Origin of the sequence: Ramlibacter sp. (genome assembly GCF_050250995.1) — a bacterium.
Taxonomy (GTDB): Bacteria; Pseudomonadota; Gammaproteobacteria; order Burkholderiales; family Burkholderiaceae_C; genus Ramlibacter.
This window is the reverse complement of sequence record NZ_JBFWNP010000040.1, coordinates 1-47,387: the sequence shown is the minus strand read 5'-3', so window position 1 is coordinate 47,387 and position 47,387 is coordinate 1. Positions and strand designations below refer to the sequence as shown.

The following is a 47,387-nucleotide window of genomic DNA, read 5'->3' as shown; positions in this document are numbered from 1 at the left end:
GAATCGTGCCCGCCATCAGCATGGAACGCTGCCCGCGATCGCATGGAACGCCGCCCGCCATCGGCTGGAACAGCGCCCGCCATCAGCGTGGAATCGTGCCCGTCATCGGGTGGAATACGCAGTCAAGCAGGCCCGCTCGGCGCAGCAGCAGGTCGTCGTAATAGCTCGTGAAGCCTTCGAAGAACCAGAGCAGCTGGCTGTAGTTCTCGGCGCCGTAGTCGTAGCGCGCGAACTCGGCAGGCCGCAGCCGCTTGACGTTCCAGGTGTGGAAGTACTCGTGGCTGATGAGACCCAGCAGCGTCGTGTAGCCGTCGGTCGTGCGCGTCTCGCCCTTGCGCGGCAGGTCGCGGCGCGATGCGATCAGCGCCGTCGAATTGCGGTGCTCGAGTCCGCCGTAGCCGTCGTCCACCGCGTTCAGCATGAACAGGTAGTTCTTGTGGGGCGGTTTGCGGCGGTCGTGCCAGAAGCGGATCTGCGCCTCGGCGATGCGCTGCGTGTCGGCCAGCAGCCGTTCGCCGTCGAACGATTCCGCCGCTCCCGCGACGACGAGGCGGTGCGGCACGCCCGCGGCCCTGAACTCGCCCGACCAGAACGTGCCCATTTCGACGGGCGAGTCGACAAGCTCGTCGTAGTCGGCGGCGCAGTACGTGCCCCAGCCACGCTTGCCGACCTTGAGCGGCGCGAGCCCCGTCGCCACCTCCCACTGCGCCGTCTCGCGCCCGGCCGCGATGTCGAGGTGGTGTTCGCCGCGTTCCTGTCCATGCACCCGCAGGCACAGGCTCGTGCCGTTGAAGAAGCCGCGCTGCGAATCGAGCCAGGCGGTGCGCACGGAGTTGTCGAACGCGTAGACCTCGTACGTCATCACGAGCGGACTGGAGGGTACGCAGTCGACCTGCCAGTTGCACTTGTCGACCTGATGCACGTGGACGGCCTTCCCGCCCTGCCGCGCGGTCAGGCGCTGCAGGTGCTTCGAGAACTCGCGCACGAGGTAGCTGCCCGGAATCCACACGGGCAGCGACACGTGCTGCGCGGCCTGCGGCTGCGCGACGGTGAGCGTGACGTGGAACAGGTGCGCCGCGGTGTCCGCGGGCTCGACGCGATAGCTGACGGGTGCTGTCCGCAAGGCGCTTATTTCCCTTGGGCGAGGAGCTTCTCGACCTGCTGCGCGCCGATGGCGCCCGGCACGCGCGTGCCGTCGGCGAAGATCAGCGTGGGCGTGCCGGTGATGCGGTTCCTCTTGCCGAACTCGACGTTGCGCGTGAGCGCGGTCGTGTCGCAGCCGGGGGCCGCCGCGGGAATCGGGACGTCCTTCACCATGAAGTCGCTCCAGGTCCTGCCCTTGTCCTTCGCGCACCAGATGTTCTCGGACTTCTTCGTCGAGTCCGGGCCGAGGATCGGGTAGAGGAACATGTAGACGGTGACGTTGTCGACCTTCTGCAGCTCGCGCTCGAAGCGCTTGCAGTAGCCGCAGTTCGGGTCTTCGAACACGGCCAGCTTGCGCTCGCCCTTGCCGCGCACGATGGTGAAGGCGTCCTTCATGGGCAGCTGGTCGAAGGCGATCGCGCTCAGCTTGTCCATGCGCTCCTCGGTGAGGTTGCGCTGCCCCTTCGTATCGATCAGGTGGCCCTGGATCAGGAAGTTGCCCTCGGCGTCGCTGTAGTAGATGTCGCTGCCCACGCGAACCTCGAAGAGGCCGGGCATGGGCGACTTCGCGACCTCGTCGATCTTGCCGAGCTTGGGCAGGCGCGTCTCGAGGTTCCGGCGCAGGTTCGCGTCCTGCGCCTGCGCGCCGACGGCGAGCGTGAGGCCGAGTACGGCGAGGGCGACCGTGCGGCGCAACATCTTGTTCATCGTCATTCCTTTACTTCCTTGATCAAAGCCGGCCCATCGCCTGCCGCGCAACCCAGTGCTTCACCGGGCCGCTCATCTCGAATCCGTTCATGCCCCGGTTGCGCAGCCACGCCCAGGGCGCCGACGCTTGCGAGAACAGCTGCTGCAGCCCGTCGGTCGCGGCGCTCATCGCCATCACGTCGGCCTTGCGCGAGCGCTCGTAGCGGCGCAGCAGGCGGGTGTCGCCGGGGCTGCGCCACGATTCCCTTTCGCGCAGCACCTGCGCGAGCAGCGCGGCGTCGGCCAGCCCGAGGTTCAAGCCCTGTCCCGCCAATGGATGCACATTGTGCGCCGCGTCGCCCGCGAGCGCCCAGCCGGGGCCGCACCAGCGGTCGGCCTTCGCGAGCTGCAGCGGCCAGGCGGCGCGTTCTGTCGACAGCGTGAGCTTGCCCAGTGCATCGTGGCTCGCCGCCTGCAGTCTCGACTCGAATTCGGGTGCGCCGAGCGCAAGAAGTTCCCCCGCCCGCGCTTCGCCCAGCGACCACACGAGCGCCGCCTCGTGGCCCGTCGCGCCGCCGAGCGGCAGCAACGCGAGCACGTCGCCGCCGTCGAACCACTGGTGCGCCGTCTGCCCGTGCGGGCGTTCGCACTGCACGCGGGCGGCGATGGCGGTCTGCCGGTACGAGGTCACTTCGTAGTTCACGCCGAATTCGTCGCGCGTCGCGCTCGCCCGGCCTTCGCACACCACCGTGAGCGGCGCCGCCTGCGGCTTGGGGATGCGCTCGACAAAGGGCTGGTAGCGCAGCGCTTCGCCCAGACGCTCGAGCAGCGGCGCGACGTCGACGATCCAGGCGAGCGCGGCCGCGCCTTCGGCGCCCGCGTTGAACGTCACTTCGCCGCCCGCGTCGCCGCGCACATGCATGGCAAGCACGGGCGTTGCATGCGCCGCGTCGGGCCAGGCGCGCACGGTTTCGAGCATCGTTTTCGACGCCGCGTTCATCGCATACGCGCGCACGTCGCTTGCGCCGCTGGCGGCGGCGGGCGAGGCGTCGACGAGGCCGACGCGCAGGCCGTCGCGCGCCAGCAGGAGGGCGAGCGTGCGGCCGACGACACCGGCGCCGCGGATGCAGACATCGAGGGGAAGCATCGGGGACATTGTAGGAGGGCACAATCCCGCGCATGAGTTCCGAAATGCATTCCGACATCCGGGCCCGCATCGCCCGCCTGTTCGTGTACCCGGTCAAGTCCTGCGCCGGGATCGAGCTGACCGAGGCCGAGCTCACCGAGACCGGGCTCGACCTCGACCGTGCCTGGATGGTCGTCGACGAACACGGCGAGTTCGTGAGCCAGCGCGAACTTCCGCGCATGGCGCTCGTCACCCCGAAGCTGCGCCATGCGGACGTGGTGCTGCGCGCGCCCGGGATGCTCGCGCTGCACCTGTCCATCGACCGCGTCGAGGAGCCGATGAAGGTGCGGGTGTGGGACGACGAAGTGATGGCCTACGACATGGGCGACATCGCGGCGCAGTGGTTCACCGACTTCCTCGGGCGCAAGCTGCGCATCGTGCGCTTCGACCCCGACGTTCGCCGGCTCTCCAGCCTGAAGTGGACGGGCGGCATCGAGGCGCCCAACCAGTTCAGCGACGGCTATCCGGTGCTGGTGGCGAGCGAGGCTTCGCTCGAACTGCTGAACCGGAAGCTGGCGGCGGCGGGGGGCGGCGCGGTCGGCATCGAACGTTTCCGGCCCAACGTGGTGCTCTCGGGAATCGAGGCGCACGACGAAGACCGGATCGACACTTTCCACATCGCGGCCGACGAAGCCGTGCAGTTGCGCCCCGTGAAGCCCTGCGTGCGCTGCCCGATCCCGAACATCGACCCTGCCACGGCGAAGGTCGACCCCATCGTCACCGACGTCCTGCAGGGCTACCGGCGCAACGAGGCCATGGACGGCGGGGTCACCTTCGGCATGAACGCCATCGTCGTGGAAGGCGTCGGCCAGACCCTGCGGGTGGGCCAATCGGTGACCGGCCGGTTCCGGTTCTGACCGAACGAATAAAATCGCCGGCTCGGCTAATCTGGAATCGACATGAGTTTGAAGTGCGGCATCGTGGGCTTGCCCAACGTGGGGAAGTCCACCCTGTTCAACGCCCTGACGAAGGCGGGCATCGCCGCGGAGAACTATCCCTTCTGCACGATCGAGCCCAACGTGGGCGTGGTCGAGCTGCCCGACCCGCGGCTGAAGGGCCTCGCGGCCATCGTGAAGCCCGAGCGGATCGTGCCGGCCATCGTCGAATTCGTCGACATCGCCGGGCTGGTGGCGGGCGCGAGCAAGGGTGAAGGGCTCGGCAACCAGTTCCTCGCGCACATCCGCGAGACGGACGCCATCGTCAACGTCGTTCGCTGCTTCGACGACGCGAACGTGATCCACGTCGCGGGCAAGGTCGATCCGGTGTCGGACATCGAGGTGATTCAGACCGAGCTGTGCCTGGCCGACCTGGGCACGGTGGACAAGAGCCTGCAGCGCTACACGAAAGCCGCGAAGTCGGGCAACGACAAGGAAGCGGCGAAGCTCGTCGCCGTGCTCACGCGGGTGCAGGCGCAGCTGAACGAGGGCAAGCCGGTGCGCACGATGTCGCTGTCCGACGACGAGCGCGCCCTGCTGCGGCAACTGTTCCTCATCACCGCCAAGCCGGCGATGTTCGTGGGCAACGTCGACGAATCGGGCTTCGAGAACAACCTGTATCTGGACCGCCTGCGCGAGTACGCCAAGGCGCAGAACGCGCCCGTGGTCGCGATCTGCGCGAAGATCGAGTCCGAGATCGCCGAGATGGCGGACGAGGACAAGGAAATGTTCCTCGCCGAGATCGGGCAGGAGGAGCCGGGCCTGAACCGGCTGATCCGCGCGGCCTTCCAGCTGCTGGGCCTGCAGACCTACTTCACGGCCGGCGAAAAGGAAGTGCGGGCCTGGACGGTGGCCATCGGCGCGACCGCCCCGCAGGCGGCCGGCGTGATCCACACCGATTTCGAGCGCGGCTTCATCCGCGCGCAGACGATCGCCTACGACGACTTCATCGCGCTGAAGGGCGAGCAGGGCGCCAAGGATGCGGGCAAGATGCGCAGCGAAGGCAAGGAGTACGTCGTGAAGGATGGCGACGTGATGAACTTCCTGTTCAACGTCTGACGCCTTACTTCATGAGGCCCGGAATGTCCCCCGGGAACGCGTACAGCAGCACCACGGTCATCGTCAGGTACCGCAGGAACTTGCCGATCAGCATGTAGAAGGCGCACGGCCAGAACGGCAAGCGCAGCCAGCCCGCCACCGCGCACAGCGGGTCGCCCACGATCGGCAGCCACGACAGCAGGCACGCACGGGGACCGAGTTTCTCCAGGTACGCGAGCGCCTTCAGGTGGTGGCGCGACTTGCTGTACTTGTCGGCGACCTTGTGCGCACCGTAGCCCAGCCACCAGTCGAGCATGCCGCCCAGCGTGTTGCCGGCGGTCGCCACGAGGATCGCCGGCCAGAACAGGTCGGGATTGAGCTTGAGCAGGCCGAACAGCGCCGGCTCCGAGCCGACGGGCAGCAGCGTCGCCGAGACGAAGGCGATGACGAAGAGCGTGCTCAGCCCGAATTTCGGCAACGCGAGCAGCGCGAAAAGCGGTTCGATCCAGGTGGGCATGCGCGCGCAAGTATAGGGACGTCAAGTGCGCCGGACATGTAGTCCCGTACGCAGTTTTTATTTCAGGTGTTGAAACGTCGCGGGCCTACAATCGTGCCTCATTTTTCAGCAGCCGCATTTTCTCCTCCTTCCCCGCTTCCCATGAACATCGGACCCCACACCCTCGCGAACAATCTGTTCGCAGCGCCGATGGCGGGTGTGACGGACCGGCCGTTCCGCCAGTTGTGCCGCCGCTTCGGCGCGGGCTATGCGGTCAGCGAGATGGTCACGTCGAAGCGTGAGCTGTGGGCCAGCCTCAAGACATCGCGCCGCGCCGACCACGCGGGCGAGCCGGGCCCGATCGCGGTGCAGATCGCGGGCACCGACGCGCCGTCGATGGCCGAGGCCGCCGTCTACAACGTGGAGCGCGGCGCGCAGATCATCGACATCAACATGGGCTGCCCCGCCAAGAAGGTGTGCAACAAGTGGGCGGGCTCCGCGCTGATGCAGGACGAGCCGCTGGCCGTGGCTATCGCGGCCGCCGTGGTTCGCGCCTGCGAGCCGCACGGCGTGCCGGTGACGCTGAAGATGCGCACGGGCTGGTCGCAGGCGAATCGCAATGCGCTGCAACTCGCGCGCGCCTTCGAAGACGCGGGCATCCGCATGCTCACGGTGCATGGCCGCACCCGGGAGCAGGGCTACGGCGGGCAGGCGGAGTACGAGACGGTGGCCGCGGTGAAGATGTCCGTGCGCATTCCGGTGGTGGCGAACGGCGACATTCGCACACCCGAGCAGGCGCGCGACGTGCTCGCCCTCACGGGTGCGGACGCGATCATGATCGGCCGCGCGGCGCAGGGGCGGCCGTGGATCTTCCGCGAGATCGCGCATTTCCTTGCGACGGGCACGCATCTCGCGCCGCCGCTCGTGGCCGAAGTGCGGCGCGCGCTGCTGGAGCACCTGCGCGACCACCACGCGCTGTATGGCGAATTCACGGGCGTTCGCAGCGCGCGCAAGCACATCGGCTGGTATGTGAAGGCCTTGCCCGGCGGCGAGGCGTTTCGCAACGACATGAACACGATCGAGGATGGCGCGGCCCAGATCGAGGCCGTTGCCGGCTTCTTCGACCGGCTCGCCCTCGACATGGACCGCCTGCCGCGGCACGCGGTCGATACAGAACAAGAAGAGGTTGTATGAGCCAGACGCGCACGCGGGTGTCCGCATGAGCAAGAAACACATCGAGGAGTGCGTGCGCAACAGCCTGGAAGGTTATTTCCGGGACCTGCGCGGCACCGAGCCCGACGGCATGTACGAGATGCTCGTGAAGGCGGTCGAAAAGCCCCTGCTCGAGGTCGTGATGGCGAAAGCCGAGAACAACCAGTCCCGCGCCGCGGAATGGCTGGGCCTGAACCGCAACACCCTTCGCAAGAAGCTGGTGGAGCACAAGCTGATCAAATGAACGCACTCCTCTCCGTCTCCGACAAGGCCGGCATCGTCGAGCTCGCGCAAGCGCTGCACGGCCTCGGCATCCGACTCATCTCCACCGGCGGCACCGCCAAGCTCCTGGCGGACAACGCGCTGCCCGTGACCGAGGTCGCCGAAGTCACGGCGTTCCCCGAAATGCTCGACGGCCGCGTGAAGACGCTGCACCCCAAGGTCCACGGCGGCCTGCTGGCGCGGCGCGACACGCCCGAACACATGGCGGCGCTCGCCCAGCACGGCATCGACACGATCGACATCCTCGTCGTGAACCTCTATCCGTTCGAGGCGACCGTGGGCAAGGCGAACTGCACGCTGGAGGATGCGATCGAGAACATCGACATCGGCGGACCCGCCATGGTGCGCAGCGCCGCGAAGAACTGGAAGGACGTCGCGGTGCTCACCGACGCGTCGCAGTACCCCGCCGTGCTCGACGAACTGAAGACCGCGGGCAAGGTCTCGGACGCCACGCGCTTCAAGCTCGCCGTGGCCGCGTTCAACCGCATCAGCAACTACGACGCGGCGATCAGCGATTACCTGTCGTCGCTGCAGGACGACGGCAGCCGCGCGCTCTTCCCCGCGCAGGCCAATGGCCGCTTCGTCAAGCTGCAGGACCTGCGCTACGGCGAGAACCCGCACCAGCAGGCCGCGTTCTACCGCGACCTGTATCCCGCGCCGGGCTCGCTCGTCATGGGCAGGCAGCTGCAGGGCAAGGAACTCTCGTACAACAACATCGCCGACGCCGATGCGGCGTGGGAGTGCGTGAAGAGCTTCGATGCGCCGGCCTGCGTGATCGTGAAGCACGCGAACCCGTGCGGCGTGGCGCTGGGCAAGGATGCTCTCGAGGCCTATTCGAAGGCGTTCAAGACGGACCCGACGTCGGCCTTCGGCGGCATCATCGCGTTCAATCGCACCGTCGACGGCGCCGCGGCCCAGGCCGTGAGCAAGCAGTTCGTCGAGGTGCTGATGGCAACGGGCTTCACGGCCGAAGCGCTGGAGATCTTCAAGGGCAAGGCCAACGTGCGCCTGCTGCAAATCGACCTGCCGCCCGGCGGCGCGACCGACTGGGACAAGGGCCGCAATGCGATGGACGTGAAGCGGATCGGCTCCGGCCTGCTGATGCAGACCGCCGACAACCGCGAGCTCGTGCGCGCCGACCTGAAGGTGGTGACGAGGAAGCAGCCGACCGCGAGCGAGTTCGACGACCTGCTGTTCGCCTGGAAAGTCGCGAAGTACGTGAAGTCGAACGCCATCGTGTTCTGCAAGGACGCAATGACGATGGGCGTGGGCGCGGGCCAGATGAGCCGGCTCGACTCCGCACGCATCGCGAGCATCAAGGCGCAGCACGCGAACCTTTCGCTGGCGGGGACGGCCGTGGCGAGCGATGCGTTCTTCCCGTTCCGTGACGGGCTCGACGTGGTCGTGGACCACGGCGCCACCTGCGTCATCCAGCCGGGCGGCTCGATGCGCGACGCCGAAGTGATCGCCGCGGCCGACGAGCGCGGCGTGGCGATGGTGTTTTCAGGCGTGCGCCACTTCAGGCACTGAGTTCGCGGAAGCTCGCGCGCGCCGCCTCGACCGTGCGCGCGATGTCCTCTTCCGAATGCGCCGAGCTCACGAAGCCTGCTTCATACAGCGCGGGCGCGATGTAGACCCCGCGGCTCAGCAATCCGTGAAAGAGGCGCCCGAACCTGGGCGCGTCGCTCTTCATCACCGCGCTGTAGTTTTGCGGCAACTCTGGCAGCAGGAAAAACCCGAACATGCCGCCTTCGTGGTCGCAGGCGAACCCGACACCCTCGGCATCGGCGGCGGACCGCAAGCCGTCGACGAGGGCGCGCGTGCGTTGCGACAACGCGTGAAAAAATCGCGGTTGCGCGATTTCTTTCAGCGTCGCCAGACCGCAGGCCGTGGCCACGGGATTGCCGCTCAGCGTGCCCGCCTGGTACACCGGGCCGAGCGGCGCGAGCTGCTCCATGATCGATCTTGGCCCGCCGAAGGCCGCCAGCGGCATGCCGCCGCCGATCACCTTGCCGAGCACCGTGATGTCGGGCGCGAAGCCGGGGATGGAAGCCGCGTAGATGCCTTGCGCCCCGCCGAGCGCGACGCGGAAACCCGTCATCACCTCGTCGAACACCAGCAGCGCGCCTGCCGAGGTACACAGTTCGCGGCAGCGCTGCATGAAGGGCACGCTGGCGCGCACGAAATTCATGTTGCCCGCGATGGGCTCGATGATCACGCAGGCGATGTCCGCGCCGTGCAGGGCGAAAGCCTCCTCGAGCTGCGCCACGTTGTTGTATTCGAGCACGAGCGTGTGCTGCACGACCTCCGCCGGCACGCCCGCGCTGGTGGGATGCCCGAAGGTCGCGAGGCCTGAGCCGGCCTTCACCAGCAGCGCATCCGCATGGCCGTGGTAGCAGCCCTCGAACTTGACGATGGTGCGGCGTCCGGTGGCCCCGCGCGCGAGGCGGATCGCGCTCATCGCGGCTTCGGTGCCCGAGCTGACGAGGCGCACCATCTCCACCGAGGGCAGGTGCTTCACGATCTCTTCGGCCAGCTCGATCTCGCGCTCCGTCGGCGCGCCGTACGAGAAGCCTTCGGTGACGGCGCGCTGCACCGCTTCGACCACCGCTGGATGGCCGTGGCCCAGGATCATCGGGCCCCAAGAGCCGATGTAATCGATGTAGCGCTGGCCGTCCGCATCCCAGAAGTACGCGCCCTGCGCACGCTGAACGAAGCGCGGCGTCCCGCCGACGGCGCGGAATGCCCGCACGGGGGAATTCACGCCGCCGGGGATGATCTTCCGCGCGCGGTCGAACAAGGACTCGTTTCGGTTAGTGCTTGGTGTCATGGGGAGGGAGTTCGAATGCCGCGATGTCGACGTCGGACGGGGCGGCGGTTTCGTCCGACGCATCGGCCTCGTCGACTTCGCCTTGCGCCCAGAACAGGCGGTCGGGGATCACGTTGCCCATGCCGGGGCGAAAACCCCCGTCGAGGCAGCGGTCGAGGTAGCTGAGCGATTCGGTCGCGGCGGCCGCGAGGTCGGCGCCGCTGGCGATGAGGGCCGCCAGCGCGGCGGACAGCGTGTCGCCCGCGCCCGTGAAGACGGCATCGAAACGCTCGAATTTTTCGCTCGCCAGCACGGCCTGCGGCGTCGCGAGCGCATTGTCGATGTACTGCTCCGGCAGCGGAATGCCGGTCACGAGCGTGTAGGGCACGCCCATGTCGGCGGCGGCCTTCGCGATGTCGCGCGCCGTGGGGCTGCGCTCGTTCGACCAGTCGGGCAGAAGCCAGCGCCACAGCGTGCCGTGGTTGCCCACCAGCACGGTGGTCTGGGGCAGCAGCAGTTCGCGAAAGGCGTCCTCGTACTGATCGGCCAGGCCGTCGTCCCACCAGGTGAGGCTGGGCATGTACGCAACGACGGGGACGTCGGTATAGTCCGCCGCGATCTCGGCGATGACCGAAAGCGTCTCCGGACCGCCCACGAAGCCGACCTTGAAAACCTGCACCGGCACGTCCTCGAGGATCGCGCGGGCCTGTTCGGCGACGGCCTCTTCGTCGAACGGATAGTGGTCGAAGTACTCCGCCGTGTCGCGCGCATAGGCGCCCGTCGCGATGGGCAGCGCATGCGCGCCTACAGAGGCGACCGCGGTGATGTCGGCCGCCAGACCGCCGGCGCCGCTCGCATCGTTCGCGTTGAAAATCATCACGCACGAGGGACTGCCGGGCTCGCCGGACTGCGCATCGGCGCCACTTGACATGGAGGGTGGGTTGGGGTTCGGCATGGCCCTGACTATCGCCCGTTTCACGCGCCGCGGAGGGCCTCGGGTCGCCTGGAGAGGCGTCGATACAATCGTTGCATTCTATGCGAAGGCCCTTTAAGCTGTGACTGAACCTAAAACGTGGATGTGTCTGATTTGCGGTTGGCTCTACGACGAGGCCGCAGGGGCCCCGGACCATGGCATCGCCCCCGGCACGCCCTGGGATCAGGTGCCGATGAATTGGACTTGCCCCGAATGCGGCGCCCGCAAGGAAGACTTCGAGATGGTCCAGATCTGATGGGATCGTCGCGCCCTGCGCAACGCCGCCCCTCGTAATGCAGCAACGAACCAGGAGCAGCGTCCAGTGAGCACATCGGCATTCAAGGTGCTGGTGATCGACGACAGCAACACGATCCGGCGCAGCGCGGAGATCTTCCTCAAGCAGGGCGGTCACGAGGTCATGCTGGCCGAGGACGGCTTCGACGCCCTCTCGAAGGTGAACGATTACCAGCCTCACCTGATCTTCTGCGACATCCTGATGCCGCGGCTCGATGGCTACCAGACCTGCGCGATCATCAAGCGAAACGCAAGATTCGCGAACACACCCGTCGTGATGCTCTCGTCGAAGGACGGCGTGTTCGACAAGGCCCGCGGCCGAATGGTCGGTTCGCAGGACTACCTCACCAAACCGTTCACCAAGGACCAGCTGCTGCAGACGGTGCAGCAGTTCGGGTCCGCCGCGAACGGGCAATGACTACGGAGCAGAAGATGGCGATACACAAAGTGCTGGTCGTGGACGACTCGAAGACCGAACTGATGTTCATGACGGACCTGCTGCAGAAGAACGGGTTCGCGGTGCGCACGGCGGAGAACGCGGAAGACGCGTTTCGCCGCCTCGCCGAGGAAAAGCCCGACCTGATCCTGATGGACGTGGTGATGCCGGGGCAAAACGGCTTCCAGCTCACGCGCGCCATCACCCGCGACCCCAACTTCGCGGGCGTGCCCATCATCATGTGTACGAGCAAGAACCAGGAAACCGACCGCGTGTGGGGCATGCGCCAGGGGGCGCGCGACTACATCACCAAGCCGGTCGACGCCGACGAGCTGATGGCCAAGATCAAGGCGCTGGCCTGACCCTTCGCGGGGCGGACCGGGCAGGGAGCAAAGAAAACACATGGCCAACCGCGAAGCACTGCGAGAACTCCAGAGCCGGCTGGCCAGCCGGCTGCAGGCGGCTCGCACCGAGGGCGTGCAGGCGGCCTGGCTGGCCGTCGAGGCCGCCGGCAGCAAGTACCTTTTTCCGCTGGCGCAATCGGGCGAGATCTTTCCCTTCGCGGCGATGCAGCCGGTGCCCTACACGAGCGCCTGGTTCCTCGGCGTCGCCAACCTGCGCGGGGGCCTCTTCGGCGTCGTCGACCTCGCGAGCTTCGTGACCGGCAGCCCGCCGCGGCAGCGCTCGGACGCCGGCCGCGCCGAGTCGCGCCTCGTCGCGCTGAACACGGCGCTCGAGGTCAACTGCGCGCTGCTCATCGACCGCCTCGCCGGCCTGCGCGGCGTCGACGCCTTCACCGCCTCCAGCGAGCCCCCCGAGGGCTCGCCCGACTATTACGGCAGCGGCTACACCGATGCAAACGGCGCGTACTGGCAGGAAATCAACCTCCAGACCCTGTCGCGCCAGCCGCAGTTCCTCAGCATCAGCGCTTAAGTTTCCCCCGGAAGGTTCGATCATGTCCGTCGTTGACTCCCTCAAGAAAATACTGGCCCGCAAGGGCGGCGCCGCGAAAGACGGCGCGGTCGATCCGGCATCGCCGGATGCAGGCGACATCGCATCGGAACAGGCGAGCATGACGATGGCGATGGACGTGCCGATGACCCTCGGCGACGACCCGTCGAGCCTCGGCGCCGAGGAAATGGCCGGCGATGCGGCGCAGGCGGAGCTGATCTCGATGCCCTTCCTCGGGCGCCGCAGCATCGCCACGCACCAGCGCGTGCTCTTCACGCTGTTGGCCCTGTCGCTGGTCGTGCTGGGCTCCGTGGCCATCTTCGCGGTGAACCAGGCCGACAAGGTCGCCCAGCAGGTGGCGGGAACCGGCAACTCGCTCATGCAGTCGCAGCGGCTCGCGAAGTCGGTGTCGCAGGCGCTGGTGGGCAGCCCGCAGGCCTTCCCGGACGTGAAGGAGTCGGCGGATGTGCTGGCGAAGACCGTGCGCGCGCTGAAGGCGGGCGACGACCAGCTGGGGATGCAGGGCGTCTCGCCCGACATGCAGCCGGACCTCGACAAGGTCATGCCGATGATGGAGCGCGCCGAGAAGAACGCGAAGACCGTCATGGAGCAGCAGAAGATCCTCACGCAGGTGGGCACCGCGCTGCGCACGATCAACCGCCAGTCGTCCGACCTGCTGGAGATCGCCGAGACCGTGTCCTCGCTCAAGCTGCAGCAGAACGCCGCGCCGGCCGAGATCTCCGCGGCCGGCCAGCTCGTGATGCTCACGCAGCGCATCGGCAAGTCGGCCAACGAATTCCTCACGATGGAGGGCGTCTCGCCCGAGGCCGTGTTCCTGCTCGGCAAGGATCTGAACTCGTTCAAGGACATCGCGCAGGGCCTGCTCGATGGCAGCCCCGAGCTGCGACTGTCCGGCACGAAGGACGAGCAGACGCGCGAGCGACTGCAGGCGCTCATGAAGCTGTACGAGCAGACGCGCGCGCAGGCCGGCGCCATTCTCGGCAACCTCCAGGGCATGGTGTCGGCGCGCGAAGCGCAGGCCGCGATCATTGCCGACTCCGAGCCGCTGCGCCGTGCGCTCGAGGACGTGCAGGGCAAGCTCTCGCTGCAGACGGGCCTGGGCATCGGGGCGCTGATCGCGCTGGCGCTGTCGTCGATCTTCGCGATCGTCTGCGCCATCGGCCTGGCCTACGTTCAGCTGCAGGACTCGCGCAAGCGCCAGGAAGTGGCCGAGGCGCAGCGCCTGGAGGCCGAGCGCCAGGAGCAGGAAGCCAAGCGCGTGAACGACGCCAACCAGGCGGCCATTCTTCGGCTCATGAACGAACTGCAGTCGGTCGCCGAGGGCGACCTCACGCAGGAAGCGACGGTGACCGAGGACATCACGGGCGCCATCGCCGACTCGGTGAACTACACGGTGGAGGAACTGCGCCAGCTGGTGGGCAACGTGCAGGCCACGGCGACGAAGGTCGCGGCGACGACGGCGCAGGTGGAATCGACCTCGACCGAGCTGCTGGCCGCGTCGACCGAGCAGCTGCGCGAAATTCGCGAAACCGGCCAGTCGGTGCTCGACATGGCGACGCGAATCAACCAGGTGTCCGGGCAGGCGCAGGAGTCGGCCCAGGTGGCGCGCCAGTCGCTGAAGGCCGCCGAGCTCGGGCTCGCCGCCGTGCAGAACGCCATCGGCGGCATGAACGCGATCCGCGACCAGATCCAGGAAACGTCGAAGCGGATCAAGCGGCTGGGCGAATCGTCGCAGGAGATCGGCGAAATCACCGAACTGATCTCGGACATCACCGAGCAGACGAACGTGCTGGCCCTCAACGCCGCCATCCAGGCCGCGTCGGCCGGCGAAGCGGGACGCGGCTTCTCGGTGGTGGCCGAGGAAGTGCAGCGCCTGGCCGAACGCTCCGCGGACGCCACGCGGCAGATCTCGGCACTGGTGAAGGCGATTCAGACCGACACGCAGGACGCGGTGGCCGCCATGGAGCGCTCCACGCAGGGCGTGGTCGAGGGGGCGAAGCTGTCCGACAACGCGGGCACCGCGCTCACCGAGATCGACCAGGTGTCGCGCCGCCTCGCCGAGCTGATCGAGCAGATCTCGGCCTCGGCCTCCAAGGAAGCCGAATCCGCCAACGTGGTGGCCGGCAACATCCAGCACATCTTCGCCGTGACGGAACAGACCGGCGAGGGCACGCGCTCCACGGCGCAGCAGGTGCGCGAGCTGACGCGCATGGCCGAGGAACTTCGCCAGTCCGTATCGCGGTTCAAGATCGCCTGACCGCCCCACCCGCAGTTCGCCGGAGCCCGAGGCATCCATGCAAGTGACCGACACCGATCTCGATCTGGCCACCAACGACCTCGGGCCGTTGGCCTGGGTGCTGGACGAGCTGAGGAAATCCCTCGATTCCGCGTCGTCGGCGCTGCGCCGCTACGTGCGGGACGCCGCGCTCGCGCGCGGCCAGGACATGGCGTCGGTCGACACGGGACAGCTGCGCATCGCGCGGCAGCAACTGCACCAGGCGGTGGGCGCCCTCGAGATGGTGGGCCTGGCTCCGCCCGCGCAGATGCTGCGCGCGATGGAGTCGGCCGTGCAGAAGTTCGTCGAGCGGCCCGAGCTGTGCAACCAGGAATCCGCCGCGAAGGTCGATCGCGCCGGCGGCGCGCTCACCGAATACCTCGAACTGCTGCTGCTCGGCAAGGCCGTCTCCGCCATCGGCCTCTTTCCGCAGTACAAGGACGTGCAGGAGCTCGCCGGGGCCGACCGTGTGCATCCGGCTGACCTGTGGACGTTCGACTGGAAGTGGCTCGACGCCGCGACGCCCGCCGAGGTAAAGCCGCTCGAGTATGGCGCGCCGGTGCGTTCGCGCCTGGACCAGGCGGTGCTGCGCATCGTGAAGACCGCGGACGCCGCGGCCGCGCGCGACCTCGCCGAGGCGAGCCTCGGGCTGGCAGCGACGCAGGTCGCGAAGCAGCCCCGCATTTTCTGGAAGATCGCCTCGGCCTATTTCGAGGCGGTGGCGCACGGACTTCTGCCCTCGGACCTCTACGTCAAGCGCGCGGCCTCGCGCATTCTGTTGCAGTACGCCTCGCTCGCCAAGGGCGAGCTGGGCGTGTCCGACCGGCTGGCGAACGACCTCGTGTTCTTCTGCGCCCAGGCCGTGCCTGCGCCGGGCAGCGCGCCCGCGCTGGAGGCCGTTCGCAAGGCCTACGGTCTCGCGCGCACGCAGCCGGTCGATTACGCGACGAGCCCCTACGGCCGTTTCGACCCCGCACTGCTGTCGCAGGCGCGCAAGCGGATCGGCGGCGCGAAGGAATTCTGGGGCGCGGTCTCCGGCGGCGAGACGATCAAGCTCAAGGGCGTCGCCGACCAGTTCCAGCTCATGGCGGATGCGCTCACGAGGCTCTATCCGCCGGCCGCTCCGCTCGCGCAGGCGCTCACCGCCGCGGTCGACTCCGTAGTGCGCTCCCTGAGCGCGCCCGGCCCCGAGCTCGCGATGGAGGTGGCCACGGCGATCCTGTACCTCGAGGCCGCATTCCAGGACCTCGACCCGTCCGACACGCAGCTCACCGACCGCACCACGCGGCTTGCCGAGCGCGTGAACCGCGTCAGCGGCGGCGGCCAGCCCGAGCCGCTCGAGACCTGGATGGAGGAGCTCTACCGCCGCGTGAGCGACCGGCAGACGATGGGCAGCGTGGTGGGCGAGTTGCGCGGCACGCTGTCGGAACTCGAGAAGCTGCTCGACCAGTTCTTCCGCGAGCCGGCCGAGAAGGGGCCGCTGCGCGACGCGCCGAGCCACCTGTCGCAGATGCGCGGCGTGCTGTCGGTGCTCGGTCTCGACCAGGCGTCGCAGGCCGTGCTTCGCATGCGCGAGGCCGTGGAGGACATCGTCATGGCGCCGGCCGGTGACGCCGAGAAGCTGCGCGCCGCGGGAACGTTCGACAAGCTGGGCAACAACCTCGGCGCGCTCGGCTTCCTGATCGACATGCTCAATTACCAGCCGGCGCTGGCCAAGAAGCTGTTCGTCTACGACGACGCCACGGGCGAGCTGAAACCGCTGATGGGGCGAGCGGGCGAGGCCCCGGGCGAAGGACATCGAGAGGAAGAAGAGGCGCCTGCCGGGCCGGCGATCGAGCCGCCATCGGTGCCGCAGGCGGCGGACGCTCGCGTGGGCGCCCCGGCCGCACCGGCGGATTCGGTGGCGCCCGATTCGTCCATCGCGCCGACGGCGTCCGTTCCCTCCGTGCCGGCTGCGCCCCCTGTGGCCGCGGCAGCCCCAGCCTTGGTGGCAGCTCCTGAAGAAGACGACGGCGAGGCCGAACTGCGCGACATCTTCCTGGAGGAAGCGCGCGAGGTCGTCGGCAATGGCCTCGATGCGCTCAAGGCGCTCGTGGCCAGCCCGGCGGACGTCTCCGAACTCACGACGCTGCGGCGTGCCTTCCACACGCTCAAGGGCAGTTCGCGGATGGTGGGCCTCAACGAGTTCGGCGAGGCCGCGTGGCAGCTCGAACAGGTGCTGAACACGTGGCTGGCCGATCAGAAGCCGGCGAGCGATGACTTGCGGTCCCTCGCGACCAACGCAATGGAGCGTTTCGGCGTGTGGGTCGAGGACATTTCCAGCGGCGCGGATGCGCGCTGGAAGGCCGGCCCGTTCCGCGCGGCCGGCGAGGCGATGCGCTCGGAGTCGCGCCTTGTGGAGATTCCGATGCCCGGGGCGGCGTCGGTCGTCGAGGCAGCCAAAGTCGTTGCAGCACCCGCCGTCGTTGCAGCACCCGCCGTCGTCGACGCGGCGCCGGTCTTCGAGGCCACGCCGGTCGTCGAGGTCACACCCTTCGTCGAGGCCACGCCGGTCGTCGAATCGGAGCCGGCGATGGAAGCGCCGCCGGTTGTCGAGGCCGCGCCTGCAGTCGTGCCGGTGGCCGAGATCGCGCCGCCCGACGTCGAATCTCCGCCGGTGGCGGATCCCGATTTAGAGATCGATTTCGGACCCGCCAGCGAGCCGCACGCGGCCGAGGCTGCGCCCGGCGACGTTGCGCCTGCCGAGGTTCTCGATTTCGATTTCCTCTCGGCGCCTGCTGCGCCGGCCGAGCCGGTCGCGACATCGGTGATCGATCCCGTGCCCGTGGCCGAAGCACCGGTCGATTTCACTTTCGACCTGCCGCCGGCGGACCCGCAGCCGACTGCGCCAGCGATGAACACCGACGAGCCGATCGAGCTTGCGCAAGCCGAGGATGCTTCGCAAGTCGCCGAAGCGGTCGACTTCGGCAATGAAGCGGGATTCATCGAATTCGTCGAACCCGCGGAACCCGCTGAACTCGCCGAGCCCTTCGACGACGCTGCCGGCGTTGAGCAGCAACCCGAGTTGTCGGATGCGCTCGATTTCGCGGCGCCTTCCGAAATCGGCGACGTCGCACCCGACACGCTCGTTGCCACCGAGGTGCCTCTCGACGAACTGAGCGACTTCGACTTCGAATTCGACGCGCCAGCCGATGCATCGCCCGCAGCGTCCATGCCTGCGCTGGAGATGCCGGCCGACATCGCGGGCATCGACTTCGGCAGCCTCTCCGCCGTTTCGGGCGACATCGCGCCGATGGACATGGAGACCGTCCCGGACGCCGGTGGTTTCGATCTCTCGTTCGACGAACCACCGCCTGAGTCGCCAGAGCCTGTCGCAGGCGAAGCCTTCGCCGAAGTCGAAGCCGAGTCAGTATCCGAGGCCGACCTCGAACCCGACGACGGGACGCTCGACGAGCAGGTCAAGGTGATCGGCTCGCTGCGCATCGGCATTCCGCTCTACAACGTCTACCTCAACGAGGCCGACGAGTGGTCGCGGCGCCTGGGCCAGGAAATCGGCGAGTGGGCGCTCGAGACGAGCCAGGGCGTGCCGGATTCCACCGTCGGCTGGGCCCATGCGCTGGCCGGCAGTTCCGCGACCGTCGGCTTCATGACCCTCTCCGACGTCGCCCGCGCGCTCGAGGGTGCTCTGCAGGATTCGCAAGCCCTGGCCTATTGCACCGACCAGCATGCGCAGGCCTTCACGCGCGCCGCCGAGGAAATCCGGCGGCTGCTGCACCAGTTCGCCGCCGGGTTCCTGAAGGAGGCCGACCCGCAGGTTGTCGAAGCGCTGCATGCGCTCAAGAGCCTCGAAATTCCGCAGCGCGCGAACATCGACTCCGAACTGCCGCAGGACGAGGACGGCGATCTCGACTTCGCGGCGGCGCCGACGATGTCCGCGCCCCTGGCCGATGTGGATTCCGCGCAGGCCGAGCCGGTGGCGCCCGAGTTCACGACGTTCGAACCGCCAACCCTTGCGACGCCGCTTTCCGATCGTGACGCGCCGCTGGCCCCGATCGCGGCCGTTGCCCGTGGCGACGCCGAACTCGATGGCGACGACGACATCGACGTGGCCGATGCGATCGATCCCGACCTCTTTCCCATCTTCGAGGAAGAGGGCGCCGAACTGCTGCCGAAACTCGGCACCGCCATGCGCCAGTGGGCCGCGCGCGCCGACGACCGCAGCGCGCGCGACGACATGCTGCGCCACCTGCACACGCTCAAGGGCAGCGCGCGCATCGCGGGCGCCCTGCGGCTCGGCGAGCTCGCGCACCGGCTCGAGTCGGACGTGGAGCACCTCGGCGTCGACAACGTCAATCCCGCCGACATCGAAGCGCTGCTGCACCGCTACGACGTGATCCAGGCGCGCTTCGAGGCGCTGCGCGCCGTGAGCGCGGCGGACGATGGGCAGGCGTTCGCGGCGCCGCAGGACGCGCCGCCGGAGGACGCTCCTCAGGCAAACGAAACACCGGCCGCGCCACAGCGACCCCTGGTCGCCCGGGCGCCCGGCGGCATCGCGCTGCCGGCGGCGCTTGCCGTCACATCCGTTCGCCAGGCGGCGAACCAGGCCGTGCGCGTGCGCTCCCAGTTGCTCGACCGGCTCGTGAACCAGGCGGGCGAAGTGATGATCACGCGCTCGCGGCTCGAGGAGGAGCTGCGACAGCTGCGCGCCTCGCTCGGCGACCTTTCCGGCAACCTCGACCGCCTGCGCTCGCAGCTGCGCGAGATCGAGCTGCAGGCCGAGACGCAGATGCAGTCGCGGCTCGCGCTGCAGAAGGACACGGCGGCCGGCTTCGATCCGCTGGAGTTCGACCGCTTCACCCGCACGCAGGAACTCACGCGCCTGATGGCGGAGTCGGTGAACGACGTCGCCACCGTGCAGCGCAACATCCAGCGCATCGTCGAAGCGACCGAGGACGACCTGATCGCCCAGGCGCGCCAGACGCGCGAGCTGCAGCGCGACCTGCTGCGCACGCGCATGGTGGAGTTCGAGGGGATCTCCGATCGCCTTTACCGCGTCGTGCGGCTGGCCGCCAAGGAGTCGGGCAAGCAGGTGAAGCTCGACATCGTCGGCGGCTCCATCGAAATGGACCGCGGCGTGCTCGACCGCATGACGCCGGCCTTCGAGCACCTGCTGCGCAACTGCGTGGCGCACGGCATCGAGCCGCCCGCCGCGCGCGTCGCCTCCGGCAAGGAGGCGAGCGGCAACATCGTCATCACGCTGCGGCAGGAGGGCAATGACGTGTCGGTGCAGTTCGCCGACGACGGCGCGGGCCTGGACGTGGCGCGCATCCGCGACAAGGCGCTGCAGCAGGGCCTGATCGACGTCGGCCACGTGCTGACCGAGGCCGAAGCCGCGAACCTCATCTTCCTGCCCGGCTTCTCGACCGCCGCGCAGGTGACCGAGCTCGCCGGCCGCGGCATCGGCATGGACGTCGTCCGCGCCGAGGTCAACGGCCTGGGTGGACGCATCGAGACCACGACGACGCTCGGACAGGGCACGACCTTCAAGCTCGTGCTGCCCCTCACGACCGCGGTGACGCAGGTCGTGATGGTCCGTTGCGGCCGGCTTTCGATCGGCGTGCCGGCCAACCTCGTGGAGCTCGTCCGGCGCGCCACCGTGAAAGAAGTGCAGCAGGCCTATGCCAGCGGCACCTTCGAGTTTTCCGGGGAGCAGCTGCCTTTCTTCTGGTCCGGCGCCCTGCTGCAGTCGTCGGCGCGCAGCACCGAGCCGCAGGGCAAGACGCTGCCGGTGGTCATCTTCCGAAGCGCCGCGCAGCGCGCGGCCGTGCATGTGGACGAAGTGCTGGGCAACCAGGAAGTCGTCGTGAAGAACCTCGGGCCGCAGTTGTCGCGGCTGCCCGGCCTCGCGGGCATGACCGTGCTCGCATCGGGCGCCGTGGTGCTGATCTACAACCCGGTGGCGCTCACGCAGGTCTACGGCCAGCAGGCGCGCGACCTGACGGTCGTCGACAAACTCGAAGGCGCGACGCCGCTGGAAAGCAGCGCCGCGGCAGCCGCGGTGGCCGTCGTCGCGGCCGCGGCGGAGGGCCTGCAGGCGCCGGCGATGACGTTGCCGGCCATCATGGAGGCGGCGCCCGCGGTTCCGCTCGTGCTGGTCGTCGACGATTCGATCACGGTGCGCCGCGTGACGCAGCGCCTGCTGCAGCGCGAAGGCTACCGGGTCAGCCTCGCCGCCGACGGCTTGCAGGCGATCGAGCGCCTGGCCGAAGAGCGGCCCGCGGTCGTGCTGTCGGACATCGAGATGCCGCGCATGGACGGCTTCGACCTCGCGCGCAACATCCGCGGCGACGTGCGGCTGAAGGACCTGCCCATCGTCATGATCACCTCGCGCATCGCCGAGAAGCACCGCGAGCACGCGCGCGAACTCGGCGTGAACCACTACCTCGGCAAGCCCTACGCGGAAGAGGAGCTGCTGAGCCTGGTGAAGCACTACTGCGCGCAGCAGGCCACGGCCTAGTCCTTGTCGCGGATCGCACCGAAGCGCGTCAGCGTGAGCCGGCGCGCTTCTTCATGGTCGACGATGGGGGCGATGCGCGGCTCGCCCGGCGGAACCCACCGGTCGACGAACTCGCGCCGCGGATCGAACTTCTTCAGCTGGCTCTCGGGATTGAAGATGCGGAACCACGGCTGCGCGTCGCAGCCCGTGGACGCGGCCCATTGCCAGCCGCCGTTGTTCGCAGCCAGGTCGTAGTCGAGCAGCTTCTCGGCGAAGTAGCGCTCCCCGCGCCGCCAGTCGATGCCGAGGTCCTTGGTGAGAAAGCTCGCGGTCACCATGCGCAGCCGGTTGTGCATGTAGCCGGTCGCATTCAGCTGCCGCATGCCGGCGTCGACCAGCGCGAACCCCGTGCGCCCCGCGCACCAGGCGTCGAAATGCGCATCGGCCTGCGCGCCCTCGGCCCACGCGATCGCGTCGTAGCGCGGCTTGAAGGCGCCATTCACCACGTGCGGGAAGTTCGCGAGGATCTGGAAGTAGAAGTCGCGCCAGGCGAGCTCGGACAGCCAGGTTGCCGCGCCGTTCCCTGCCTCCACGCCTGCTCGCAGCGCGCGCGCGCGGGCGAGCGACACGAGTTCGCGGATCGAGACGGTGCCGAAGCGCAGGTCCACGCTCAGGAAACTCGGACCCTTCACGGCGGGATAGTCGCGCGACTCGTCGTAGGCCTCGATGCGCCGCTCGAAATCGGCGAGTCGCGACGCCGCGCCGGATTCGCCCGCCTGCATTTCCAGCGCGAAGGGCGCGAAGTCGAGGGCCTCGAGCGAGGGCACGTCCTTGCGATGTTCGGCCGGACGCGGCGCGAACGTCGCCGCATCGGCGTCGTGGCGCGGCAGCGGCCCCTTTTCCAGCAGCGCGAGCCACGTCCTGCGGTACGGCGTGAAGACCGAGTACGGCGTGCCGCCGCCGGTGAGCACCTCGCGCTCCTCGCGGATCACCTGGTCCTTGTAGGCGTGGAACTCGATCCGTTCGCGGGCGAGCGCCGTGCGCACCGCGTCGTCGCGCGCGATGGCATCAGGCTCGTAGTCCTTGTTGGCGAAGACGGCCTGCGCGCCGAGTTCGCGCGCGAGGCGCGGGACGAGTTTCGCGGGATCGCCGCGCAGCACGATCACGCCCGCGGCGCGCTGGCCGGACCGCTCGCGCAGCGCCGCATCGAGCCCGGCGAGCGATTCGCGGATGAAGGCCACGCGGCGGTCTTCGCGCGGCAGCGGCGCGAGGATCGCGTCGTCGAACACGAACACGCAATGCACCGCACGGCACGCCGTCGTCGCGTGATGAAGCGCGGCGTTGTCGCGCAGGCGCAGATCGCGCCGGAACCACATCAAACCCGTATCCAGAGGTGCCGTCACGAAGCGCCTTAAAATTGGGGAATCATGCCTTCCGATGCCGATCCGATCAACCTGACGCATCACTTCCTGATCGCGATGCCCGGCCTGCAGGACGCCTCGTTCTCGCGCAGCGTCGTCTACCTGTGCGAGCACGGCCCGCGCGGCGCCATGGGGCTCATGATCAACAAGCCCACCGACATCAACCTGCGCAAGCTCTTCGAGAAGGTCGACCTGCCGCTGGGCCGCGAGGAGCTTGCCGCCACGCCGGTCATGCAGGGCGGGCCCGTGCAGACCGAGCGCGGCTTCGTCCTGCACGAAGCCGTGGTGGCCGAGGGGGGCGACCCGAACGAGTCGATCTACGCGTCGACGATGACGATCCCCGGCGGCCTGGAGATGACCACGTCCAAGGACGTGCTCGAAGCGCTCGCGACGGGCGCCGGGCCGCGCAAGCTGCTCGTCACGCTCGGCTATTCGTCCTGGGGCGAGGGCCAGCTCGAGACCGAGCTGGCCGAGAACAGCTGGCTCACGGTCGGCGCCGACACGGGGGTGATCTTCGACACGCCCGTCGCGCAGCGCTACGACAAGGCGCTGTCGCTGCTGGGCCTGCAGACGTGGATGCTCTCGCCGAGCGCCGGTCGCGCATGAACGCGGCCGTCGACGTTCCCCCGCACTTCCAGACGTTTCTCGCTTTCGATTACGGGCTGAAGCGCACGGGCGTGGCCGTGGGCAACCGCATGCTGCGCACGGCGACGCCGCAGCCGACGATCCGCGCCGAAGGCGACGCGCGGCTCGTCCACGCGCAGGCGCGCGTGAAGGAATGGCAGCCCGACGCGCTGGTGGTCGGCGTGCCGTTCCACCCCGACGGCGCGAGCCACGACAATACGCTGCGCGCGCGCAAGTTCGCGCGCCAGCTGCGCGGCCGCAGCGGCCTGACGGTGTACGAAGTCGACGAGCGCTACAGCACCACCGAGGCGCTGGCGAGCGGCGCGCGCGACGCCGATGCGGGCGCGGCCTGCGTGATCCTGGAACAGTTCCTGAGGAGCCTGCCGTGACGACCCTGAGCCTGGATGCCGAGGCCCTGTATGGCGAACTGCTGCGCGGCGTGCGCGCGATGCGCGAGCCCCACACGCGGCTGGTCGGCATCACGTCGGGCGGCGCGTGGCTCGCGCAGCGGCTGCAGAAAGACCTCGCGCTCGACGGGCCGGCGGGCGTCATCTCGTCGGCCATGCACCGCGACGACTTCGCGCGGCGCGGACTCGCGGGCGCGGGGCAGCAGACGCAGCTCGCGTTCGACGTGAACGACGCGAGCATCCTGCTGCTCGACGACGTGCTCTACACCGGCCGCACGCTGCGCGCGGTGCTCAACGAACTCTTCGACTACGGCCGGCCGGCCTCGGTGAAGCTCGCGGTGCTCGTCGACCGGGGCGGGCGCGAGCTGCCGGTGCAGGCGGATTTCGCGGCGGCGCGCGTGTCGCTGCCGGCCGCCCAGTCCCTCGAGCTCGCCAAGGCGGACGACGGCCGCTTCAGCTTTCACGTGGAAGGCCACTGATGCTCTACAAACGCAATCCGCAACTGAACAGGAACGGCGAGCTGATCCACCTGCTGTCGGTGGAGGGCCTGCCGCGCGACATCCTCACGCACATCCTCGACACGGCGGCGAGCTTCGTGAGCGTGTCCGACCGCGAGGTGAAGAAGGTGCCGCTGCTGCGCGGCAAGAGCGTCTTCAACCTGTTCTTCGAGAACAGCACGCGCACGCGCACCACCTTCGAGATCGCGGCGACGCGCCTGTCGGCCGACGTCATCAACCTCGACATCGCGCGCTCGTCGACGGCCAAGGGCGAGTCGCTGCTCGACACCATCGCCAACCTCTCGGCGATGGCCGCCGACATCTTCGTCGTGCGCCACGGCGAATCGGGCGCGCCCTACCTGATCGCGCAGCACGTCGCGCCGCACGTCCACGTGGTCAACGCCGGCGACGGGCGCCACTCGCACCCCACGCAGGGCCTGCTCGACGTGTACACGATCCGGCACTACAAGAAGGATTTTTCCAACCTCACGGTGGCGATCGTCGGCGACGTGCTGCATTCGCGCGTCGCGCGCTCGGATATCCATGCGCTCACGACGCTCGGCTGTGCGGAGGTCCGCGTGGTCGGACCCAAGACGCTCGTGCCGGGCGACATGGCGCAGATGGGCGTGCGCGTCTTCCACACGCTCGAAGAAGGCCTGAAGGGCTGCGACGTCGTCATCATGCTGCGGCTGCAGAACGAGCGCATGAGCGGCGCGCTGCTTCCCTCGTCGCAGGAGTTCTTCAAGCGATTCGGCCTCACGCCGGAGCGGCTCGCGCTCGCGAAGCCCGATGCGATCGTCATGCATCCGGGCCCGATCAACCGCGGCGTGGAGATCGACTCGAAGGTGGTCGACGGCAAGCAGAGCGTGATCCTGCCGCAGGTCACGTTCGGCATCGCGGTCCGCATGGCCGTGATGGGAATCGTCGCGGGGAACGAAGCATGAGAAATGACTCCCCCCCGAAGCGGCCTGCGGCCGCCTCCCCCTCGAGGGGGCGCCCCCAGCGGCCCGGCAAAGCCGGTTCCGCGGGGGCCTGCGAAATGGAGTGCCGCGCCCTATGAAGATTCTTATCCGCAATGGCCGCGTCATCGACCCGGCCCGCAATTTCGACGAGATCTGCGACGTCGCCGTTGCCGCGGGGCGCATCGTGTCGATCCGCAACGTGCCGGACGGCTTCGGCGCCAACAAGGTGATCGATGCGCGCGGCTGCGTCGTCGCGCCCGGCCTGATCGATCTTGCCGTGCGGCTGCGCGAACCCGGCCACGAGCATGAAGGCATGCTCGAAAGCGAAATGGCCGCGGCGGTCGCGGGCGGCGTGACGGGCCTCGTGTGCCCGCCCGACACCGACCCCGTGCTCGACGAGCCGGGCCTGGTCGACATGCTCAAGTTCCGCGCCGAGAAGCTGCACCAGGCGCGCGTGTTTCCGCTCGGCGCGCTCACGCGCGGGCTCGCGGGCGAAGTGCTGACCGAGATGGCCGAACTCACCGAATCCGGCTGCGTGGGCTTCAGCCAGGCGGAGGTGCCGCTGCTCAACACGCAGGTGCTGCAGCGCGCGCTGCAGTACGCATCGACCTACGACTACACCGTGTGGCTGCGGCCGCAGGAAATCCACCTCGGCAAGGGTGTCGCCGCGAGCGGCCCGCTCGCCACGCGGCTGGGCCTGTCGGGCGTGCCGGTGGCGGCCGAGACCATCGCGCTCCACACCATCTTCGAGCTGGTGCGCGCGACGGGCGCGCGTGTCCACCTGTGCCGCCTGAGCAGCGCCGCGGGCATTGCGCTCGTGCGGCAGGCGAAGGACGAGGGGCTGCCTGTCACCTGCGACGTCAGCATCAACTCGCTGCACCTCACCGACCTGGACATCGGCTTCTTCGACAGCCGCGCGCGGCTGAGTCCGCCGCTGCGGCAGCAGCGCGACCGCGATGCGTTGCGCGAGGCGCTGGCGGACGGCACGGTCGATGCGCTCGTGTCCGATCACACGCCGGTCGCCGCGGACGAGAAGACGCTTCCCTTCGCCGAGGCCGAGCCGGGCGCGACCGGCGTCGAGTTGCTGCTCGGCCTCGCGCTGAAATGGGGCCAGGAGTCCGGCGTGGGCCTCATGCGTGCGCTGGCGGTGCTCACGAGCGAGCCGGCGCGCGTGATCGGCGCGAGCCTGGGCACGCTGCAGGCGAGCGCGGGACAGCTGGTCGACGGCGGCGTGGCCGACGTCTGCATCTTCGATCCGCAGGGCGCGTGGACCGTGGAGGCGGAGGGCCTGCGCAGCCAGAGCAAGCACACGCCGTTCTCGGGCCACGAACTGCCGGGCCGCGTGCGCTGCACGCTGGTCGGCGGGCAGGTCGCGTACGAAAGCCGGGACCGGAGCTGAGACCGCAGCGATGCGCGCCGCCATTCGGGGTATTCGCGCGCTTGCCCATGCCGTCGGCGGCTGGTTCACCATCGTCTTCACCTTTCCCCGGCTCGCTCAGGCGCAGCGCAACGAGCGCGTGCAGGCGTGGGCGCGCGAGATGCTGCGCATCCTCGGCATCGCGCTGGACGTGCGGGGCGAGCCGCCCGCGGCGGGGCCGATGATGCTCGTCGCGAATCACATCTCGTGGCTCGACATCCTCGTCATGCATGCGGCGCGCCATTGCCGCTTCGTCGCGAAGGCGGACATCCGGCACTGGCCGCTGATCGGCACGCTCGCCACCGGCGGCGGCACGCTCTACATCGAGCGCGAGAGCCGGCGCGATGCGATGCGCGTGGTGCATCACATGGCCGACAGCCTGCGCGCGGGCGAGATCGTCGCGGTGTTTCCGGAAGGGACCACCACCGATGGGACGAAGCTGCTGCCCTTCCATGCGAACCTCGTCCAGGCGGCGATCTCCGCGCATGCGCCGGTGCAGCCGGTGGGGCTGCGCTTCGAGGATCGTGCCACGGGCGAGATCAGCTTCGCGGCGCGCTACGTCGACGACGACACGCTCGTGGGGTCGGTGTGGAGGCTGCTCACGTCGGCGCCCCTGACCGCGGTCGTGCGCTTCGGCGAGCCGCAGGGAAGCGAGGGTCGCGACCGGCGCGTGTGGGCGCGGGACTTGTACGTCGACGTCGATGCGCTTCGAACGAAAGGCGGAAGCCCTGGATTCCCGCCTTCGCGGGAATGACGACAGGCCGGGCCTTTGCATGTCATCCCCGCGACGGCGGGGTCCAGGGCGCCCTACACGGGGAACGATGCGATCGGCGCGGCCGCCGGGCTCGCTTCCCGCTGGAAAGTCACCACGTGATCCACCTGCGCGCGGATGCCGATCCACTCGCCGACCTTGTGGTCGTGGTGGCTGGGCACATGCGCGAGCACGACCTCGCCCGTAGCCAGCCGAAGCGTGTAGAGGAACTCGGAGCCGCGAAAGGCCTTGCGCAGGATCTCGGCCTTCACCGGCGCATCGTCGTCATGCACGATGTCGTCGGCGCGCAGCAGCACCTCGCACTGGCCCCCTGCGAAAGCGCTCGGCAGCGGACACTCCGCGCCATCGGCCAGCGGCCCCAGCGCCGTATGCACGACGACCTGGTTGCCCACCTGCTTGAGCGTCGCCCTGGCGAAGACGCCGTGGCCGATGAAGTCGGCGACGAAGCGCGTGGCCGGGCGGTGGTACAGGGTGTACGCATCGTCCCATTGGTGCAGCCGCCCCTCGTGCATCACCCCGATCTCGTCGCCGATGGCGAACGCCTCGAGCTGGTCGTGCGTGACGAACAGCGCGGTCGCGCCGGCGGCCTTCAGGATCCCGCGGATCTCGTGCGCGAGCCGCTCCCGCAGGTCGACGTCGAGGTTGGAGAAGGGCTCGTCGAGAAGCAGCAACTGCGGCCGCGGCGCGAGCGCACGCGCGAGCGCCACGCGCTGCTGCTGGCCGCCCGACAGCTCGTGCGGCATCGCGCCCTGCGTGTCGGCGAGGCCCACGAGCGCCAGCACCTCGGCCACGCGCGCATCGCGCTGCGCACGCGTCGCGCCCGGGATGCCGAACGCCACGTTGCGCGCGACGTCGAGATGGGGGAAGAGCGCGTAATCCTGGAACACCATGCCCACGCGGCGCCGCTCGGGCGGCACATGCACGCCGCCGCCCGCGACGCGCTGCGAGGAGATGCGGATCTCGCCTTCGCTGGCGCGCTCGAGTCCGGCAATGGCGCGCAGCAAGGTCGTCTTCCCGCATCCCGAGGGGCCGATCAGCACGCCGATGTCCCCGGTGCGCAGGCCGAAGGTCACGCTGTCGACGGCCGCGCGCTCCCGGCGCGGATAGCGCACGCTCAGCCGGTCGACCTGCACATGCATGTCAGCCTCCGCCGAGCCGCAAGCGGGCTTGCGCGGCCACCGGAGACAGCGCAGGACACGAACCGACAGGCGAGGAGGCCATGAGCAACCATTCTAGATGAATACAATTCTCATTTACCTATGCGTGTACGCCGGCTGACCGAGCTCCCCCTGCTGATGCTGGCCGCGCTGCTTGTGCTGCCGGTCGTCGCCGTGTTCGCGTCGTGGCTGCAGTGGGACGCGGCGAGCGCGCAGATCCTGCGCGAGATGGCCTCCACCGTCCTGCCGGGCTATGCGGCCACGAGCCTGGTCCTGTGCGTCGGCGTGGGTGCGGGCGTCGCGCTCGTCGGCACCGGCGGGGCGGCGGCGGTCACCCTGTTCGATTTCCCCGGCCGTCGCGTCTTCGAGTGGGCCTTGCTGCTGCCCCTCGCGATGCCGGCCTATGTGGTCGCCTACGCGTACACCGACTTCCTGCAGTTCGGCGGGCCGCTGCAAACCATGCTGCGTTCGCGCTTCGGACTCGAAGGCCGCGTGTTCCCCGAAATCCGCAATGCATGGGGCGCGGCCTGGGTGTTCGTGTTCTCGCTCTATCCCTATGTGTACCTGCTCGCGCGCACGGCGCTGTCGGAGCGTGCGGCGCACCTGATGGAGGCCGCGCGGCTCCTCGGCGCGCCACTCGCGCGCCGCATCGTGCGCGTCGCGGTGCCCCTGGCGCGGCCGGCGGTGGCCGCGGGTGTCGCGCTCGCGCTGATGGAGACGCTCGCGGACTTCGGCGTCGCGAGCTATTTCGGCATCCAGACCTTCAGCACCGGCATCTACAAGGCCTGGCTGTCGATGGACAACCGCATCGCGGCGGCGCAACTGGCGACGCTGCTCCTCGTCGTCGTCGCGGTGCTGCTGGCGGTGGAGTCGGGCGCGCAGCGGCGCCTGCGATTCGTGGCCGGCAAGGATCGCGCGTCGTCGGTCGAGAAGCAGCCGGTGCGCTTGCACGGGGCGGCCGCGGCGCTCGCCTTCGGGTTGTGCATCTTCCCGATCCTGATGGGCTTCGTTCTTCCGGTCGTCTTCATGTTGCGCCCTCTCGCGGCCGACTGGTCCGTGCTGCCCTGGGACCGCTTCGTCGGCTGGGCCTTGAACAGCCTGCGCCTCGGCGCGATCAGCGCGGTGCTCGCGGTCGCCATCGCGCTCCTGCTCGCGTACAGCCTGCGGCGCGCGCCGGATCCCTTGACGCGGGGTGTGGTGCGACTCGCGAGCCTGGGGTATGCCGTGCCCGGCGCCGTGATCGTCGTCGGCCTCCTGCTGCCGGTCGGCTGGCTGCAGCAGGCGCTGCCGCAAAGCGGCGCGGGCTACTGGGTCACGGCCACGATCGCCGGCATCGTGTGGGCGTACCTCGTGCGATTCGTGTCGGTGGCGCTGCAGTCGATGCAAAGCGGCTATGCGCGCATTCCCGCGAGCCTCGACGACTCGGCGCGGATGCTGGGCGCCGGCGGGGCAGGACTGCTCGCGCGGGTGCACTGGCCCCTGCTGAAGCGCTCCGCCGCCGCGGCCGGCCTGCTCGTGTTCGTCGACGTGATGAAGGAGCTGCCGGCGACGCTCGTGCTGCGCCCCTTCAACAGCGACACGCTCGCGGTGGTCGCGTATCAGCTTGCGCGCGACGAGCGCCTGGGCGAAGCGGCGCTGCCTTCGCTGGCGCTCGTGCTGGTGGGCCTGATCCCCGTGGTGCTTCTCAGCCGGACGCTGCGTTCGGCGTCGCCGCGCGCGTGATCAGCTCTCGTCGACGGGCTGCTGCGCGGGCGCGGCGGACTTGCGATAGAGCACTTCGCCGGTGGGCACATGCACGACACGGATCTCGTCGCCCGACGGCGCGAAGCTCTTGGCGGCGAGCAGGATGGCGAGCGACCGGTCGCTCACGACGTAGTGCTGCGAACCGGCCGCGGGCCACAGATGCCCCGCGATGGGCTGGTTGCTCTCGATCCGATAGTCGGCGGTTCCCATGTCACCTCTCCTTTTTATTGTCTCGTTCCGATCGTCTGGCACCCGATTTTCCGGATGATAGGCCGGCACGATGACAGCGCAATGACCGTGCGGCGGAAGGCTGCAACGGGGTCGCGCCGGTATGCCGCCCAAGCTTAGCGGGGACGAACCACGGGTCTGTAGGAGAAGGCGCGCATCCCTGTAGGACGGTGCGAAAGGGAGCGAAGGGGAGCGAAGGAGGCGATGGCGCCCCCGGCAGGAATCGAACCTGCATCTAGCGCTTAGGAGGCGCTCGTTCTATCCATTGAACTACGGCGGCGGGAGGGCGGATTTTACGGCGTTTCGAGTCGCCTTCCCTCTGGTGTATTCTTGTGCGTTCTCATCGACTCTCATTGGTGTGAGTCGGCGAGTGATACGCGAGTGAGTCGTCCAGAATGGCCAGCATTTCCTTCGTCGAAGGCGCGTGGCGCCGCCGCCGCCCGTTGCGCCCTCGGTGATTCCCCCGCCGAGTGCGGTGCTGACGATGGCGTGCCCGGCACCCGCTGAACTCCCGGACATGGCGACGGCGCGCGAGCTGGCCGACACGCTCATGGAGTGGATTCAGTTCGGCGCGTGCGAGCGTGGCCGGCGTGTGGCGCTGCTCAGAAGCTGGCCGCAGTGACCACCGCCGACCGTGCCCGCTGCGACGCCATGCTCGAGCGGCTGACGGAGGACAAGGCCGAAGCGGAGATCGCCGCGAACGCGCTGGAAGCGACTGGTGACACTGCCAGCGCAGCATGCGCATGGGCTTGCCGTACGGCGCCGGCAGCGACTCGTCGAGCAGCATCGGAGCGATGTGCATGGGTGCATGCTTACCTGCGGTGTCAAACAGACTGCATCACGACTCTCGCGTGAAACACTGAACGCCGTGGAAAAGAAAAACCCGGCACGAGGCCGGGTTCTGTCGTCGAGCCCGATTGCCGGGCGCGCCGTTGCGTGATCAGCCCGAAACCTGAACCAGCGTCACGGTACCGACGTCGCGACCGTTGATCGTGATGCTGCCGCCCGGGTTCACGGACACAGTGACGACGGTGCCCGACGAAGCCGCGCTACCCAGGATGAACACCGCAGCGCGCTGGCGTGCCACGCTGTCAGACGGTGCGCCCTGAGTGCCCAGACGGATGTTGCAGGGGTTCACCGTGACCGTCGAACCCGACGCCAGGCGGTGGCCGGCCGGGAACGACGAGTTCGCAACCACGAAGATGCACGAACCGAACGTGGTCGCGCCGGTTGCCACGCTGGTGCCCGAGGAGATCGAGAACGCAGGCGTCGAGGCGGTCGACGTGAACGCAATGCTCGTCGCGGCCGTCGTGCCCAGATCCGGCACGCCGGACGGGAACGAGAACGGAACGTTCGTCACGGCAGTTGCCGTGCTCGACGTCACGGGAATCGTGGCGTCGACTGCTGCCACGGTCGGCAGCGGATCATCGTCGCCGTCGCTGCAAGCAGGGAGAAAGGCCGCTGCCGCGAGCATCATCATCATTCCAACAAGCTTCTTCATATCCACCAGCCCTTTCGTTGACGAAGAAATAGCGCACATAGAGGTGCCCATCACCCATGCGTCGAGAATACAAGAAATTTCGTTGCTGGCGCAACTTCTTCGTCTCCGCCCACTCTGAAGCCGACCGTTCGGTCCCGGGAGGCATGGCAAAAAAAACCCGGCGGATGGGGCCGCCGGGCTAGTGCCTTTTTCAAGGGTTGGTGGCGAAATCATAACGCACCGAACTTTTCGTGGCAACTCATTCGAGATCGCGCCCTATAACTGTAGGTCGGCGGGCCGCAATTCTATTTGACGAGCAGCCTCATCGCCTCTTCCAGCCCCTTGATGGTCAGCGGGTACATCCGCTGGTTCATCAGCTGCTGCATCACCGCGATGCTCTGGCGGTACTGCCACACGCCCTGCGGCTCGGGGTTGATCCAGACGAACTTCGGGAAGGCGCTGGTGAGGCGCTGGATCCACTCGGCGCCGGCTTCCTCGTTGTTGTATTCGACGCTGCCGCCGGGCTGCAGGATCTCGTAGGGGCTCATCGTCGCGTCGCCCACGAAGACCAGCTTGTAGTCCTTGTTGTACTTGCGGATGATGTCCCAGGTGGCGAACTTCTCGGAGAAGCGGCGCCGGTTGTTCTTCCACATGAAGTCGTAGACGCAGTTGTGGAAGTAGTAGAACTCGAGGTGCTTGAACTCCGCCTTCGCGGCCGAGAACATCTCCTCGACCCGGTGGATGTGCTCGTCCATCGTGCCGCCGACGTCCATGAGCAGCAGCACCTTCACGTTGTTGTGGCGCTCGGGGACCATCTTGATGTCGAGCCAGCCGGCGTTCGCCGCGGTCGACTTGATGGTGTCGTCGAGGTCGAGCTCCTCGGCCGCGCCCTCGCGCGCGAACTTGCGCAGGCGGCGCAGCGCGATCTTGATGTTGCGCGTGCCGAGTTCCTGGCTGTCGTCGTAGTCCTTGTACGCGCGCTGGTCCCACACCTTCACCGCGCTGCGGTTGCGGCTCTTGTCCTGGCCGATGCGGATGCCCTGCGGGTTGTAGCCGTACGCGCCGAACGGCGAGGTGCCGCCCGTGCCGATCATCTTGCTGCCGCCCTCGTGGCGCTCCTTCTGCTCCTCGAAGCGCTTCTTCAGCGTCTCCATGAGCTCGTCCCAGCCCATCTTCTCGATCTTCGCCTTCTCCTCGGGCGACAGCTCGAGCTCGAGGTTCTTGCGCAGCCACTCGAGCGGCACGTCCTTCGTGAAGTCGGCGACGAGCTCGACGCCCTTGAAGTACGCGGCGAAGGCGCGGTCGAACTTGTCGTAGTGCTTCTCGTCCTTCACGAGCGCGGTGCGCGACATGAAGTAGAAGTCGTCGATGGACCAGGCGTCCTCGCTCACGGGGCCGACCACGCCCTCCTTGAGCGCCTCGATCAGCACGAGGTATTCCTTGACGGACACGGGCAGCTTCGCGCTGCGCAGGGTGTAGAAGAAGTCGATCAGCATGCGCGACCTCGCAATCGGTTCAGGGTTGGGTTCGGCGTTCGAGCTGATGGCGCAGATGCGCCTTCACCTCCGGCCACTCGCCGGCGGCGAGGCTGTACATCACCGTGTCGCGCACGGTGCCGTCGCGGCGCAGCGCATGGTGGCGCAGCACGCCGTCCTTGCGCGCGCCGAGCCGCTCGATCGCCTTCTGGCTGGCGAAGTTGTAGTTGTCCGTGCGCCAGCCGACCAGCTGCGCGCCGAGCGTCTCGAACGCGTGCGCCATCAGCAGCAGCTTGCAGGTGGTGTTGACGTGGCTGCGCTGGCGGCTCTTCGCGTACCACGTGTAGCCGATCTCAAGCCGGTCGACCTCCGTCACGATGTCGTGATAGCTGGTGCTGCCGATCACCTGGCCGGAGCCCGCATCGAGCACGGCGAACGGCAGGCGCTTGCCTTCGTCCTGCATGCGCAGCGCGTCTTCGATGTAGCCGCGCGTCTGCTGCGGCTCGGGGACCGAGGTCACGCGGATCGTCCAGAGCTCGCCGTCCGCCGCGGCGGCGCGCAGGCCCGGCTCGTGCTCCAGGGCGAGCGGCACGACACGGATGCCGCCCGACGCCAGCGTGCAGGACTCAGGCTTCTTCATCGCGACGCTTCTCGCGCGAGCGGCGCCAGAAGCGCGCGCCATGCAGTCCGACGCCGCCGCCGAGGCCGCACATGAGGATGCCGACGACGCTCGAGGTCCCCGTGCCGGCGGCGTTGGCGAACGGGTCGGCGCCGATCGTCCGCGCGACGAAGAAAGCCAGGAGCGCGCCGCCGACGAAGCCGATCGCATCGGTCAAGCCCTCGAACAGCGCGCGGTTCATTACCGGTTGTGCTTCTGCATGAACACGAGCTTCTCGAACAGCGTCACGTCCTGTTCGTTCTTGAGCAGCGCGCCCACCAGCGGCGGCACGGCGACCTTGTCGTCCTTGCTTTGCAGCGCTTCCGGCGGAATGTCCTCGGCCACGAGCAGCTTGAGCCAGTCGAGCAGTTCGGACGTGCTGGGCTTCTTCTTGAGGCCGGGCAGGTTGCGCACGTCGTAGAAGGTCTTCATCGCGGCGCCGAGCAGTTCCTGCTTGAGGCCGGGGAAGTGGACGTCGACGATCCTCTTCATCGTCTCGGCGTCGGGGAACTTGATGTAGTGGAAGAAGCAGCGGCGCAGGAAGGCGTCGGGCAGTTCCTTCTCGTTGTTCGACGTGATGAAGACGAGCGGGCGGTGCTTCGCCTTCACGAGCTCGCGCGTCTCGTACACGTAGAACTCCATGCGGTCGAGTTCGCGCAGCAGGTCGTTGGGGAATTCGATGTCGGCCTTGTCGATCTCGTCGATCAGCAGCGCGACCGGCTGGTCGGCCGTGAACGCCTGCCACAGCACGCCCTTGACGATGTAGTTGTGGATGTCCCTGACCTTCTCGTCGCCGAGCTGCGAGTCGCGCAGCCGGCTCACCGCGTCGTATTCGTACAGGCCCTGCTGCGCCTTGGTGGTCGACTTGATGTGCCACTGCAGCAGCGGCATGCCGAGGGCGGCGGACACTTCCTCGGCCAGCATGGTCTTGCCGGTGCCGGGCTCGCCCTTGACGAGCAGCGGCCGCTTGAGGGTGATGGATGCGTTCACCGCCAGCATCAGGTCTTGCGTGGCGACGTAGTTCTCGGAGCCTTGGAACTTCATGGGGTGGGACGGTAGAAGAGAAGGGCGGTGTGCCCGATATAATCGCCGGTTGATCCGGAAACGCCTCTCGTCGATTGTGCGCGCAAAATGAACAAGTTGTTGAACACGCTGTTTGCCCTCTGTGTCGCTAGTGCGACGGGGAGTGCCCTGGCCCAGGCCGCGGCCCAGGCTCCCGCATCGGCTGCGAAGCCGGCTTCGGCGGCGCCCACGCCCGCGAGCCCGAAGTCGCTGGAGGCCAAGATCGCCATGTGCATCGGCTGCCACGGCATCAAGGGCTACCAGGCGAGCTTCCCGGAGATCCACAAGGTCCCCATGATCTCGGGCCAGAGCGCCAAGTTCATCGCCGCGTCCCTCGCGGCCTACAAGGCCGGCGACCGGAAGCACCCCACGATGCGCGGCATCGCGGAGACGCTCTCCGATCAGGACGTGAAGGACATCTCCGAGTTCTACGCGGCGCAGGCCGTCGCCACCGGCGAGCAGCCGAGCCGCCCGGCGAGCGGGCAGGTCGCCGAGTTGCTGAAGAAGGGCAACTGCGCGTCGTGCCACGGTGCGAATTTTTCGAAGCCGATCGACCCGAGCTACCCCAAGATCGGCGGCCAGCACGCCGACTACCTCTTCGTGGCGCTCAAGTCGTACAAGCAGGAAAACAACCGGGCCGTCGGCCGCAACAACGCGGTCATGGGTGCCATCGCCAAGCAGTTCTCCAATGCCGAACTCAAGGCGCTCGCGAACTACATGGGTTCGATCCAGGGCGAACTCTCGGTCCACCCCGAGCCGAAGTTCCGCTGATTCGCTGAAGCGTCAGCGCGTCGTCGTGGCGCGCTTCTGCACGCACTCCACATAGGCCTGGCCGTCCGGCGGACGGCCCGCGCGCTGGCTCTCCCACAGCATCTGCCCGAGGCATTCCATCGCCTCGTGGTGCGCGTCGTGCAGCGAGCCGCGGCGCGCGGCCAGCAGCTCCACCGCCTGGCGGATGCCCTGCGGCTGGTCGATCGAGCACTGCTCGCTGATCGAGAGGTGCATCGACAGGTGGAGGAAGGGGTTGGACGCGCCGGCCGCGCCGTCGAAGACTTTCGCGACGGCCGCTTCGGCGTCCGCCATCTCCGCGTCGTATTCGGGGTGCTCCTGCAACCACTGGCCCGCGAGCGTCTCGAGCGCGTCCATAGGCTGCGCGGCGCGCGACTTGGCATGCACGCCGCAGAAGAAGCGCCGCACGTCTTCCTGCGAGGGATTGAACATGCCGGCCAGCGTAGCACGGGGCGCAGACCTAGAATTCGCGCGATGACCGAACTTCCCGCGGCCGGGGGCCGATCCTGAGCGCGTTGCCCCTCATCACCGACTGGCAGTTCTATGCCATCGCGATTCCCGCCGTGCTGATGGTGGGCGTCAGCAAGAGCGGTTTCGGCTCCGGCTTCGGTTCGCTCACCGTGCCCCTGATGGCGCTCGTGGTGACGGTGCCGCAAGCGGCGGCGATCATGATGCCGATCCTCTTCGTGATGGACATCATGGGCCTCGCCGCCTTCCGAAAGCACTTCGACTGGAGGCTGATCCGCTTCCTCATCCCCTTCGGACTCGTCGGGACGGTGGTGGGCACCTTGACCTTCCGCATGCTCGATGCCCATCTCGTGGCCGGCATCGTCGGCGTGTTCACGCTGCTCTTCCTCGCGCAGCGCCTCGCGTTCCCGCCCAGGCCCGACAGCCCGCACCCGCCGAAGTGGCTGGGCGCGCTGCTCACCGTGATCTCCGGCTTCACGAGCTTCGTATCGCATTCGGGCAGCCCGCCGATCAACGCCTACGTGCTGCCGATGCGCCTGCCGCCGCTCGTGTTCACGGCAACCATGGCCGCGTTCTTCTTCGCGATCAACCTGAGCAAGTGGATTCCGTATGCCTGGCTCGGGTTGCTCGACCTGCGAAACATGAGCACGTCCCTCGCGCTGCTGCCCTTCGCGCCCATCGGCGTTCTGATGGGCCTGCGCATCGCGAAGCGCATCGAGCCGAAAATGTTCTACCGGCTCGTCCACCTCGGCATGTTCCTCACCGGCATGAAGCTGGTGTGGGACGGATTCTTCGCCGCCTAGTTTTTTTCCGCGCGTTCCGGCGCGTCGTCGAAGCCGGGCGCGCGCTCCTTGCGGCGCTGCGTGTCCCGCTCCATCCGTTCGCGCGCCATCTGCGCCTCGAACTGCTGCCGTCCTTCCTTCACCACCGCGATCAGCTTCGCGCGGTCGCGGTAATGCGGGTGCAACTTCTCGAAAAGCGCGAGGTTGTGGCGACGAAAGCGCATCGCGTCGCGCCGCGCCTCGTGCGCGCCGCGTCCCAGGAGCTCGAGCACGCTGCGCCCGCTGCGCAGGCTGGCTTCGAACAGCTCCCGCTGCACGTGCGACACGCCGCGGTCGCGCAGCGCATTCCAGTGCGGGACGTCGCGCGCGCGGGCCACGAGTTCGAGGTGCGGGAAGTGCTCGCGCGCGAGATCGACGATGCGCAGCGACTGCTCCTTGTCGTCCACCGCGACCACCAGCACCTTCGCGGTCTGCGCGCCGGCCGTGCGCAGCAGGTCGAGCCGCGTCGCGTCGCCGTAGAACACCTTGTAGCCGAAGGTGCGCGCGGCCTCGATCATGTCGGCGTCGTGGTCGAGCACGGTCGACGCAATGCCTTCGGCGTCGAGCAGACGGCCCACGATCTGACCGTAGCGGCCGAAGCCCGCGATGATGACCGGCGCGTCCTGCGTCTCGCTGATCTCCTCCATCGTGCGCGCGCTGCCGGCGGCGAATCGCGGCAGCAGCCAGCGGTCGATGACGACCAGCAGCAGCGGGCTGACCAGCATCGACACGGCCACCGCGCCGACGAGCAGCGACGCGGTCTCCGCCGGCAGCACGCCCGCGCCCGAGCCCGCCTGGAACACGACGAAGGCGAACTCGCCGCCCTGCGCGAGCAGCAGGGTGAACACGGGACGTTCCGCGAGCGGAATGTCCATCGGCTTCGCGATGACCCAGATCAGGATGCCTTTCAGCACGAGGAGGCCGAGCACGATGGCGACCACCGCGCCCGGCGAGCGCATCAGCACGCCGAAGTCGATGCTCATGCCCACCGCGATGAAGAAGAGGCCGAGCAGCAGTCCCTTGAACGGTTCGATGTCGGTCTCGAGCTCGCGCCGGTACTCGCTCTCCGCGAGCAGCACGCCCGCGAGAAAGGCGCCGAGCGCCATCGACAGTCCGACGAACTGCATGAGTCCCGCGATGCCGACCACCAGCAGCAGCGATGCGGCCGTGAAGATCTCCGGCGTGCGGCTGCGCGCGATCCAGCGCAGCAGCGGCCGCAGGGCGAGCCGGCCGCCCAGCACGATCGCCCCGATCACGGCCACGATGCGCGCGGCCTCGATCCAGACACCGTCGCCCGAACCGTGCGCGTCGCCTCCCGCGAGCAGGGGCAGCAACGCGAGGATCGGAATCGCCGCGACGTCCTGGAACAGCAGGATCGAGAAGCCCGCCTGGCCGCTCGACGTGAGCAGCAGGTTGCGCTCGCCCATGACCTGCAGCGCGATGGCGGTCGACGAAAGCGCCAGCCCGAGCGCGGCCACGAGTCCGATGCGCCACGGAACACCGGCCGCGAGCGCCCCCGCGAACAGCAGCGCCGCGCAGCCGAGCACCTGCGCGCTGCCCCAGCCGAAGATCGGCCGGCGCAGGCTCCAGAGCCGGCGCGGCTCGAGCTCGAGGCCGACCAGGAACAGCATGAGCACGACGCCGAACTCGGCGAAATGCAGGATGTCCTGCACGTTGCTCACGAGCTTCAGGCCCCAGGGGCCGATGACGATGCCGGCCGCGAGATAGCCGAGGATGGAACCGAGCCCGAGTGCGCGGGCGACCGGCACGGCGATCACGGCCGCGGCGAGGTAGATGAAGCTGTTGGTGAGCCAGGCGGGTGCGTGCTCCATGTCACTGTCCCTGTGGGCGGTCGAGGGTCGGCACCACGCAGGCCGGGCACTGCTCGATCGCATCGAGCTCGGGCCAGTCCGGGTAGCTCGCCAGCCGGTCGCCGAACATGGCCGCGTGCTCCTCGATGGCCGCTTCGCTCGCGGCGTTGGCGCCGTGCAGCACGAGCGGCGGCAGGAAGCGCATTCCGCACAGCGCCGCCGTCTGTTCGTAGGGCGGCAGGAAGGCGTCGAAGAAGTAGCGGTTGTAGCCCTGGGGATGGTAGGACGCCTCGGCGCCGCCGGTGCTGGCGACGAGCCAGAGGTCCTTGCCCTGCAGCGCGCTGCCGCGGTGGCCGTAAGCCCAGCCATAGGTGAGCACTTCGTCGAGCCAGAGCTTCATGAGGGGCGGCATCGAATACCACTGGATCGGATGCAGCAGCACGATCAGTTGCGCCGCTTCCACGCGCGCCTGCTCGGCCGCCACGTCGATGTCGTAGTCGGGATAGGCCGCGTAGAGGTCGGTCACCATCGCGCTCGGCGTGTCGCGCGCGGTTTTCCCGAGCCTGCGGTTGACGCGGGACTCGCGCGCATTCGGATGCGCGGCCAGCACATAGGCCGAGCTTGGGTTGGGGGTGGCGGCGGTCGACTCATCCATGGCGCTAACATAGCGCAAACTCGTATTCGGGAGCCGAGCATGCCCGTGGTGGTGGTAGCGAATCCCAAGGGCGGCGTGGGCAAGTCCACGCTCGCCACGAACATCGCCGGATATTTCGCCTCGCAAGGCCGCGCGGTGATGCTCGGCGACGCGGACCGCCAGCAGTCCTCGCGGCTGTGGCTGAAGCTGCGGCCGCCCGGCGCGCGGGCCATCGGCAGCTGGGACGTCGGCGCGGACCAGATCGTGCGCCCGCCCAAGGGGACGACCCACGTGGTGCTCGACACGCCCGCGGGCCTGCAGGGCAAGCTGTTCCAGGATGCGCTGAAGCACGCGGACAAGGTCGTCGTGCCGCTGCAGCCCAGCATCTTCGACATGTACGCCACGCGCGATTTCCTCGACGAACTGGCCAGGCACCGCAAGGCGGCGAACCTGCAGGTGGGCATCGTCGGCATGCGGGTCGACGCCCGCACCATTGCCGCGGACAAGCTGCAGGAGTTCACGCAGGCGCTCGGCCTGCCGGTCCTCGGCTACCTGCGGCCCACGCAGAATTACATCCACCTCGCCGCGCGCGGTCTCACCCTTTTCGACGTCGCGCCCGGCCGGGTCCAGCGCGATCTCGAGCAGTGGGCGGACCTTTGCCGCTGGCTCGACACCTGAAAAGCGAAACGATGAGGATCTTCGAGACTTTCGACGAACTGAAGGCCGCCGTCGGCCAGGAGGTTGCGGTCAGCGACTGGGTGGAGGTGACCCAGGCGCAGGTCGACCTGTTCGCCGAGGCGACCGGCGACCATCAATGGATTCATGTCGACGTCGAGCGCGCGAAGGCGGGTCCGTTCGGCGCGCCCATCGCCCACGGCTTCCTGACCCTGTCGCTGCTGCCGAGGCTGATGGAAAGCTCGCTCGAAGTCCGCGAGTCGAAGATGAGCGTGAACTACGGGCTCAACAAGGTGCGCTTCACCTCGCCGGTGCCGGTGGGAAGTCGGCTGCGGGCTCGCATTTCCGTCGTCGCCTGCGAATCCATCGCCGGCAACGGCGTGCAGATCGAGTGGCGGGTTGCCATGGAGCGCGAAGGAAGCGAGAAGCCGGCGTGTGTCGCCGAGACGGTGTCGCGGGCCTACGCTTAGCAGCTCCGGCAAAAAAGCGGCCCGCAGCGTAGCGGGCCGAACAGGAGTCGGGTTGCTTGGCTTTGCCCCCCGGTTCGCACGTGGGGCGGGGCGCCGCGGGTTTCAATGCGCGCGGATGCAACCGAAGTTTTCGAGTGTGGCGGCGTGTTCAAGGCTCAGGCAAAGTGCTGTTGCCGCCAGGCTTCGAACACCGTCACCGCGACGGCGTTCGATAGGTTGAGGCTGCGCTGGCCCGCGCGCATGGGCAGCCTCAGGCGTTGCGGCGGCGCGAACGTGGCGCGCAGATCCTCGGGCAGACCGCTCGTCTCGCAGCCGAAGACGAAGCAGTCGCCAGGGGCGAACGCAACGTCGTGGACCACCCGCGTCCCGTGCGTGGTGAGGGCGAAGAGCCGGTTCGGGTCGGGCGTCTCGGTGGCGAGGAACCGGTCCCAGTCCGGGTGACGCTTCACTTCGGCGTACTCGTGATAGTCGAGTCCCGCGCGGCGCATGTGCTTGTCGTCCATCGAGAAGCCGAGCGGCTCGATGAGGTGCAGCGCGCAGCCGGTGTTGGCCGCGAGGCGGATCACGTTGCCGGTGTTCGGCGGAATCTCGGGGTGGACGAGGACGATGTTGAACATGGGCCAATTGTCGTTATGGCGGCGTTCGCGCGATCACGAGCGCGCTCACGCGCACCGCGCCCCCGCCACGCACCGCGCGTGCGGCCGCATGCAGCGACGCCCCGCTGGTCATCACGTCGTCGACCAGCAGCACGGCCTTGCCCCGCACTTGCGGGGCGCGCAGCGGATCGAGCGCGAACGCGCCGCGGACGTTGGCCTCGCGTTGCGGCCGGCCGAGCGCGGTCTGCGGGGCGGTGTGGCGCAGCCGCAGCAGCCAGTCCGCGCGAACCTTCGGCGCGGCGAGCGTGCGTGCGAGCTGCAGCGCCTGGTTGAAACCGCGTTCCGCGAGGCGTTCGCGCGACAGCGGCATGGGCAGCAGCAGATCCGCCCGGGCAACCGCGTCGGCGAGATCGGGGCGCTGCGCCAGCTTCGCCAGGGCAGAAGCCAGGCCCGGTTCGCCGCCGAACTTGTACCGCGTGACGAGCTCCGACCACGGATACGCGTAGTCGACCGCGGCATGGCACGCGTCGAGCGGCGGCGGCTCGATGATGCATGCGCCGCACACCTCGACCCCGCCGGGCACCGGCAATGCGCACCGTAGGCAGCGCGAACGCGGGGCGGCGAAACGGTCCGTGCATTCGCCGCACACGGGCTCGTCCGGCCACGCGCCGCAGACGCCGCAGCGGCTGGGAGCGAGAGCGAGTCCGCGCGAGAGCCAGCCGCCGAGCATCGGGTCAATATACTCGTTGCACCTCATGGCCATCGAGCGTCCGCCCACGATCGACCCCGTCGCCGCCGCGCGCTGGCAGCGGCGCGCGCCAGCGGCGTCGCCGTGGCTGCACGAGGAGGTGGCACGGCGCATGGCCGACCGCCTCGAGTGGATCCGTCGCGCGCCCGAGGCCTGGGCCGACTGGCAGCCGGTCCGCGGCGGCATGGAGGGGCACCGCCTCGTCGCCGAACGCTATCCCCAGGCGCGCTGCCGGGTGGTGGAGCCGCAGGCGCAGCATGCCGAAGTCGCGAAGGCGGCGCTCGGCCGCGGGTGGTGGGAAAAGCTCCGCCGTCCGGCCGTCGAGTTCGGTCCCGTCCCCGACGGTTCGGTGCAGATGCTGTGGTCCAACATGCTGCTCCACGTCGCCGCGGACCCGCAGGCCCTGTTCCAGGCATGGCACCGCGCACTCGCGGTCGAGGGCTTCGTCATGTTCTCGGCGCTCGGCCCGGATACCGTGCGCGAACTGCGCACGCTCTACGCCGCGCTCGACTGGCCGCCGCCGTCCCACGACTACACCGACATGCACGACTGGGGCGACATGCTCGTGCATGGCGGCTTCGCCGAGCCGGTGATGGACATGGAGCGCATCACCCTCACGTTCGAAACACCCGAACGCCTGCTGGCCGAATTGCGCGAACTGGGCGCGAACCTGCATCCGGCGCGCTTCGCCGCCTTGCGGGGGCGGACATGGCGCGACCGCCTTCACGCCGCACTCGCGCGCGAACTGCGCAGCGAAGACGGCAGGCTCGCGCTCACTTTCGAGGTCGTCTACGGCCACGCGCTGAAGCCGCCGCCGCGGCTGAAGGTGCAGGGCGAGGCCGCGCTCTCGGTCGACGACTTCCGCAGCCTCGTGCGCTCGGGAGGGCGCCCCTCGGCAGGCGCTACAATGCGCGGTTGATTTTGAGCGACGTCCCGTGTCGAACATCGTCTTTCGTTTCGCCACCGTCCAGGGCCAGGCCATCCACTGGTTTCTGAAGCGCAATTGCTCGGTGACGCCGGCCCAGCTGGGCTGGCTCTATGCCTCGCTGTGCGTGGTGTCGCTGTCGATCGCGGCGTTCTTCTGGTTCCAGGGCGCGTTTCTCGTCCTGCCGTTCGCGTGGCTCGAGCTGGCGGCCGTTGGGTTCGCCTTTCTCGTCTACTCGCGCCATGCGGCCGATGGCGAGCACATCCTCCTGCAGGGCGGGCGGCTGGTGGTGGAACTGGAAAGCGCGGGGCGGCTGGAGCGCGCGGAGTTCAGGCGCGACTGGGTTCGGGTGGAGCCGGGTGCCGGCGACCGCTCCCTGATCGAGGTGTCGGGGCAGGGGCAGCGGGTGAGCGTGGGCCGGTTCCTGCGGCCCGAGCTGCGGCCGGCGCTGGCGCAGGAGCTGCGGCGGGCGCTGCGTGAGGCGTGATTCGCGAGGCGTGAGGTTTTTGGAATTAGAGGCTTGAGGCTGACAACGATGAAGAGTCTTTCGATCAAAGCGGCCATGGCGGCCGCGGCCGGCGCCTTCGCCGGCTCCGCGCTGGCGGTGAACGACCTGCCCGGCGGGCCGGCGGTGCGGCAGCTGAACCTGCACGCCGCCGCCACCCGCATCGCGGTGGAGCAGAGCTGGCTGCACTGGTTCATGCTGATCACCTGCCTGGTGATCTTCATCCTGGTGTTCTCGGTGATGTTTTATTCGATCTGGAAGCACCGCAAGTCGGTGGGCCACAAGCCGGCCAACTTCCACGAGTCGGTCACGGTCGAGGTCGTCTGGACCATCATCCCCTTCCTCATCGTGATCGGCATGGCGCTGCCCGCCACCAAGGTGCTCGTCGCCTCCAAGGACACGAGCAACGCCGACGTCACCATCAAGGCGACCGGCTACCAGTGGAAGTGGGGCTACGACTACCTCGCCGGCGAAGGCCAGGGCGTCAGTTTCCTGTCCACCATCGACAGCACCCACCGCGAGATGTCGAACGACGGCGCCAAGGGGACCGTGCCCGACGACTATCTCCTGAAGGTCGACAATCCACTCGTCGTGCCGGTCAACAAGAAGGTGCGCATGGTGCTCACCGCGAACGACGTGATCCATGCCTGGGGCGTCCCCGCCTTCGGCGTGAAGCAGGACGCCATTCCCGGCTTCGTGCGCGACACCTGGTTCCGCAGCGAAAAGACCGGCGACTTCTACGGCCAGTGCTACGAGCTGTGCGGCAAGGAGCACGCGTACATGCCGATCCACGTGAAGGTGGTCTCGGCCGAGGATTACACGAAGTGGATCGACGGCCAGCGCAAGCTGATGGCTTCGAAGCTCGACGATCCCGCCAAGGTCTGGACCATGGCCGACATCTCGGCGCGCGGCGAGAAGGTCTATGCCGCCAATTGCGCGGCCTGCCACCAGCCCAACGGCAAGGGCGCCGGCCCGATCAAGCCGCTCGACGGCTCGCCCATCGTGCTCGCTGCCGACAAGAACCAGGAAATCCACATCCTGCTCAACGGCAAGGGCGCCATGCCGGCGTGGAAGCAGCTGTCGGACACCGACCTCGCAGCAGTGATCACCTATACCAAGAACAACTGGTCCAACAAGACCGGGCAGCTCGTGCAGCCAAGCGAAGTGCTGTCGCAGCGCGGCAAATAAGCGAGAACCCAGGAACAGAGGAACACCATGAGCGCCGTTCTCGACCACCACGACCACGCGCACGACGACCATCACCACCATGCCCCGACGGGCTGGCGCCGGTGGGTCTACGCGACCAACCACAAGGACATCGGGACGCTGTACCTGCTGTTCGCCTTCTTCATGCTCATGTTCGGCGGCGTGCTCGCGCTGCTGATCCGCGTCGAGCTGTTCCAGCCCGGCCTGCAGGTGGTGAACCCGGAGCTGTTCAACCAGCTCACCACGATGCACGGGCTGATCATGGTGTTCGGCGCGATCATGCCGGCCTTCGTGGGCTTCGCGAACTGGATGGTGCCGCTGCAGATCGGCGCGCCCGACATGGCCTTCGCGCGCATGAACAACTTCAGCTTCTGGCTGATGATTCCGGCCGCGCTGATGCTCGCGGGCTCGTTCTTCATGCCCGGCGGCGCGCCCGCCGCGGGCTGGACGCTTTACGCGCCGCTCACGCTGCAGATGGGCCCGTCGATGGACGCCGGCATCTTCGCGATGCACATCCTGGGCGCCTCGTCCATCATGGGCTCGATCAACATCATCGTGACCATCCTCAACATGCGCGCGCCCGGCATGACGCTGATGAAGATGCCGATGTTCTGCTGGTCCTGGCTCATCACCGCCTACCTGCTGATCGCGGTGATGCCGGTGCTCGCCGGCGCGATCACGATGACGCTGACCGACCGTCACTTCGGCACGACCTTCTTCAACCCCGCGGGCGGCGGCGACCCGGTGATGTACCAGCACATCTTCTGGTTCTTCGGCCACCCCGAGGTCTACATCATGATTCTGCCGGCCTTCGGCATCATCAGCCACGTGGTCCCGGCCTTCGCGCGCAAGCGCCTCTTCGGCTATGCGTCGATGGTGTACGCGCTGTCGTCCATCGCCATCCTGTCGTTCATCGTGTGGGCGCACCACATGTTCACGACCGGCATGCCGGTGACGGGCCAGCTGTTCTTCATGTACGCGACGATGCTGATCGCGGTGCCGACGGCCGTGAAGATCTTCAACTGGATCGCGACCATGTGGCAGGGCTCGATGACCTTCGAGACGCCCATGCTGTTCGCGGTGGGCTTCATCTTCGTGTTCACCATGGGAGGCTTCACCGGCCTGATCCTGGCCATGGCCCCGATCGACCTGCTGCTGCAGGACACCTACTACGTCGTGGCGCACTTCCACTACGTGCTGGTGGCGGGCTCGCTCTACGCGATGTTCTCGGGCGTTTACTACTGGATGCCCAAGTGGACGGGCGTCATGTACAACGAGAGCCGCGGCAAGATCCACTTCTGGTGGTCGCTGATCGCGTTCAACGTGACCTTCTTCCCGATGCACTTCCTGGGTCTCGCCGGCATGCCCCGCCGCTATGCCGACTACCCCATGCAGTTCGCCGATTTCAACATGTGGGCATCCGTCGGCGCGTTCGCCTTCGGCCTGGCGCAGGTGTACTTCTTCTTCTTCATCGTGCTGCCGTGCATGCGCGGCAAGGGCGAGCCCGCGCCGCAGCGCCCGTGGAACGACCCCGACGGCAAGGGCGCCGAAGGCCTGGAGTGGGAAGTGGCTTCGCCCGCGCCCTTCCATACCTTCGAGACGCCGCCCAAGCTGTCGGCCGATGCGCAGAAGGTCCTGGGCTACCACTGACCGACCCGACGATGACACTCATGGCCGACGAACGACGCAAGAAGAACCTGCGGCTGGCGCTGATCCTCGGGTCGGTGGCCGCGGTGTTCTTCCTCGGCTTCATCGCCAAGATGGTCCTGCTGAGCAGCCGATAGCGGGGGCAGCGCATCATGGCAATTCGCACCGAGAACCTGAAGATGACGGGCAAGCTCGTCGTCGTCGCGTTCGGCATGTTCGCCTTCGGCTATGCGCTGATCCCGATCTACAAGCATGTCTGCGAAGCGCTGGGGATCAACATCCTGGCGGTGAGCGAGCGGCAGGTGCCGGGCAACTCGCGCGCCGCCGCCAATTCGCAGGTCGATACGAGCCGCACGATCACGGTTGAGTTCGATGCCAACGTGCGGGGCCCGTGGGAGTTCAAGCCCGCGCAGGCTTCGATCCAGGTCCACCCCGGCCAGCTCGCCACGGTCATGTACGAGTTCCAGAACGTGCAGAACCGCAAGATGTCCGCGCAGGCGATCCCAAGCTACGCGCCGCGCAACGCCGCGCCGCACTTCAACAAGCTCGAGTGCTTCTGCTTCAACCAGTACGCGCTGGAGCCGGGCGAGAAAAAGCAGTGGCCGGTGGCCTTCGTGATCGATCCGAAGATCCCGAAGGACGTCACGACCATCACCTTGTCCTATACGTTCTTCGAGGTTGGCGGCAAGATGCCGGCGGCGCCGCAGTCATGAGCCTGCTTCACACCATGAAGGCGGTCGGCTGGGCGTTCCTCGGTATCCGCAAGAAGAGCGCCTACCAGAACGACCTGGGCAAGCTGAACCCCTTCGCGGTGATCGCGGTCGCCCTCGTCGCGGTCGCGGTGTTCGTCGGGGTGCTGATCGCCCTGGTGAACTGGGTGGCGAAGTGAAGCACTCAAGAGAAGCATTTCGAGATTTCAGAGATACAAGAGAACTGAGGAAACTGGAGCGAGATC

At 68.1% G+C, this 47,387-nt stretch carries 48 protein-coding genes, 1 tRNA gene and 1 pseudogene; 30 read left to right on the top strand and 20 right to left on the bottom strand.

The window, feature by feature from the left end; translation table 11 throughout:
• Positions 1-121: 121 nt before the first annotated feature.
• From AB7E83_RS21035 to AB7E83_RS21025, 3 genes and pseudogenes are all read right to left on the bottom strand, one after another.
• Positions 122-1,132 (bottom strand): annotated as a pseudogene (locus tag AB7E83_RS21035) (M61 family metallopeptidase); the annotation flags it as partial.
• A complete protein-coding gene (locus AB7E83_RS21030; protein WP_428572766.1) occupies positions 1,129-1,842 on the bottom strand; it encodes a DsbC family protein in 714 nt (237 codons plus the stop codon). The gene AB7E83_RS21030 and the pseudogene AB7E83_RS21035, both read right to left, overlap by 4 nt.
• Before the next feature lie 31 nt (positions 1,843-1,873).
• Entirely contained in the window at positions 1,874-2,977 is a 1,104-nt protein-coding gene (locus tag AB7E83_RS21025; protein ID WP_428572762.1) for an FAD-dependent oxidoreductase, read from the bottom strand.
• A 32-nt stretch (positions 2,978-3,009) separates the two neighbouring features.
• Here AB7E83_RS21025 and AB7E83_RS21020 point away from each other — a divergent pair, with 32 nt between their 5' ends.
• Both AB7E83_RS21020 and ychF read left to right on the top strand, forming a co-directional pair.
• The gene (locus tag AB7E83_RS21020; protein WP_428572761.1) at positions 3,010-3,873 is read left to right on the top strand and encodes an MOSC domain-containing protein; all 864 of its coding nucleotides are present in this window, start codon (positions 3,010-3,012) and stop codon (positions 3,871-3,873) included.
• 42 nt (positions 3,874-3,915) lie between these two features.
• Positions 3,916-5,010: a redox-regulated ATPase YchF gene (gene ychF / locus AB7E83_RS21015; RefSeq protein ID WP_428572760.1), complete on the top strand. Its 1,095-nt coding sequence runs from the start codon at positions 3,916-3,918 to the stop codon at positions 5,008-5,010.
• A gap of 4 nt (positions 5,011-5,014) precedes the next feature.
• On the opposite strand, the gene AB7E83_RS21010 is transcribed toward ychF, so the two are convergent.
• Complete coding sequence (locus AB7E83_RS21010) at positions 5,015-5,506, bottom strand: YqaA family protein (RefSeq protein WP_428572759.1); 492 nt, start codon at positions 5,504-5,506, stop codon at positions 5,015-5,017.
• A gap of 141 nt (positions 5,507-5,647) precedes the next feature.
• On the opposite strand from AB7E83_RS21010, the gene dusB reads away from it, so the two are divergent.
• From dusB to purH, 3 genes are read left to right on the top strand one after another with little or no spacing between them, the layout of a single operon-like run.
• Entirely contained in the window at positions 5,648-6,679 is a 1,032-nt protein-coding gene (gene dusB / locus AB7E83_RS21005; protein ID WP_428572758.1) for a tRNA dihydrouridine synthase DusB, read from the top strand.
• A gap of 25 nt (positions 6,680-6,704) precedes the next feature.
• The gene (locus AB7E83_RS21000; protein ID WP_428572757.1) at positions 6,705-6,941 is read left to right on the top strand and encodes a Fis family transcriptional regulator; all 237 of its coding nucleotides are present in this window, start codon (positions 6,705-6,707) and stop codon (positions 6,939-6,941) included.
• On the top strand, positions 6,938-8,509 hold the full coding sequence (gene purH / locus AB7E83_RS20995) for a bifunctional phosphoribosylaminoimidazolecarboxamide formyltransferase/IMP cyclohydrolase (protein WP_428572756.1): 1,572 nt from the start codon (positions 6,938-6,940) through the stop codon (positions 8,507-8,509). Before AB7E83_RS21000 ends, purH begins: the two co-directional genes overlap by 4 nt.
• Here purH and hemL read toward each other — a convergent pair.
• Together hemL and thiD are read right to left on the bottom strand one after the other, a co-directional pair.
• A complete protein-coding gene (gene hemL, locus AB7E83_RS20990) occupies positions 8,499-9,809 on the bottom strand; it encodes a glutamate-1-semialdehyde 2,1-aminomutase (protein ID WP_428572755.1) in 1,311 nt (436 codons plus the stop codon). The two genes, purH and hemL, sit on opposite strands and share 11 nt — an antisense overlap.
• Positions 9,793-10,719 carry a bifunctional hydroxymethylpyrimidine kinase/phosphomethylpyrimidine kinase gene (gene thiD, locus AB7E83_RS20985; RefSeq protein ID WP_428572754.1) on the bottom strand — a complete coding sequence of 309 codons (927 nt, stop codon included), beginning with the start codon at positions 10,717-10,719 and terminating at the stop codon, positions 9,793-9,795. Before thiD ends, hemL begins: the two co-directional genes overlap by 17 nt.
• 145 nt (positions 10,720-10,864) lie before the next feature.
• On the opposite strand from thiD, the gene AB7E83_RS20980 reads away from it, so the two are divergent.
• From AB7E83_RS20980 to AB7E83_RS20955, 6 genes are all read left to right on the top strand, one after another.
• Positions 10,865-11,017 (top strand): rubredoxin, encoded by a 153-nt coding sequence (locus AB7E83_RS20980; protein WP_428572753.1) that lies wholly within the window; start codon positions 10,865-10,867, stop codon positions 11,015-11,017.
• Between the two features lie 66 nt (positions 11,018-11,083).
• Positions 11,084-11,473, top strand: a complete 390-nt coding sequence (locus tag AB7E83_RS20975; RefSeq protein ID WP_428572752.1) for a response regulator — start codon at positions 11,084-11,086, stop codon at positions 11,471-11,473.
• Positions 11,474-11,487: 14 nt separating this feature from the next.
• On the top strand, positions 11,488-11,853 hold the full coding sequence (locus tag AB7E83_RS20970; RefSeq protein WP_428572751.1) for a response regulator transcription factor: 366 nt from the start codon (positions 11,488-11,490) through the stop codon (positions 11,851-11,853).
• 40 nt (positions 11,854-11,893) lie between these two features.
• Positions 11,894-12,424 (top strand): chemotaxis protein CheW, encoded by a 531-nt coding sequence (locus AB7E83_RS20965; protein WP_428572750.1) that lies wholly within the window; start codon positions 11,894-11,896, stop codon positions 12,422-12,424.
• A gap of 205 nt (positions 12,425-12,629) precedes the next feature.
• Entirely contained in the window at positions 12,630-14,720 is a 2,091-nt protein-coding gene (locus AB7E83_RS20960; RefSeq protein WP_428572765.1) for a methyl-accepting chemotaxis protein, read from the top strand.
• Positions 14,721-14,757: 37 nt separating this feature from the next.
• Positions 14,758-21,255, top strand: a complete 6,498-nt coding sequence (locus AB7E83_RS20955; protein ID WP_428572749.1) for an Hpt domain-containing protein — start codon at positions 14,758-14,760, stop codon at positions 21,253-21,255.
• On the opposite strand, the gene AB7E83_RS20950 is transcribed toward AB7E83_RS20955, so the two are convergent.
• Entirely contained in the window at positions 21,252-22,637 is a 1,386-nt protein-coding gene (locus AB7E83_RS20950) for a cryptochrome/photolyase family protein (RefSeq protein ID WP_428572748.1), read from the bottom strand. The two genes, AB7E83_RS20955 and AB7E83_RS20950, sit on opposite strands and share 4 nt — an antisense overlap.
• Positions 22,638-22,661: 24 nt before the next feature.
• On the opposite strand from AB7E83_RS20950, the gene AB7E83_RS20945 reads away from it, so the two are divergent.
• The 6 genes from AB7E83_RS20945 (at position 22,662) to AB7E83_RS20920 (ending at position 27,316) form a co-directional block, all read left to right on the top strand.
• A complete protein-coding gene (locus AB7E83_RS20945; protein WP_428572747.1) occupies positions 22,662-23,261 on the top strand; it encodes a YqgE/AlgH family protein in 600 nt (199 codons plus the stop codon).
• Positions 23,258-23,668, top strand: a complete 411-nt coding sequence (ruvX, locus tag AB7E83_RS20940) for a Holliday junction resolvase RuvX (protein WP_428572764.1) — start codon at positions 23,258-23,260, stop codon at positions 23,666-23,668. The genes AB7E83_RS20945 and ruvX overlap by 4 nt, the downstream gene beginning before the upstream one ends.
• A complete protein-coding gene (gene pyrR / locus AB7E83_RS20935) occupies positions 23,665-24,165 on the top strand; it encodes a bifunctional pyr operon transcriptional regulator/uracil phosphoribosyltransferase PyrR (RefSeq protein WP_428572746.1) in 501 nt (166 codons plus the stop codon). The genes ruvX and pyrR overlap by 4 nt, the downstream gene beginning before the upstream one ends.
• The gene (locus AB7E83_RS20930; protein ID WP_428572744.1) at positions 24,165-25,127 is read left to right on the top strand and encodes an aspartate carbamoyltransferase catalytic subunit; all 963 of its coding nucleotides are present in this window, start codon (positions 24,165-24,167) and stop codon (positions 25,125-25,127) included. Before pyrR ends, AB7E83_RS20930 begins: the two co-directional genes overlap by 1 nt.
• A gap of 112 nt (positions 25,128-25,239) precedes the next feature.
• Positions 25,240-26,544, top strand: a complete 1,305-nt coding sequence (locus tag AB7E83_RS20925; RefSeq protein ID WP_428572743.1) for a dihydroorotase — start codon at positions 25,240-25,242, stop codon at positions 26,542-26,544.
• Positions 26,545-26,554: 10 nt separating this feature from the next.
• Positions 26,555-27,316: a lysophospholipid acyltransferase family protein gene (locus AB7E83_RS20920; RefSeq protein ID WP_428572742.1), complete on the top strand. Its 762-nt coding sequence runs from the start codon at positions 26,555-26,557 to the stop codon at positions 27,314-27,316.
• 53 nt (positions 27,317-27,369) lie between these two features.
• On the opposite strand, the gene AB7E83_RS20915 is transcribed toward AB7E83_RS20920, so the two are convergent.
• Complete coding sequence (locus AB7E83_RS20915) at positions 27,370-28,473, bottom strand: ABC transporter ATP-binding protein (protein WP_428572741.1); 1,104 nt, start codon at positions 28,471-28,473, stop codon at positions 27,370-27,372.
• Between the two features lie 120 nt (positions 28,474-28,593).
• On the opposite strand from AB7E83_RS20915, the gene AB7E83_RS20910 reads away from it, so the two are divergent.
• Positions 28,594-30,213, top strand: a complete 1,620-nt coding sequence (locus AB7E83_RS20910) for an ABC transporter permease (RefSeq protein WP_428572740.1) — start codon at positions 28,594-28,596, stop codon at positions 30,211-30,213.
• Here the strand turns inward: AB7E83_RS20910 and AB7E83_RS20905 are convergent, their stop codons facing one another.
• Entirely contained in the window at positions 30,214-30,444 is a 231-nt protein-coding gene (locus AB7E83_RS20905) for a hypothetical protein (RefSeq protein WP_428572739.1), read from the bottom strand. It lies immediately after the preceding gene.
• 223 nt (positions 30,445-30,667) lie between these two features.
• Positions 30,668-30,742: transfer RNA gene (locus AB7E83_RS20900), tRNA-Arg, on the bottom strand.
• 174 nt (positions 30,743-30,916) lie between these two features.
• On the opposite strand from AB7E83_RS20900, the gene AB7E83_RS20895 reads away from it, so the two are divergent.
• Entirely contained in the window at positions 30,917-31,084 is a 168-nt protein-coding gene (locus AB7E83_RS20895; RefSeq protein ID WP_428572738.1) for a hypothetical protein, read from the top strand.
• A 318-nt stretch (positions 31,085-31,402) separates the two neighbouring features.
• Here AB7E83_RS20895 and AB7E83_RS20890 read toward each other — a convergent pair whose 3' ends face one another.
• From AB7E83_RS20890 to AB7E83_RS20870, 5 genes are all read right to left on the bottom strand, one after another.
• Positions 31,403-31,945 carry a hypothetical protein gene (locus AB7E83_RS20890; RefSeq protein WP_428572737.1) on the bottom strand — a complete coding sequence of 181 codons (543 nt, stop codon included), beginning with the start codon at positions 31,943-31,945 and terminating at the stop codon, positions 31,403-31,405.
• Positions 31,946-32,247: 302 nt separating this feature from the next.
• Positions 32,248-33,438, bottom strand: coding sequence for a vWA domain-containing protein (locus AB7E83_RS20885; protein WP_428572736.1), 1,191 nt, complete (start codon positions 33,436-33,438; stop codon positions 32,248-32,250).
• 19 nt (positions 33,439-33,457) lie between these two features.
• Positions 33,458-34,057 carry a GNAT family N-acetyltransferase gene (locus AB7E83_RS20880; protein WP_428572735.1) on the bottom strand — a complete coding sequence of 200 codons (600 nt, stop codon included), beginning with the start codon at positions 34,055-34,057 and terminating at the stop codon, positions 33,458-33,460.
• Positions 34,044-34,277 carry a hypothetical protein gene (locus AB7E83_RS20875; RefSeq protein WP_428572734.1) on the bottom strand — a complete coding sequence of 78 codons (234 nt, stop codon included), beginning with the start codon at positions 34,275-34,277 and terminating at the stop codon, positions 34,044-34,046. The genes AB7E83_RS20880 and AB7E83_RS20875 overlap by 14 nt, the downstream gene beginning before the upstream one ends.
• Positions 34,277-35,119, bottom strand: coding sequence for an AAA family ATPase (locus tag AB7E83_RS20870; RefSeq protein WP_428572733.1), 843 nt, complete (start codon positions 35,117-35,119; stop codon positions 34,277-34,279). Before AB7E83_RS20870 ends, AB7E83_RS20875 begins: the two co-directional genes overlap by 1 nt.
• Positions 35,120-35,206: 87 nt before the next feature.
• Here AB7E83_RS20870 and AB7E83_RS20865 point away from each other — a divergent pair, with 87 nt between their 5' ends.
• On the top strand, positions 35,207-35,908 hold the full coding sequence (locus AB7E83_RS20865; RefSeq protein ID WP_428572732.1) for a c-type cytochrome: 702 nt from the start codon (positions 35,207-35,209) through the stop codon (positions 35,906-35,908).
• A 12-nt stretch (positions 35,909-35,920) separates the two neighbouring features.
• On the opposite strand, the gene AB7E83_RS20860 is transcribed toward AB7E83_RS20865, so the two are convergent.
• Positions 35,921-36,358 (bottom strand): DUF1841 family protein, encoded by a 438-nt coding sequence (locus AB7E83_RS20860; RefSeq protein ID WP_428572731.1) that lies wholly within the window; start codon positions 36,356-36,358, stop codon positions 35,921-35,923.
• A 74-nt stretch (positions 36,359-36,432) separates the two neighbouring features.
• On the opposite strand from AB7E83_RS20860, the gene AB7E83_RS20855 reads away from it, so the two are divergent.
• Positions 36,433-37,197 carry a sulfite exporter TauE/SafE family protein gene (locus tag AB7E83_RS20855; RefSeq protein WP_428572763.1) on the top strand — a complete coding sequence of 255 codons (765 nt, stop codon included), beginning with the start codon at positions 36,433-36,435 and terminating at the stop codon, positions 37,195-37,197.
• On the opposite strand, the gene kefC is transcribed toward AB7E83_RS20855, so the two are convergent.
• Positions 37,194-39,047 (bottom strand): glutathione-regulated potassium-efflux system protein KefC, encoded by a 1,854-nt coding sequence (gene kefC, locus AB7E83_RS20850; protein WP_428572730.1) that lies wholly within the window; start codon positions 39,045-39,047, stop codon positions 37,194-37,196. The genes AB7E83_RS20855 and kefC overlap by 4 nt on opposite strands.
• 1 nt (position 39,048) lies before the next feature.
• Positions 39,049-39,681, bottom strand: a complete 633-nt coding sequence (locus AB7E83_RS20845; protein ID WP_428572729.1) for an NAD(P)H-dependent oxidoreductase — start codon at positions 39,679-39,681, stop codon at positions 39,049-39,051.
• A 39-nt stretch (positions 39,682-39,720) separates the two neighbouring features.
• Here AB7E83_RS20845 and AB7E83_RS20840 point away from each other — a divergent pair, with 39 nt between their 5' ends.
• Together AB7E83_RS20840 and AB7E83_RS20835 are read left to right on the top strand one after the other, a co-directional pair.
• Positions 39,721-40,338 carry a ParA family protein gene (locus tag AB7E83_RS20840; RefSeq protein WP_428572728.1) on the top strand — a complete coding sequence of 206 codons (618 nt, stop codon included), beginning with the start codon at positions 39,721-39,723 and terminating at the stop codon, positions 40,336-40,338.
• Positions 40,339-40,349: 11 nt separating this feature from the next.
• Positions 40,350-40,805 (top strand): MaoC family dehydratase, encoded by a 456-nt coding sequence (locus AB7E83_RS20835; RefSeq protein ID WP_428572727.1) that lies wholly within the window; start codon positions 40,350-40,352, stop codon positions 40,803-40,805.
• A gap of 155 nt (positions 40,806-40,960) precedes the next feature.
• Here the strand turns inward: AB7E83_RS20835 and trmL are convergent, their stop codons facing one another.
• Positions 40,961-41,422 carry a tRNA (uridine(34)/cytosine(34)/5-carboxymethylaminomethyluridine(34)-2'-O)-methyltransferase TrmL gene (gene trmL, locus AB7E83_RS20830; protein ID WP_428572725.1) on the bottom strand — a complete coding sequence of 154 codons (462 nt, stop codon included), beginning with the start codon at positions 41,420-41,422 and terminating at the stop codon, positions 40,961-40,963.
• 13 nt (positions 41,423-41,435) lie between these two features.
• Positions 41,436-42,131, bottom strand: a complete 696-nt coding sequence (locus AB7E83_RS20825; RefSeq protein ID WP_428572723.1) for a phosphoribosyltransferase family protein — start codon at positions 42,129-42,131, stop codon at positions 41,436-41,438.
• Positions 42,132-42,156: 25 nt separating this feature from the next.
• Between AB7E83_RS20825 and AB7E83_RS20820 the strand changes: the two genes are divergently transcribed.
• Genes AB7E83_RS20820 through AB7E83_RS20790 form a run of 7 tightly spaced genes read left to right on the top strand, consistent with a single transcriptional unit; the run spans position 42,157 to position 47,321 of the window.
• Positions 42,157-43,068, top strand: coding sequence for a methyltransferase domain-containing protein (locus AB7E83_RS20820; protein ID WP_428572722.1), 912 nt, complete (start codon positions 42,157-42,159; stop codon positions 43,066-43,068).
• 16 nt (positions 43,069-43,084) lie between these two features.
• Complete coding sequence (locus AB7E83_RS20815; RefSeq protein ID WP_428572721.1) at positions 43,085-43,561, top strand: DUF2244 domain-containing protein; 477 nt, start codon at positions 43,085-43,087, stop codon at positions 43,559-43,561.
• Between the two features lie 48 nt (positions 43,562-43,609).
• The gene (gene coxB / locus AB7E83_RS20810; RefSeq protein ID WP_428572720.1) at positions 43,610-44,767 is read left to right on the top strand and encodes a cytochrome c oxidase subunit II; all 1,158 of its coding nucleotides are present in this window, start codon (positions 43,610-43,612) and stop codon (positions 44,765-44,767) included.
• Positions 44,768-44,794: 27 nt separating this feature from the next.
• Complete coding sequence (ctaD, locus tag AB7E83_RS20805; RefSeq protein WP_428572719.1) at positions 44,795-46,435, top strand: cytochrome c oxidase subunit I; 1,641 nt, start codon at positions 44,795-44,797, stop codon at positions 46,433-46,435.
• Between the two features lie 20 nt (positions 46,436-46,455).
• Positions 46,456-46,569, top strand: coding sequence for a cytochrome oxidase small assembly protein (locus AB7E83_RS20800; RefSeq protein ID WP_428572718.1), 114 nt, complete (start codon positions 46,456-46,458; stop codon positions 46,567-46,569).
• A 15-nt stretch (positions 46,570-46,584) separates the two neighbouring features.
• Entirely contained in the window at positions 46,585-47,145 is a 561-nt protein-coding gene (locus tag AB7E83_RS20795; RefSeq protein ID WP_428572717.1) for a cytochrome c oxidase assembly protein, read from the top strand.
• The gene (locus AB7E83_RS20790) at positions 47,142-47,321 is read left to right on the top strand and encodes a DUF2970 domain-containing protein (RefSeq protein WP_428572716.1); all 180 of its coding nucleotides are present in this window, start codon (positions 47,142-47,144) and stop codon (positions 47,319-47,321) included. Before AB7E83_RS20795 ends, AB7E83_RS20790 begins: the two co-directional genes overlap by 4 nt.
• Positions 47,322-47,387: the final 66 nt, after the last annotated feature.

Excerpts from the sequence above, each read along its gene's own strand:
- AB7E83_RS21030 (WP_428572766.1), bottom strand. The coding sequence starts at position 1,842 with ATGTTGCGCCGCACGGTCGCCCTCGCCGTACTCGGCCTCACGCTCGCC.
- AB7E83_RS21025 (WP_428572762.1), bottom strand. The coding sequence starts at position 2,977 with ATGCTTCCCCTCGATGTCTGCATCCGCGGCGCCGGTGTCGTCGGCCGC.
- AB7E83_RS21020 (WP_428572761.1), top strand. The coding sequence starts at position 3,010 with ATGAGTTCCGAAATGCATTCCGACATCCGGGCCCGCATCGCCCGCCTG.
- ychF (WP_428572760.1), top strand. The coding sequence starts at position 3,916 with ATGAGTTTGAAGTGCGGCATCGTGGGCTTGCCCAACGTGGGGAAGTCC.
- AB7E83_RS21010 (WP_428572759.1), bottom strand. The coding sequence starts at position 5,506 with ATGCCCACCTGGATCGAACCGCTTTTCGCGCTGCTCGCGTTGCCGAAA.
- dusB (WP_428572758.1), top strand. The coding sequence starts at position 5,648 with ATGAACATCGGACCCCACACCCTCGCGAACAATCTGTTCGCAGCGCCG.
- AB7E83_RS21000 (WP_428572757.1), top strand. The coding sequence starts at position 6,705 with ATGAGCAAGAAACACATCGAGGAGTGCGTGCGCAACAGCCTGGAAGGT.
- purH (WP_428572756.1), top strand. The coding sequence starts at position 6,938 with ATGAACGCACTCCTCTCCGTCTCCGACAAGGCCGGCATCGTCGAGCTC.
- hemL (WP_428572755.1), bottom strand. The coding sequence starts at position 9,809 with ATGACACCAAGCACTAACCGAAACGAGTCCTTGTTCGACCGCGCGCGG.
- thiD (WP_428572754.1), bottom strand. The coding sequence starts at position 10,719 with ATGTCAAGTGGCGCCGATGCGCAGTCCGGCGAGCCCGGCAGTCCCTCG.
- AB7E83_RS20980 (WP_428572753.1), top strand. The coding sequence starts at position 10,865 with ATGTGTCTGATTTGCGGTTGGCTCTACGACGAGGCCGCAGGGGCCCCG.
- AB7E83_RS20970 (WP_428572751.1), top strand. The coding sequence starts at position 11,488 with ATGGCGATACACAAAGTGCTGGTCGTGGACGACTCGAAGACCGAACTG.
- AB7E83_RS20965 (WP_428572750.1), top strand. The coding sequence starts at position 11,894 with ATGGCCAACCGCGAAGCACTGCGAGAACTCCAGAGCCGGCTGGCCAGC.
- AB7E83_RS20960 (WP_428572765.1), top strand. The coding sequence starts at position 12,630 with ATGGCCGGCGATGCGGCGCAGGCGGAGCTGATCTCGATGCCCTTCCTC.
- AB7E83_RS20955 (WP_428572749.1), top strand. The coding sequence starts at position 14,758 with ATGCAAGTGACCGACACCGATCTCGATCTGGCCACCAACGACCTCGGG.
- AB7E83_RS20945 (WP_428572747.1), top strand. The coding sequence starts at position 22,662 with ATGCCTTCCGATGCCGATCCGATCAACCTGACGCATCACTTCCTGATC.
- ruvX (WP_428572764.1), top strand. The coding sequence starts at position 23,258 with ATGAACGCGGCCGTCGACGTTCCCCCGCACTTCCAGACGTTTCTCGCT.
- AB7E83_RS20930 (WP_428572744.1), top strand. The coding sequence starts at position 24,165 with ATGCTCTACAAACGCAATCCGCAACTGAACAGGAACGGCGAGCTGATC.
- AB7E83_RS20925 (WP_428572743.1), top strand. The coding sequence starts at position 25,240 with ATGAAGATTCTTATCCGCAATGGCCGCGTCATCGACCCGGCCCGCAAT.
- AB7E83_RS20920 (WP_428572742.1), top strand. The coding sequence starts at position 26,555 with ATGCGCGCCGCCATTCGGGGTATTCGCGCGCTTGCCCATGCCGTCGGC.
- AB7E83_RS20915 (WP_428572741.1), bottom strand. The coding sequence starts at position 28,473 with ATGCATGTGCAGGTCGACCGGCTGAGCGTGCGCTATCCGCGCCGGGAG.
- AB7E83_RS20910 (WP_428572740.1), top strand. The coding sequence starts at position 28,594 with ATGCGTGTACGCCGGCTGACCGAGCTCCCCCTGCTGATGCTGGCCGCG.
- AB7E83_RS20905 (WP_428572739.1), bottom strand. The coding sequence starts at position 30,444 with ATGGGAACCGCCGACTATCGGATCGAGAGCAACCAGCCCATCGCGGGG.
- AB7E83_RS20890 (WP_428572737.1), bottom strand. The coding sequence starts at position 31,945 with ATGATGATGATGCTCGCGGCAGCGGCCTTTCTCCCTGCTTGCAGCGAC.
- AB7E83_RS20885 (WP_428572736.1), bottom strand. The coding sequence starts at position 33,438 with ATGCTGATCGACTTCTTCTACACCCTGCGCAGCGCGAAGCTGCCCGTG.
- AB7E83_RS20880 (WP_428572735.1), bottom strand. The coding sequence starts at position 34,057 with ATGAAGAAGCCTGAGTCCTGCACGCTGGCGTCGGGCGGCATCCGTGTC.
- AB7E83_RS20875 (WP_428572734.1), bottom strand. The coding sequence starts at position 34,277 with ATGAACCGCGCGCTGTTCGAGGGCTTGACCGATGCGATCGGCTTCGTC.
- AB7E83_RS20870 (WP_428572733.1), bottom strand. The coding sequence starts at position 35,119 with ATGAAGTTCCAAGGCTCCGAGAACTACGTCGCCACGCAAGACCTGATG.
- AB7E83_RS20865 (WP_428572732.1), top strand. The coding sequence starts at position 35,207 with ATGAACAAGTTGTTGAACACGCTGTTTGCCCTCTGTGTCGCTAGTGCG.
- AB7E83_RS20860 (WP_428572731.1), bottom strand. The coding sequence starts at position 36,358 with ATGTTCAATCCCTCGCAGGAAGACGTGCGGCGCTTCTTCTGCGGCGTG.
- kefC (WP_428572730.1), bottom strand. The coding sequence starts at position 39,047 with ATGGAGCACGCACCCGCCTGGCTCACCAACAGCTTCATCTACCTCGCC.
- AB7E83_RS20845 (WP_428572729.1), bottom strand. The coding sequence starts at position 39,681 with ATGGATGAGTCGACCGCCGCCACCCCCAACCCAAGCTCGGCCTATGTG.
- AB7E83_RS20840 (WP_428572728.1), top strand. The coding sequence starts at position 39,721 with ATGCCCGTGGTGGTGGTAGCGAATCCCAAGGGCGGCGTGGGCAAGTCC.
- AB7E83_RS20835 (WP_428572727.1), top strand. The coding sequence starts at position 40,350 with ATGAGGATCTTCGAGACTTTCGACGAACTGAAGGCCGCCGTCGGCCAG.
- trmL (WP_428572725.1), bottom strand. The coding sequence starts at position 41,422 with ATGTTCAACATCGTCCTCGTCCACCCCGAGATTCCGCCGAACACCGGC.
- AB7E83_RS20825 (WP_428572723.1), bottom strand. The coding sequence starts at position 42,131 with ATGCTCGGCGGCTGGCTCTCGCGCGGACTCGCTCTCGCTCCCAGCCGC.
- AB7E83_RS20820 (WP_428572722.1), top strand. The coding sequence starts at position 42,157 with ATGGCCATCGAGCGTCCGCCCACGATCGACCCCGTCGCCGCCGCGCGC.
- coxB (WP_428572720.1), top strand. The coding sequence starts at position 43,610 with ATGAAGAGTCTTTCGATCAAAGCGGCCATGGCGGCCGCGGCCGGCGCC.
- ctaD (WP_428572719.1), top strand. The coding sequence starts at position 44,795 with ATGAGCGCCGTTCTCGACCACCACGACCACGCGCACGACGACCATCAC.
- AB7E83_RS20800 (WP_428572718.1), top strand. The coding sequence starts at position 46,456 with ATGGCCGACGAACGACGCAAGAAGAACCTGCGGCTGGCGCTGATCCTC.
- AB7E83_RS20795 (WP_428572717.1), top strand. The coding sequence starts at position 46,585 with ATGGCAATTCGCACCGAGAACCTGAAGATGACGGGCAAGCTCGTCGTC.
- AB7E83_RS20790 (WP_428572716.1), top strand. The coding sequence starts at position 47,142 with ATGAGCCTGCTTCACACCATGAAGGCGGTCGGCTGGGCGTTCCTCGGT.